Annotated in this window: 59 protein-coding genes (2 of these 59 only partly in view); 57 read left to right on the top strand and 2 right to left on the bottom strand. The window is 46.1% G+C overall.

The window, feature by feature from the left end:
* The 3 genes from J2Z66_RS14440 to coaD form a co-directional block, all read left to right on the top strand.
* Positions 1 to 3,282 carry the 3' portion of an Npt1/Npt2 family nucleotide transporter gene (locus tag J2Z66_RS14440; protein WP_209972138.1) on the top strand. Its footprint begins 426 nt before the window's first position, so only the last 3,282 of its 3,708 coding nucleotides appear in the window; its start codon lies beyond the left edge, outside the window; its stop codon occupies positions 3,280 to 3,282.
* Between the two features lie 281 nt (positions 3,283 to 3,563).
* On the top strand, positions 3,564 to 4,127 hold the full coding sequence (rsmD, locus tag J2Z66_RS14435) for a 16S rRNA (guanine(966)-N(2))-methyltransferase RsmD (protein WP_209972137.1): 564 nt from the start codon (positions 3,564 to 3,566) through the stop codon (positions 4,125 to 4,127).
* 13 nt (positions 4,128 to 4,140) lie between these two features.
* Positions 4,141 to 4,644: a pantetheine-phosphate adenylyltransferase gene (gene coaD / locus J2Z66_RS14430; RefSeq protein WP_209972136.1), complete on the top strand. Its 504-nt coding sequence runs from the start codon at positions 4,141 to 4,143 to the stop codon at positions 4,642 to 4,644.
* 23 nt (positions 4,645 to 4,667) lie between these two features.
* Here the strand turns inward: coaD and J2Z66_RS14425 are convergent, their stop codons facing one another.
* Positions 4,668 to 5,897: a nucleoside recognition domain-containing protein gene (locus J2Z66_RS14425; protein WP_209972135.1), complete on the bottom strand. Its 1,230-nt coding sequence runs from the start codon at positions 5,895 to 5,897 to the stop codon at positions 4,668 to 4,670.
* Between the two features lie 128 nt (positions 5,898 to 6,025).
* Here J2Z66_RS14425 and J2Z66_RS14420 point away from each other — a divergent pair, with 128 nt between their 5' ends.
* The 29 genes from J2Z66_RS14420 to J2Z66_RS14280 all read left to right on the top strand — a co-directional run bounded on the left by J2Z66_RS14420 (position 6,026) and on the right by J2Z66_RS14280 (position 33,321).
* On the top strand, positions 6,026 to 7,153 hold the full coding sequence (locus tag J2Z66_RS14420; RefSeq protein WP_209972134.1) for a SepM family pheromone-processing serine protease: 1,128 nt from the start codon (positions 6,026 to 6,028) through the stop codon (positions 7,151 to 7,153).
* Between the two features lie 146 nt (positions 7,154 to 7,299).
* The gene (locus tag J2Z66_RS14415; protein ID WP_209972133.1) at positions 7,300 to 7,821 is read left to right on the top strand and encodes a YceD family protein; all 522 of its coding nucleotides are present in this window, start codon (positions 7,300 to 7,302) and stop codon (positions 7,819 to 7,821) included.
* 37 nt (positions 7,822 to 7,858) lie between these two features.
* Positions 7,859 to 8,032, top strand: a complete 174-nt coding sequence (gene rpmF, locus J2Z66_RS14410) for a 50S ribosomal protein L32 (RefSeq protein ID WP_209972132.1) — start codon at positions 7,859 to 7,861, stop codon at positions 8,030 to 8,032.
* 133 nt (positions 8,033 to 8,165) lie between these two features.
* A complete protein-coding gene (gene fapR, locus J2Z66_RS14405; RefSeq protein ID WP_209972131.1) occupies positions 8,166 to 8,774 on the top strand; it encodes a transcription factor FapR in 609 nt (202 codons plus the stop codon).
* Positions 8,758 to 9,747, top strand: coding sequence for a phosphate acyltransferase PlsX (plsX, locus tag J2Z66_RS14400; protein WP_209972130.1), 990 nt, complete (start codon positions 8,758 to 8,760; stop codon positions 9,745 to 9,747). Before fapR ends, plsX begins: the two co-directional genes overlap by 17 nt.
* Positions 9,748 to 9,758: 11 nt before the next feature.
* Entirely contained in the window at positions 9,759 to 10,745 is a 987-nt protein-coding gene (locus tag J2Z66_RS14395) for a beta-ketoacyl-ACP synthase III (RefSeq protein WP_245375555.1), read from the top strand.
* Positions 10,746 to 11,133: 388 nt separating this feature from the next.
* Positions 11,134 to 12,066, top strand: coding sequence for an ACP S-malonyltransferase (gene fabD, locus J2Z66_RS14390; protein ID WP_209972129.1), 933 nt, complete (start codon positions 11,134 to 11,136; stop codon positions 12,064 to 12,066).
* 847 nt (positions 12,067 to 12,913) lie between these two features.
* Positions 12,914 to 13,654 (top strand): 3-oxoacyl-[acyl-carrier-protein] reductase, encoded by a 741-nt coding sequence (fabG, locus tag J2Z66_RS14385; protein ID WP_209972128.1) that lies wholly within the window; start codon positions 12,914 to 12,916, stop codon positions 13,652 to 13,654.
* A 56-nt stretch (positions 13,655 to 13,710) separates the two neighbouring features.
* A complete protein-coding gene (locus J2Z66_RS14380; RefSeq protein WP_209972127.1) occupies positions 13,711 to 13,944 on the top strand; it encodes an acyl carrier protein in 234 nt (77 codons plus the stop codon).
* Between the two features lie 104 nt (positions 13,945 to 14,048).
* Complete coding sequence (gene fabF, locus J2Z66_RS14375) at positions 14,049 to 15,284, top strand: beta-ketoacyl-ACP synthase II (protein ID WP_209972126.1); 1,236 nt, start codon at positions 14,049 to 14,051, stop codon at positions 15,282 to 15,284.
* Between the two features lie 57 nt (positions 15,285 to 15,341).
* Positions 15,342 to 16,046 carry a ribonuclease III gene (rnc, locus tag J2Z66_RS14370; RefSeq protein ID WP_209972125.1) on the top strand — a complete coding sequence of 235 codons (705 nt, stop codon included), beginning with the start codon at positions 15,342 to 15,344 and terminating at the stop codon, positions 16,044 to 16,046.
* A gap of 166 nt (positions 16,047 to 16,212) precedes the next feature.
* The gene (locus tag J2Z66_RS14365; RefSeq protein WP_209972124.1) at positions 16,213 to 17,208 is read left to right on the top strand and encodes a hypothetical protein; all 996 of its coding nucleotides are present in this window, start codon (positions 16,213 to 16,215) and stop codon (positions 17,206 to 17,208) included.
* A gap of 141 nt (positions 17,209 to 17,349) precedes the next feature.
* Entirely contained in the window at positions 17,350 to 18,411 is a 1,062-nt protein-coding gene (locus J2Z66_RS14360; RefSeq protein WP_209972123.1) for a hypothetical protein, read from the top strand.
* A 360-nt stretch (positions 18,412 to 18,771) separates the two neighbouring features.
* Positions 18,772 to 22,344, top strand: a complete 3,573-nt coding sequence (gene smc / locus J2Z66_RS14355) for a chromosome segregation protein SMC (RefSeq protein ID WP_209972122.1) — start codon at positions 18,772 to 18,774, stop codon at positions 22,342 to 22,344.
* Between the two features lie 54 nt (positions 22,345 to 22,398).
* Positions 22,399 to 23,382 carry a signal recognition particle-docking protein FtsY gene (gene ftsY, locus J2Z66_RS14350; RefSeq protein WP_209972121.1) on the top strand — a complete coding sequence of 328 codons (984 nt, stop codon included), beginning with the start codon at positions 22,399 to 22,401 and terminating at the stop codon, positions 23,380 to 23,382.
* 130 nt (positions 23,383 to 23,512) lie between these two features.
* Positions 23,513 to 23,863 carry a YlxM family DNA-binding protein gene (gene ylxM, locus J2Z66_RS14345; protein ID WP_209972120.1) on the top strand — a complete coding sequence of 117 codons (351 nt, stop codon included), beginning with the start codon at positions 23,513 to 23,515 and terminating at the stop codon, positions 23,861 to 23,863.
* Positions 23,864 to 23,909: 46 nt separating this feature from the next.
* The gene (gene ffh, locus J2Z66_RS14340; RefSeq protein WP_209972119.1) at positions 23,910 to 25,271 is read left to right on the top strand and encodes a signal recognition particle protein; all 1,362 of its coding nucleotides are present in this window, start codon (positions 23,910 to 23,912) and stop codon (positions 25,269 to 25,271) included.
* A 91-nt stretch (positions 25,272 to 25,362) separates the two neighbouring features.
* A complete protein-coding gene (rpsP, locus tag J2Z66_RS14335) occupies positions 25,363 to 25,635 on the top strand; it encodes a 30S ribosomal protein S16 (protein WP_209972118.1) in 273 nt (90 codons plus the stop codon).
* A gap of 28 nt (positions 25,636 to 25,663) precedes the next feature.
* Positions 25,664 to 25,894 (top strand): KH domain-containing protein, encoded by a 231-nt coding sequence (locus J2Z66_RS14330; RefSeq protein ID WP_209972117.1) that lies wholly within the window; start codon positions 25,664 to 25,666, stop codon positions 25,892 to 25,894.
* Positions 25,895 to 26,004: 110 nt separating this feature from the next.
* Positions 26,005 to 26,523, top strand: a complete 519-nt coding sequence (rimM, locus tag J2Z66_RS14325) for a ribosome maturation factor RimM (RefSeq protein ID WP_209972204.1) — start codon at positions 26,005 to 26,007, stop codon at positions 26,521 to 26,523.
* Positions 26,520 to 27,257 (top strand): tRNA (guanosine(37)-N1)-methyltransferase TrmD, encoded by a 738-nt coding sequence (gene trmD, locus J2Z66_RS14320; RefSeq protein ID WP_209972116.1) that lies wholly within the window; start codon positions 26,520 to 26,522, stop codon positions 27,255 to 27,257. Before rimM ends, trmD begins: the two co-directional genes overlap by 4 nt.
* A gap of 244 nt (positions 27,258 to 27,501) precedes the next feature.
* Positions 27,502 to 27,843 carry a 50S ribosomal protein L19 gene (gene rplS / locus J2Z66_RS14315; RefSeq protein WP_209972115.1) on the top strand — a complete coding sequence of 114 codons (342 nt, stop codon included), beginning with the start codon at positions 27,502 to 27,504 and terminating at the stop codon, positions 27,841 to 27,843.
* Between the two features lie 91 nt (positions 27,844 to 27,934).
* Entirely contained in the window at positions 27,935 to 28,555 is a 621-nt protein-coding gene (gene lepB / locus J2Z66_RS14310) for a signal peptidase I (RefSeq protein WP_209972114.1), read from the top strand.
* A gap of 29 nt (positions 28,556 to 28,584) precedes the next feature.
* Positions 28,585 to 29,454: a ribosome biogenesis GTPase YlqF gene (ylqF, locus tag J2Z66_RS14305; protein WP_209972113.1), complete on the top strand. Its 870-nt coding sequence runs from the start codon at positions 28,585 to 28,587 to the stop codon at positions 29,452 to 29,454.
* Between the two features lie 176 nt (positions 29,455 to 29,630).
* Entirely contained in the window at positions 29,631 to 30,305 is a 675-nt protein-coding gene (gene rnhB / locus J2Z66_RS14300) for a ribonuclease HII (protein WP_209972112.1), read from the top strand.
* A gap of 72 nt (positions 30,306 to 30,377) precedes the next feature.
* Positions 30,378 to 32,291 (top strand): TP0910 N-terminal domain-containing protein, encoded by a 1,914-nt coding sequence (locus tag J2Z66_RS14295; RefSeq protein ID WP_209972111.1) that lies wholly within the window; start codon positions 30,378 to 30,380, stop codon positions 32,289 to 32,291.
* A complete protein-coding gene (locus J2Z66_RS14290) occupies positions 32,288 to 32,581 on the top strand; it encodes an EscU/YscU/HrcU family type III secretion system export apparatus switch protein (RefSeq protein WP_209972110.1) in 294 nt (97 codons plus the stop codon). The genes J2Z66_RS14295 and J2Z66_RS14290 overlap by 4 nt, the downstream gene beginning before the upstream one ends.
* Entirely contained in the window at positions 32,581 to 32,937 is a 357-nt protein-coding gene (locus J2Z66_RS14285; protein WP_209972109.1) for a YraN family protein, read from the top strand. Before J2Z66_RS14290 ends, J2Z66_RS14285 begins: the two co-directional genes overlap by 1 nt.
* 198 nt (positions 32,938 to 33,135) lie before the next feature.
* The gene (locus J2Z66_RS14280) at positions 33,136 to 33,321 is read left to right on the top strand and encodes a hypothetical protein (protein WP_209972108.1); all 186 of its coding nucleotides are present in this window, start codon (positions 33,136 to 33,138) and stop codon (positions 33,319 to 33,321) included.
* Between the two features lie 157 nt (positions 33,322 to 33,478).
* Here the strand turns inward: J2Z66_RS14280 and J2Z66_RS14275 are convergent, their stop codons facing one another.
* Positions 33,479 to 35,038 (bottom strand): YifB family Mg chelatase-like AAA ATPase, encoded by a 1,560-nt coding sequence (locus tag J2Z66_RS14275; RefSeq protein WP_209972107.1) that lies wholly within the window; start codon positions 35,036 to 35,038, stop codon positions 33,479 to 33,481.
* A gap of 394 nt (positions 35,039 to 35,432) precedes the next feature.
* Between J2Z66_RS14275 and J2Z66_RS14270 the strand changes: the two genes are divergently transcribed.
* From J2Z66_RS14270 to fliM, 25 genes are all read left to right on the top strand, one after another.
* Positions 35,433 to 35,693, top strand: a complete 261-nt coding sequence (locus J2Z66_RS14270) for a hypothetical protein (protein WP_209972106.1) — start codon at positions 35,433 to 35,435, stop codon at positions 35,691 to 35,693.
* A 268-nt stretch (positions 35,694 to 35,961) separates the two neighbouring features.
* On the top strand, positions 35,962 to 37,122 hold the full coding sequence (sucC, locus tag J2Z66_RS14265; RefSeq protein WP_209972105.1) for an ADP-forming succinate--CoA ligase subunit beta: 1,161 nt from the start codon (positions 35,962 to 35,964) through the stop codon (positions 37,120 to 37,122).
* A gap of 26 nt (positions 37,123 to 37,148) precedes the next feature.
* Positions 37,149 to 38,081, top strand: coding sequence for a succinate--CoA ligase subunit alpha (sucD, locus tag J2Z66_RS14260; RefSeq protein WP_209972104.1), 933 nt, complete (start codon positions 37,149 to 37,151; stop codon positions 38,079 to 38,081).
* 126 nt (positions 38,082 to 38,207) lie between these two features.
* A complete protein-coding gene (gene dprA / locus J2Z66_RS14255; RefSeq protein ID WP_209972103.1) occupies positions 38,208 to 39,299 on the top strand; it encodes a DNA-processing protein DprA in 1,092 nt (363 codons plus the stop codon).
* A gap of 36 nt (positions 39,300 to 39,335) precedes the next feature.
* Positions 39,336 to 41,438, top strand: a complete 2,103-nt coding sequence (topA, locus tag J2Z66_RS14250; protein ID WP_209972102.1) for a type I DNA topoisomerase — start codon at positions 39,336 to 39,338, stop codon at positions 41,436 to 41,438.
* 13 nt (positions 41,439 to 41,451) lie between these two features.
* Entirely contained in the window at positions 41,452 to 42,768 is a 1,317-nt protein-coding gene (gene trmFO / locus J2Z66_RS14245) for an FADH(2)-oxidizing methylenetetrahydrofolate--tRNA-(uracil(54)-C(5))-methyltransferase TrmFO (protein ID WP_209972203.1), read from the top strand.
* Positions 42,769 to 42,858: 90 nt separating this feature from the next.
* Positions 42,859 to 43,404 (top strand): ATP-dependent protease subunit HslV, encoded by a 546-nt coding sequence (hslV, locus tag J2Z66_RS14240; protein WP_209972101.1) that lies wholly within the window; start codon positions 42,859 to 42,861, stop codon positions 43,402 to 43,404.
* Positions 43,405 to 43,473: 69 nt separating this feature from the next.
* Entirely contained in the window at positions 43,474 to 44,871 is a 1,398-nt protein-coding gene (gene hslU / locus J2Z66_RS14235) for an ATP-dependent protease ATPase subunit HslU (RefSeq protein ID WP_209972100.1), read from the top strand.
* A gap of 42 nt (positions 44,872 to 44,913) precedes the next feature.
* Entirely contained in the window at positions 44,914 to 45,708 is a 795-nt protein-coding gene (codY, locus tag J2Z66_RS14230) for a GTP-sensing pleiotropic transcriptional regulator CodY (RefSeq protein WP_209972099.1), read from the top strand.
* A 236-nt stretch (positions 45,709 to 45,944) separates the two neighbouring features.
* On the top strand, positions 45,945 to 46,352 hold the full coding sequence (gene flgB / locus J2Z66_RS14225; RefSeq protein ID WP_209972098.1) for a flagellar basal body rod protein FlgB: 408 nt from the start codon (positions 45,945 to 45,947) through the stop codon (positions 46,350 to 46,352).
* Between the two features lie 3 nt (positions 46,353 to 46,355).
* Positions 46,356 to 46,805, top strand: a complete 450-nt coding sequence (gene flgC / locus J2Z66_RS14220; protein ID WP_209972097.1) for a flagellar basal body rod protein FlgC — start codon at positions 46,356 to 46,358, stop codon at positions 46,803 to 46,805.
* A 16-nt stretch (positions 46,806 to 46,821) separates the two neighbouring features.
* Positions 46,822 to 47,130 (top strand): flagellar hook-basal body complex protein FliE, encoded by a 309-nt coding sequence (fliE, locus tag J2Z66_RS14215; RefSeq protein WP_209972096.1) that lies wholly within the window; start codon positions 46,822 to 46,824, stop codon positions 47,128 to 47,130.
* Positions 47,131 to 47,171: 41 nt separating this feature from the next.
* Positions 47,172 to 48,755 (top strand): flagellar basal-body MS-ring/collar protein FliF, encoded by a 1,584-nt coding sequence (gene fliF, locus J2Z66_RS14210; RefSeq protein ID WP_209972095.1) that lies wholly within the window; start codon positions 47,172 to 47,174, stop codon positions 48,753 to 48,755.
* Between the two features lie 12 nt (positions 48,756 to 48,767).
* On the top strand, positions 48,768 to 49,784 hold the full coding sequence (fliG, locus tag J2Z66_RS14205; protein WP_209972094.1) for a flagellar motor switch protein FliG: 1,017 nt from the start codon (positions 48,768 to 48,770) through the stop codon (positions 49,782 to 49,784).
* On the top strand, positions 49,777 to 50,619 hold the full coding sequence (locus J2Z66_RS14200; protein WP_209972093.1) for a FliH/SctL family protein: 843 nt from the start codon (positions 49,777 to 49,779) through the stop codon (positions 50,617 to 50,619). Before fliG ends, J2Z66_RS14200 begins: the two co-directional genes overlap by 8 nt.
* Positions 50,619 to 51,947 (top strand): flagellar protein export ATPase FliI, encoded by a 1,329-nt coding sequence (gene fliI / locus J2Z66_RS14195; protein ID WP_245375551.1) that lies wholly within the window; start codon positions 50,619 to 50,621, stop codon positions 51,945 to 51,947. The genes J2Z66_RS14200 and fliI overlap by 1 nt, the downstream gene beginning before the upstream one ends.
* 9 nt (positions 51,948 to 51,956) lie before the next feature.
* Complete coding sequence (gene fliJ / locus J2Z66_RS14190; protein WP_209972092.1) at positions 51,957 to 52,412, top strand: flagellar export protein FliJ; 456 nt, start codon at positions 51,957 to 51,959, stop codon at positions 52,410 to 52,412.
* A gap of 25 nt (positions 52,413 to 52,437) precedes the next feature.
* Positions 52,438 to 53,361: a MotE family protein gene (locus J2Z66_RS14185; RefSeq protein WP_209972091.1), complete on the top strand. Its 924-nt coding sequence runs from the start codon at positions 52,438 to 52,440 to the stop codon at positions 53,359 to 53,361.
* Positions 53,362 to 53,418: 57 nt separating this feature from the next.
* Entirely contained in the window at positions 53,419 to 54,939 is a 1,521-nt protein-coding gene (locus J2Z66_RS14180; protein ID WP_209972090.1) for a flagellar hook-length control protein FliK, read from the top strand.
* 37 nt (positions 54,940 to 54,976) lie between these two features.
* Positions 54,977 to 55,417 carry a flagellar hook capping FlgD N-terminal domain-containing protein gene (locus tag J2Z66_RS14175; protein WP_209972089.1) on the top strand — a complete coding sequence of 147 codons (441 nt, stop codon included), beginning with the start codon at positions 54,977 to 54,979 and terminating at the stop codon, positions 55,415 to 55,417.
* The gene (locus J2Z66_RS14170; protein ID WP_312894563.1) at positions 55,414 to 55,821 is read left to right on the top strand and encodes a TIGR02530 family flagellar biosynthesis protein; all 408 of its coding nucleotides are present in this window, start codon (positions 55,414 to 55,416) and stop codon (positions 55,819 to 55,821) included. Before J2Z66_RS14175 ends, J2Z66_RS14170 begins: the two co-directional genes overlap by 4 nt.
* Before the next feature lie 88 nt (positions 55,822 to 55,909).
* Complete coding sequence (flgG, locus tag J2Z66_RS14165; protein WP_209972087.1) at positions 55,910 to 56,728, top strand: flagellar basal body rod protein FlgG; 819 nt, start codon at positions 55,910 to 55,912, stop codon at positions 56,726 to 56,728.
* Positions 56,729 to 56,789: 61 nt separating this feature from the next.
* Positions 56,790 to 57,011, top strand: coding sequence for a flagellar FlbD family protein (locus J2Z66_RS14160; protein ID WP_209972086.1), 222 nt, complete (start codon positions 56,790 to 56,792; stop codon positions 57,009 to 57,011).
* Complete coding sequence (locus J2Z66_RS14155) at positions 57,012 to 57,494, top strand: flagellar basal body-associated FliL family protein (protein WP_209972085.1); 483 nt, start codon at positions 57,012 to 57,014, stop codon at positions 57,492 to 57,494.
* A gap of 33 nt (positions 57,495 to 57,527) precedes the next feature.
* A protein-coding gene (gene fliM, locus J2Z66_RS14150; RefSeq protein ID WP_209972084.1) for a flagellar motor switch protein FliM crosses the window boundary here: on the top strand, positions 57,528 to 57,671 show its start. The gene runs 855 nt beyond the window's last position; only the first 144 of its 999 coding nucleotides appear in the window; its start codon is at positions 57,528 to 57,530; its stop codon lies beyond the right edge, outside the window.

Here is a 57,671-nt window from a genome sequence, read left to right as displayed (position 1 = left end):
TCTGTAATGGACCAACGCAAAGCGAAGAAGCTCATTAATTGGGTTGGAAGCGGTGGCATTATAGGCGGCATTGTGAGCGGCTTCGGCCTAAAGTTGCTTGTTCAGCCGCTAGGAACAGCTAATTTAATCTTTTTGTATGCAGGACTGCAACTGCTCTGCTTGTTTCTTGTTATCGCAATTGTCCGGAAGGTCAACGAGCCTAAAGAAACTTTTGCAGTCTTAACTCCTTCAGCCAAGAAGCCAGTAGCTGCTAAGAAGAGTGGTAGTAAGCAGGGCACGTATTTGCAAGCAGCCCAGGGCGGTTTGTTTCGTAATGTTCCGCATTTAAAATATGTGGCAATTATCTCTGCAGCTCTTGTCATCTCGTTAACATTAGTAGATTACCAGTTCAAGGTAATCCTCCGGGGCTCCATGCAGAATGAAGCATTGGCCGGGTTTATGGGAAGCTTTTACGGTTATGCAGGGCTGTTTGCTTTAATTGTCCAGTTCTTCATTACGAGCCGGATTATTTCCAATTTTGGGGTGATGACCTCCTTATTGATTTTTCCGGTTGCTTTATTTGCCGGTTCGGTCGGTGTGCTGATGCTGCCTGTTCTGGCTCTTGCTGTAGTAGTTAAAGGGAGTGATAAAGTAATTGGCGACACGATTTATTCTTCTGTCGGACAGTTAATTATGTTTCCGATCCCGCCAAGTTATCGCAGCAGAGCCAAAAGCTTCATGGATGGCATTGTACGAAATGGAGCCAAAGGAATAGCTGCTATCAGTCTGATTGTCCTATCACCAATACTGTCTATCCAGCAGTTCAGTTTTCTTGTTTTGGGACTTCTCGGCAGCGCGATATGGGCAGTTTTCAAGGTGAAGAAGGCTTATATGGATATGTTGATGTCGACTTTGCAGACGAGGGATTATAATGTGCAGGACGCACAACTGGATGTTATGGATTCAGTCAGCCTAAAGGTTTTGGTGGATGCACTCAATAGCCCGGAAAAGCAGCAGGTCCTCTATGCCTGGCGTATTTTACAGGGGGTTCAGGGATTTGATTTAAGACCTTATGTGGCTGTTTTGCTGGAGCATCCAGTGACGGAAGTGTGCATTGAAGCACTTAAATATATCCAGCTTGAAACCCCGGAAGGACAAGAGTCAATATTGGAGGCGAAGCTGGTATCAACCGATTTGCATGTAAAATCGCATGCTCTGCTTGCACTGGCTGCTTATGGGAACGACGCCAGGTTAGACGAGATTACCGCCTACTTGCAGGACAAGCAGGTTGAGGTGAAAGCTGCGGCAATAGCAGGCTTGATTAAGTATTATGGTGTAGAGGGAATGTTTCGGGCGGTAGGAACGTTCAAGGAGCTAATAGATAGTGATCAGGAAGACGAACGGATTGCTATGGCTGCTTTGTTTGGAGCGATTGGGATCTCTAGTTTCTACAAGCCAATTGTTCCTCTACTGACAGATAGTTCCCAGCGTGTAAGACAGCGTGCGCTCGAATCGGCAGCAGTGCTAAGGGTACCAGAGCTCGTTAACTATATCGTTCCACTGCTGAATAGCAGTGTGACCAGGCAAACAGCTATTGAAGCGTTGGCCGGATATGAGGATACAGTCATCGATCTACTGTTCGAGCCTTATTGGGCAGGAGCAGATACGCCTCTTCAATTACCCAAAGTGTATGAATTTATGGGGACTCAGCGAGCTTTCGATATTTTGCTGCGAAATTACCGGTCTGCCTCAGCGGAGCTTCGAATGAATATAATTGAGTCCCTCACACATTTGCATGAGTCAGGCAAGAAAGCTGACCATCCAATCATCGAAGGACTGATTATAGAAGAAACGGATCTTTATGGATTTTTTGTTGAGCAAGGGAAAGGCTTCGAGGCTGTAGAAGGGTACAAGGAGGTTGCGGAAGCGATCCAGCATATTCGCGCAAACATCGTGGAACGTATTTTCAGCTTGCTTGGTTTGATCTACGATGTGAAAACCGTAAACGCTGTGTATAGTAATTGGAAGCATGGAGACGTGCGGCGGCAGGCGAATGCTTCCGAGGTGATCGACCAACTGCTTCATGGTGATCTGCGGGCACGTATTACACGTGTTATGTCACTTGTGACAACATCAAAAGCGATGCAAATTGATATGGGACGACTGCAATCCAGTTTAGTCCGCATGTACGAAAAGCAAGATGCCTGGTTAAATCAGTGCATCAAAGCGGTGCTTGCTCAGAATCATGGCACGGGATTGAAATTGCATGTTCCTGAAATCAGCAGAGATCCATCCCAAGACGGATTTGATGATCCCCAGCAGGCGGTCATGCAGATGAATCGTGTAGCGCTTTTGCGTCAGGTCACTCTATTTGCCGGCTTATCCGGAAAAGATTTATCAGCCATTGCTGAAGATTTGAAGGAAGTCGCAGTTTCTTCCGGAGAGATTGTTATTCAAGAGGGGGATGAAGGCGACTCGCTCTTTCTAATCCAAGAAGGCATGGTAAGTGTGCACCGCAATGGAAGCAAAATCGGAGGGCTGGCGCAAGGGGATTGCTTTGGAGAAATGTCGGTGCTTACTGAGGGATTACGCACGGCATCCGTTATTGCGGATACGGACGTTCTGCTGTGGCGCCTGGATTCTGAAGCTTTCTATGAAATTATGTTCGATAAAAAGAAGATAGCCATAGAAATGATGAAGCTTTCCTCCAGACGCTTACGCAATGCGATTACAAGGCATAGTGATTTGACGGCGGCTGCGCGCTCAACAGCCATGATTGAATCAGAGGCGGTTATGGAAAACACGGACAATGCTGCCGCTGGAAATCTTGAGGTTCCGAAGACCAAAGCTGTTGAATTGCAGCAAAAGCTGGACACAACGGATAATCAGGTGATTTTGCGACGGATTTTAGTTTTGCAGAAAATCGGCTTGTTTGCCAATTTTAATCAAGATGACTTCGTCAGACTAGCTAAAATGGTCGAAGAGGTGCCTTACGATGCGGGTGAACGGATTTGTGCTGCCGGTGAAGATGGCGAAGACATGCATGGCATTATTAAAGGAAGCGTCCGTGTTCATAGAGGGAATGAAACCCTAGCAGTTCTTGGGGAAGGTGAATGCTTTGGCGAAATGGCGATTATTGATGGGGAGCCGCGTTCTGCAGATTGTACAGCGGCTGAACCTACCCTACTGCTGATGCTGACAAGAGAGCAGGTATTCTCCTTTTGCTTCCAACGGATTGATGTGTTGAAGGGTATGATGCGCGTGTTGGCTGAACGGCTTAAGGTGATGCAGGAGAAGGGCTGAGACTGGTATCATGGAGCATCATTCGCGGAGACATTCGAACTCCATGATTAAACGGCGACCGCTTGCGCGACCGCCACTGGGAGAGGAGAAACCGGACAAAGAGCTTATGGGGAAACGTAAGCTTGCTCTATCGGTCTTCTACGACATTATCTGATGCCGATAGTACAAGCTTATACAGTTTAAGGGAAAAATATACATATGTCCGGAATAATTTTGTGCTGGGTATTTGGAATGTGGTACTATAGCTTCAGAAATCAAAGGAAAGAAAGGGAAGGCAAGGAATGAGAATTATATCCGGCAGTGCGCGCGGAAGAGCTCTGAAAGCGGTCCCGGGCATGAGTACTCGTCCGACGACAGACAAAGTAAAGGAAGCGGTATTCAGTATGATCGGCCCTTATTTCGAGGGAGGCTCGGTGCTGGATTTATTTGCGGGTTCGGGTGGTCTGGGGATTGAAGCTCTTAGCCGCGGTATGGACAAAGCTGTTTTTATTGACATCGAGAAGAAAAGCGTGGACACCGTTCTGCTTAATTTGGCGGCAGCCGGTTTTAAGGAACAAGCAGAGGTGTATCGGAACGATGCACTTAAGGCTTTGAAGCTTCTGGCCAAGCGAGGGATGCAATTTGACCTCGTTTTTCTTGATCCACCCTATAAGCTGAAGAAGATCCGGGAATTGATCGAGACTATGGAGGAATTAGCTTTACTGAGGCCAGAAGTTATCCTTGTTACCGAGCATGATGCTTCGGATGTGCAGGAAGATTCCATAGGTTCGCTGGAGCAGAAGCGCAGAGCAGAATACGGAGATACTGCCGTAACGATTTATAAGCGAATTGAGGAACATATTTAAGGAGTTGAGCTTCATGAAAAAGCCGCAGCATGATATTAGGGTAGCTGTGTATCCAGGCAGCTTTGACCCGGTTACCAATGGTCATTTGGATATTATCCATAGAGCCGCGAAGGTGTTCGACAAGCTGATTGTGGCTGTGCTGAACAATACATCGAAGAACCCGCTCTTCTCTTTGGAGGAAAGAATGAATCTGATTTCGATTGTGACAAAGGACCTTCCGAATGTAGAGGTTGACGGCTTTCGCGACCTCTTGATTAATTATATGAAATCCAAAAACGTGCATCTCATCGTTAGAGGTCTTAGAGCGGTCTCGGATTTTGAATACGAGCTGCAGATGGCCTCGACCAATCAGAAGCTGGATGAGAATGTCGAAACTTTTTTTATGACCTCTACACCAAAGTATTCTTATTTAAGTTCCAGTATTGTAAAAGAAATAGCCCAATTTCATGGGCCTGTAACTGATTTGGTCACTGTTGAGGTGGAAGAGGCTCTGAAGCTGAAATATCTTAAGCGATAGCATAAGATAACTACCAGTCTGGTTTATGCCTGTTTATGGAATTGTTTAAGCAGCAAAGCGAGTGCTATCATTGTTCCAAGCAATAGGCACCAGCCTAAGAACATTAAAGGCCAATAGCTCCATAGATTTATCTGCAATCCTAACGAATTGGAGGCTGTATGCTGAGCGGTACTAGTACCGAACTGAGCCAAACTCGGCGCAGCGCTGTTGATCAGATGCTGCAGCGGCTTCCAGAGCAGGAAGGTAAGAAGAAAGGCGGTAATGGCGTGCAGAATTCTTGCCAGAAAAAAGGGCATATACCGGATATCGGTTTGATAAATCATGCCTCCGACCTGTGCATGAACAGCTAAGCCACCCCAAGCGAGAATCGCGCTTAACAGAGCCATTTGCAGGAGAAGCGGGATGTCCTGTGTTTGAACTAACGCATAAGCACCAAGATGGATTTCCGAAATACCTGATGTTAGAAGCTGAAAGGCGCCGCTGATTCGTGAGACGGTAAGCACGTTCAGCATAACCGAAAAGATCATGATATAGCCGCCGATCAGCATAAGAGTTTGCACCGAACCTGTGACGGCATCTCCAAGCAGTTTGCCGAAGGCTCGTCCATCATGCAGATATGCGACTCTCATCGTATCCAGGCTTTTTCTCCATAGTGAAGACTTTAGTGAAGACTTTGCAGATAAGTCATTGTCTACGAGGGCATCTGCTTTCTCAGCGCGACCCATTTTGCTTCTGCTAATCAGTATGCCGACAACAACAGCGGAGAGATAGTGGACTATGGCCAGCAGCAGTCCTAATTGTGCGTTCTGCAAAAAGCCAACACCAACTATCGTTATCAAAAACAATGGGCTGCATAGATGTGTGAGTGCTACCAGGCGTTCAGCTTCTCTACGTGTTAAGAGCTTATTTTCTCTCAAGGATGCTGTAATTTTGGCTCCTGTGGGAAACCCTACAATAAATGCTGATGCCAACGCCCAGCCTCCCACGCCTGGCAGGCGGAACAATAGTCGTGTCAGAGGGTAAAATAAGACGCCTATGGCCTGTAGAGCGCCAAAACCGATTAGCAGCTCGGTCAGGATCAGATAGGGAAGCATAGAAGGGAAAATAAGCTTCCACCATAGAGTCAAGCCCTCCAGAGAGGACTTAAAGGCTGAATCGGGAAAGAGAATGATCATAATGACGAGAAAAGCCGCCATAGCCCCAAGCGCTAGGGTCACTAAACGGCTGTGAAATTGTGAAGCTCCGTTCTGCATGGTATATCACCTCATCCTGGGTACTTGCTACATTAGTACGCCGGTTATTGCAGGTTTAGACCAAGCCTCATCTAACGAATAGAGAATAACGGTTCTTAAATGAATCGGTATCGGGAGGGTAATCCTGCATGAAAGATAGCGAAGATCACGACTTTCGTGAATGGTCCAATTCAACATACCGGCATCCCAAAGATAGTCGTCTCAGGCGGTTCGTACTATCTATATTAGTTGGAATTGCAGTTATTTATCTGGCTATGTTTATTCAGCTGCCATATTTCGTTTTTAAGCCGGGGACCGCAGAGGAGATAAAACCAATGGTGTCTATAGGAAAAGGAACGGATACAGAAAAAGGAGCATTGATGCTGACGACCGTTGGCGTGACAACTACGAATGCGATCAATTACTTGATTGCGTTGGTTCACCCTTATGAGGAGCTGCAGCCCAAGAGCAGCATATTCCAAAAAGGCGAGACGGAAAATGAATATTCGCTCCGGCAGGAATACGTCATGCTGACCTCTCAAAGCAGCGCGATAGAGGCTGCCTATAAGAAGGCTGGAGTCCCCTATCAAATCAAGCATGAAGGCGTTAGGGTCATGCAGCTGATTCCAGGCTTGCCAGGAGAGAAAGTGCTGCAAGCAGGTGATACCCTGCTTCGTATTGATACTAAAGAAATAGGGGAATCGGCGGATTTGTTTGATTATATTAAAACAAAGAAGCTGGATGATGAGGTGCAAATTACATTCCGCCGCAATCATGAGGAGCTCACAGCATCTCTGGAGCTGGCTGCGCTGCCGCTGGCGCAAGGTGAAGAAACTCCCCGTGCAGGGCTTGGTATCGTACCAGCAGATATGCAGTCTATTCAAGCTGAGAATAAAGACCAGCAAGTCACTGTAGCAGCTGGGGAAATTGGCGGGCCTTCAGCAGGATTGATGTTTTCATTGGAAATTTATAATCAGCTGGTGCCAGAGGATATTACGAAAGGCTACAGAATTGCCGGTACAGGGACTATTGATGCGGACGGTATAGTTGGTGCAATTGGAGGCATTCAGCATAAAGTCATCGCCGCAGATAAGGCTAAGGCGGAGATTTTCTTTGCTCCAAAGGATATTATACCTGAGAAGCAAGCGCCGATTCTTAATTATACGACGGCTGTTGCCCGTGCCAAGGAAATTAACTCGGATATGAAGATTGTTGAGGTTGAGACGATGCAGGATGCGCTTGACTACTTAAAGGCTTTGCCTTTGAAGACTGAATAAAAAGCCGCACACCTTTGTATCTTTAGCGGAACCTAAATAGCTGAGCAGCATTTTTATTTTATCAGTGCAACATTTTCTCGTTTCAATAGTTGACAAAAGGTAAGAATACTGGATATAATAATCTTTGTTTGTTTGGGGTGATAATCATGCAGATTAATATGAAAGATCTTGCTTTACGAGGACAAACCGTGGCCTGGAAAGAAGACCTGCAGCTGAACTCGGCATTCGAGGGAAGGGCAGATATTCTTGCTCATAGCGCGGTTCATGTCGACCTTCATGCCAAGCCTATTGCTGGGGCGGTTGAAGTCAGAGGTAAGCTTACACTGGATTTGGATGTCAGCTGCGCAAGATGCTTATCTCACGTTAAGCAAACTTTAGAGCTGCCCTTTCTGGAGCTTTTTACTCAGAATCGGATCGAAGCGGAAGACGGCAATCCAGATGAATTGCCTGAGGACGTTCACCTGGTCACTGAAGATAAAGTGGAATTGGAACCGTACGTAATTGAAAATGTGGTTATGGGCTTACCTTACATACCACTTTGTGACGATGCTTGCAAAGGTCTATGTCCCGAATGCGGAGTGAACCGCAATCTTCAAGACTGCGGTTGTAACCGGGAGAAGTTAGACCCCCGGCTCGCTGGGCTCGCTGATTTATTTAAAGAAAAGTAAGACAAGGTAGTTGATTTCGCTAAAGGAGGTGGGGAATATGGCAGTACCTCAAAGAAGAACGTCCAAAACTCGTCGCGATAAGCGCCGTACTCACTTTAAATTAGTAGTTCCGGGCATGGTAAAATGTGAACAATGTGCTGAGCTTAAGCTTGCGCATCGTGTATGTAAAGCATGCGGTTCGTACAAAGGAAGAGAGATCGTAAAGGCATAATTTGGGATCTAGCACTCCATCATAAAGATGGGGTGCTATTTTTTTACTTTCTTTTTGTCCTTAAATTTAATATACTACAGTTTAGTATCTGGTAATAAGATGAGCTATATATGTAAACCTATAAGATAAGGTGGTGCTCGTCATCGAACGCCTTCCTAAACGAAAGCGGCAGGAGCAGCTGCTGCAGGCCATTGAGGCTAATCCTTTTATGACCGATGAAGAACTGATGCGTCATTTCCAGGTCAGTATTCAGACGGTTCGACTAGACAGATTGGAACTTGCGATTCCTGAGCTAAGGGAACGAATAAAAAATATGGCCGTCAAGACGTACGATCAAGTGCGATCACTGCCGATTGATGAAATTATTGGAGAGGTCATCGACCTGCAGCTCAATCAAAGCGGCATTTCGATGTTCGAAATTAGAGAAGAGCATGTTTTCTCCAGAACGAAGATTGCCAGAGGTCATCATATTTTCTCACAAGCAAACTCTTTGGCTGTTGCCGTTATCAATGATCCTATTGCGCTTACTGCTTCTGCAGATATTCGCTTTCTCCGTCCAGTCAAGCTGTATGAGAAATGCATCGCTAAAGCCTACGTACGTTCTATTTCCAAAGGCAAGGCTAACGTCGAAACAGTTACGTATATAGGGGAAGAGGTTGTATTTCGGGGGGATTTCGTGATTTTTCACTCTAAGAAGGAGCAGCACACAGAAGGAGGTAACTTGCATGCGGATAGCGATTGACGCGATGGGTGGAGATGATGCACCGAAAGTCGTCGTAGAAGGAGCGCTGCAAGCGGCTAAGGAATGGAACGACGTAGAGATTATTCTGGTCGGGGATTCCGTCGCGATCGAGGCCTGCATGACGGAAAGGCCTGCAAATATAACGATTCAGCATACGACTGAAGTGATCGGGGCCGATGACGAGCCTGTCAAGGCGGTACGCCGGAAAAAAGACTCGTCCATGGTCGTTGCAGGCAGGCTTGTGCGCGAGAAGAAAGCGGATGCGATGATTTCTGCCGGCAATACAGGTGCCTTGATGACGACAGGGCTGTTGATCGTCGGGAGGATTGCAGGCATTGAGCGGCCAGCACTCGTCTACATCATCCCAACGATGGATGGCAGTGGTGTGCTTGCCCTGGATTTGGGCGCCAATATGGATGCTACAGCTGAGCATTTGCTGCAGTATGCCATTATGGGCAGCATTTACCGTTCCAAGGTGGACGGCATCGTGAAACCGCGTGTCGCCCTTTTGAATGTTGGAACGGAAGCGCAAAAAGGGAATGAGCTGACGAAAACGGCTTACCCGCTGCTTGAGCAGGCGCCGATTCATTTCATTGGGAATATCGAATCGCGAGACGTGTTAAATGCCCAATGTGATGTGATCGTTTGTGATGGCTTTGCCGGCAACATCATGCTAAAAAGCTTGGAGGGTGCAGTTTCTGCATTGTTTTCGACGCTGAAGCAGGAGTTTACCAAGACGCTGTTTACGAAGCTGGCTGCTGCCGTTTTGAAACCGGGTCTTAAGGCATTTCGCAAAAAAATGGATTACACGGAGCATGGAGCGGCACCACTCCTCGGAATCGATGGACTGGTACTGAAAAGCCATGGCTCCTCAAATGCTACTGCTATCAAAAATGCAGTGCGTCAAGCAAGAATCGCGATTCAAAGCGATCTGGTTGGCGCCATTTCAACGGAAATCAGTCGCGGGAAGTGAGTGAAATGGAGATGAAAGTAATACCTGTTGGAGTTCTAGGTACTGGCAAATATGTGCCAGAGCGAATATTGACAAACAAAGAGCTTGAAACGATGGTAGAAACGAATGATGAATGGATCGTAACAAGAACTGGGATTAGAGAGAGAAGAATTGCTGCCAATCATCAAGCAACTTCTGATCTGGCTTTTGAAGCTGCGCAGGTAGCGTTAGCTAACGCAGGAATTACAGCGGAGCAGCTTGATTTAATTATCATTGCTACTGTGACACCTGATATGTCGTTTCCTTCAACTGCCTGTATTTTGCAAGAAAAGCTGGGGGCCAGGAAGGCTGCTGCTTTTGACTTGTCTGCTGCTTGCTCTGGCTTTATTTATGGACTGGCTAACGCGGTTAATTTTATTGCTCTCGGGACTTATAAGTATGCTTTAATTATCGGTGCAGACTGTCTTTCAAGAATTACAGATTATACGGACCGCAATACATGCATTTTGTTCGGTGATGGGGCTGGCGCTGTTGTTATCGGAGAAGTGCCCGAAGGCAGGGGTTTCCGCTCTTTCGAGCTTGGAGCTGATGGCACTGGCGGCGATTTGCTGAAGATGGAGGGTGGCGGATCGAGAAATCCGGCTACTCCGGAAACGATTGAGCAAAAACTGCATTATCTCAGCATGGCAGGAGCCGAGGTATTCAAGTTTGCGGTGCGTGTTATGGGCAATGCGGCTGAAGAAGTGCTGCGAAAGGCTGGGATGAACAAAACGGAAATTGATCTCTTGATTCCGCACCAAGCGAATATCCGGATCATCCAATCTTCTCTTCAAAAGCTGAATTTAACAGAAGATCGAGCTATTATTAATCTAGACAAATATGGCAACATGTCTGCTGCTTCCATTCCGGTTGCTCTGGCAGAAGCTGTTGAACAGGGAAGAGTCCAAGAAGGCGACAAGCTGGTCCTTGTTGGCTTTGGCGGCGGCCTAACCTGGGGCGCTTCCGCGATTATTTGGTAATTTGAGCTATACAAGGATTTGCTGAACAATAGCTTGCAGCTGATGCTTACATGAATCACCGATGGTGATCACTAATGAGTTTAGCTAATGAAACAAGCTAATGACTGAACTAATGAGTTAAACTGATGAATCGAACTGATGAACCAAACAGATGGATCAAACTGATGAATCGAACTGATGAATCGAACTGATGGATCAAACTGATGAACCAAATTGATGGATCAAACTGATGAATCGAACTGATGAACCAATTGATGGATCAAACTGATGAATCAAACTGATGGATCAAACTAATGAACCGAACTAATGGGCAGGTTAATTGTTTGGGGAAATAGTATTGGGATAGCTTTAATAAACGTTGGGTACTTGAAAGGAGAAACGCTGGCATATGGGGAAAATTGCTTTTGTATTTCCGGGACAAGGTTCTCAGTCGGTGGGCATGGGACGAGATCTTTATGAAGCTCATACGGGTGCGAAGGGATGGTTCGATCTTGCTGACGAAGCGCTCGGATTTAAGCTTTCGGAGCTCATTTTTTCAGGTCCTGAGCAAGAGCTTAAGCTCACTTACCATACACAGCCTGCCTTGCTGACAACAAGCATAGCTTGTCTGGAGGCTTTCAAGGCTGCAGGAATCAAGCCAGACTATGTCGCCGGACATAGTCTCGGCGAATACAGCGCGCTCGTCGCTGCAGGCGCGCTAGGCTTCGCAGATGCGGTCCGCACTGTGCGGGCCCGCGGCGAGTTCATGGAGCAGGCCGTCCCTGGCGGCCTGGGTGCCATGGCGGCCGTGCTCGGAGCCGAGCGCGAAGCGCTTGCGGAGCTGTGCACGGCCGTGAGCCGGGAGGTTGGAGTGGTGGAACTCGCCAACCTGAACTGCCCGGGACAGATTGTCGTCTCGGGCAGTCGGGAAGGCGTTGCCGCGCTGCAAGAGCGCGGCAAGGAAGCTGGCGCGAAGCGCGTCATTCCGCTCGAGGTGAGCGGGCCTTTCCACTCCTCGCTCATGCGGCCAGCTTCAGCGCGTCTTGCTGAGGTGCTGGCAGCGCTTCAGATGAGCGAAGCCGCTGTGCCTGTCGTGGCCAACGTCACGGCAAGGCCGGTCGAGCAGCCGGATGAAATTCGCCGGCTGCTTGTAGAACAGGTATTTTCCCCTGTTTTATGGGAAGATACAATAACTTGGCTTATCGGCGAAGGTGTCGATACGTTCATAGAGCTTGGCTCTGGCTCTGTGCTGTCAGGCTTGATCAAGAAGGTGGATCGCAGCGTCAAAGCAGTATCCATCGGCAGCATGGAGGCAGTTGAAAAGTTCATAGGCGAGGCCTAGTTAGGTCAAGTTGGATATGGGTAGATCCAGTAAGGTTAAGTGAAGCCAGCTGAGTCTGCTAAGTCTTGTTGAAGCTATGTGAGTCGAAGTGAGATTAAGGCGCTGAACTAGGCCGATCTTGGTTGTGGTCATTTAACGATGTTTTTCATCATTAAACGATGAGATTCCTGACGATTTAGTCCTTTAACGATGTTTTTCATCGTTAAACAGCTGCAACTTGGCTATCGAGGGCTATCGAGGGTGGTTTTCGCTCATTTAACGATGTTTTTCATCATTAAATGAGGGGTTTCCTGGGAATTTAATCTTTTAACGATGTTTTTCATCGTTAAACAGTGTTAAGGAGCTGCATTTCTTCTATCGAGGCTTGCTTAGGCTCTTTAACGGCTGCATTTTGCTATCAAGGCTTGCTTTAGGCCCTTTAACGGCTGCATTTCTGCTACCAAGGCTTGCTTTAGGCTCTATAATGGCTGCATTTCTGCTATCGAGGCTTGCTTAGGCCCTTTAGCGACTGCATTCCATCTATCAAAGCTAGTTAAAACAGTTAAGGTAGTAGCAAGGTAGTTAAAAGTTAAAGTAGCTAAGGCACTATGGTCGTGACCAAGGCAGTTTCGATTCTGTAGCGAGGTTAATCTCTAATCTCAATTTAATTGCCACGGGTTGTACATTTTTTGAGAGCTTCTGGACCACTGGTTACAGATTCGCAGAAAATGAACCCTATTAAGGCTGGATGGACAATGAATGCACAAAAATCGCAATTTTTTAGTGATGAAATCCGTTTTGCTTATGCGAGACGCTGCAGTGCTTTCGAAGTAAGTTTTGCCTGTGCGAAACTTTAAGGAGGACAATCATGCTTAATGGTAAAGTTGCACTTGTAACAGGAGCGTCCAGAGGTATTGGCCGTGCTATCGCTTTACAGCTTGCTGAGGCAGGCGCTGACGTCGTTGTCAATTACGCTGGCAGCGAGGAAGCCGCAGGTAAGGTAGTGGCCGAGATCGAAGCGTTAGGCCGTAAGGCGATTAAATGCCGGGCTGACGTCTCCAGCTTCCAGGAAGCGGAAGATTTGGTCAAGCAGACGATTGAAGCTTTTGGGAAAATCGATATTCTGGTGAATAATGCCGGGATAACGAGAGACAATCTAATTATGAGAATGAAGGAAGATGAGTTCGACCAAGTAATCGCCACCAATCTGAAGGGTGTATTCAACTGCCTCAAAGCAGTTACACGTCCCATGATGAAGCAGCGCTCTGGCCGGATCATTAATATCTCTTCGGTTGTTGGCGTTCTGGGCAACCCGGGTCAAGCCAACTATGTGGCGGCTAAGGCAGGAGTAATCGGCCTGACGAAATCGGCAGCCAAAGAACTGGCAACCCGTGGAATTACCGTCAATGCAGTAGCGCCTGGATTTATCGAGACCGATATGACCGACAAACTGACTGGCGATACCCGGGATCAGCTGCTCAAATCGATACCGATGGAGCGGCTTGGTCAGCCGGAGGATATTGCAAAAGCCGTGAGATTCCTGGCTTCTGACGATGCTTCTTACATGACAGGACAGACACTTCATGTCGATGGCGGCATGTACATGTAAAAGCACTGGCAATCTGTCCAAGATTCTCGTATAATACCTAGGAGGAGGTGAACCGGATGTCCGACGTATTGGATCGTGTAAAACGAATTGTAGTCGATCGTCTAGGGGTTGAAGAGTCTGAAGTCACCCTCGAAGCATCTTTCAAAGATGATTTAGGAGCTGATTCTCTCGACGTAGTAGAATTAGTTATGGAATTAGAGGATGAATTTGATTTGGAAATTTCTGATGAAGATGCTGAGAAGATTACTACTGTAGGAGAAGTTGTGAAATACATATCATCTCATACGTAACAGTCTATCAAGTCCCGTTCTTGTAAAAGGCGGGGCTTCTCTCCATTTTTATTATGTCTTTACAATGAATGATACTAATGCTTTCGATATAGAGGTGGTTAAACGTGAATAGAGTCGTAATTACAGGCTTGGGGGTAGTCACTTCCCTTGGTCAAGATGTTGAGACTTTTTGGGCTAATTTGATTGCTGGGAAATCCGGGGTCGGCATGATAGAGAGCTTCGATGTAACCGAATACCCGACACGAATCGCCGCGGAGATCAAAAACTTTAATTTAGATAAATATGCCGATAAAAAAGAAGCACGTCGTATGGATCGTTATGTACAATTTGCCGTGGCGGCAAGTATAGATGCCCTTAAAGATGCGAATTTAAATGTGAAGACAGATACGGATCCGGAGCGTGTTGGCGTTCATGTAGGATCGGGTATCGGCGGTCTAACCACATGGGAAGAGCAGCATCGCATTTTATTGGAAAAGGGTCCTAAAAGAGTAAGTCCGTTCTTTATACCGATGATGATAGCAAACATGGGGTCTGGACAAATTTCCATGATCACAGGCGCCAAAGGTCCTAATACGACTTCGGTGACTGCTTGTGCATCAGGCACACATTCAATCGGGGAATCTTTTAAAATGATCAAGTACGGGGATGCTGACGTCATGATTTGTGGCGGCGCTGAAGCTACGATTTCCCCAACTGGTGTTGCTGGCTTCTGTGCGCTGCGGGCGATGTCAACTCGCAATGAGGAGCCCGAGAAGGCAAGCCGCCCTTTTGATACCGATCGTGATGGTTTCGTCATGGGTGAAGGAGCGGGTGTTCTTATTCTGGAATCGCTGGAGCATGCACAAAATCGCGGAGCACGTATCTACGCTGAAGTAATTGGCTACGGGATGAGTGGTGACGCTTACCATATGACAGAGCCAGATCCGGATGGAGCTGCGCGCTGTATGGCAAAAGCCCTAAAAGATGCTGGGATAACTGCCGAAGCGATTGATTATATCAATGCTCATGGAACCTCAACTCCGGTTGGAGACCGCTCGGAAACTACAGCCATTAAGAGAGCATTTGGAGATCACGCCTACAAGCTGGCTGTGAGCTCTACCAAGTCGATGACGGGTCACCTGCTTGGAGCTGCTGGAGGCGTTGAGGCCGTAATTTGCAGTCTGACCATCAAAAATGATTTGATCCCACCAACCATTAATCTGGTTAATCAGGATCCGGAATGTGACCTCGATTACGTACCGAACGTACCTCGTGCAACTCAGGTGGATATGGTAATGTCGAATTCCTTCGGTTTTGGCGGACATAATGCAACCATTATTCTAAAGAAATTTGAAGCATAATTCGTTCCTAAGCAGGAAGACACGCATGGATCATTCTTCGGGCGGTGATGATAGCCAATGAATCGGGATATTAAGGAGCTTCAGAACACAATAGGCATTAAATTTCGCAAGCTTGACCTGCTTAAGCAGGCTTTCACTCACTCGTCTTATGTGAATGAGCACCGTATTGCTGGATATAAGGATAATGAGCGCCTTGAATTTCTTGGAGATGCAGTTTTGGAACTTACAGTTTCGGAGTTTTTGTATTTTACTTATCCGAACCGTTCGGAAGGTGAATTAACGAAGCTAAGAGCTTCTATTGTTTGTGAGCCTTCGTTGGTCACTTTTGCTGAGAACCTTGATTTTGGTGCCTATGTATTTTTGGGTAAAGGTGAAGAATTGACGGGTGGCCGTTTTCGACCGGCTTTGCTGGCAGATGTTTTTGAATCCTTCATCGGTGCTCTTTATTTAGACCAAGGCTTGGAAGTTGTCAAAACATTTTTGAACCGCTATGTATTCGTACAAATTTCCAGTGAAGGCAAGCTGTTAATCCATGACTACAAGACACAATTACAGGAACATACTCAGCAGAACAATCTGGGTGTAATTGAGTACCGAATCGTGGATGAACGAGGGCCGGCTCATGAGCGGGAATTTATTGCCGAAGTGTTTATAGAAGATCAACTGCTGGGTAAGGGAACGGGCCGCTCCAAGAAGGAAGCAGAGCAGCAGGCTGCCTCAGAAGCTTTAGCGAAGCTAAATGTAGCAGTTCGTCAACAATAACCAGCAACAATAAATGAAAAGTGAGAAGGGCAGAGCGATCTGCTCTTTTTTTGTGCTTTTTATGAGAGGAATATAGGTAATTAGTCCCTTTTACCACCTCATAGTCATCCATATCTTTTCAAAGCCCGTTCAATAGGGTAGAAGATACTGGAAGGGAGGTGATACAGTGAACCGGCGAGAAAGGCCTGGCCATTCCCGATTTCTTTTATATGTTGCTGAAGTGTGTATGTTCTTTATGATCTTATTGCTGCTGCTATGTATTCCGCAAAAGGCCGAGGCCAAGCTGATTGATTTGCTGCCTCTTCAGGTAAGCCAGTCAGAAGCTCAGTCGGAAACAGTTGACTCGTCATCATTTCATGTCAAGCTATCCCTGGAGGAAGTGAAGCTCCCGGTAGTGCAAATTGATTTGCCGATGGTTCATGTTGAAACACCTGCTATCTCTCTTCCAGAGGTCAAGGTCGAAGCACCCATTCTTCAAATAGAGGTTCCAGAGCTTAAAGTAGAGACACCTGCGATTACGGTGAATGTACCTGTGGTTAAACTGGAAACACCTATAGTTAAGATCGAAGTACCCGAGATTAAGGTGGAAACACCCGTAGTCGAGGTAAAGGTGCCTGAGATTAAACTGGAAACACCAGTCATCTCAAATCCTAACCCTGAAATTGAAGCGGAGAAGCCAGTGGTCGCAGTTCCTCCTGAAGTCGATGACAAGGACGCCCAGACAAATAAACCAGAGTTTGCACCAGATAAATATGAAAAGCCGGATATGAAAAAGAAAGAATCAAAAGCAGAACAGCCGAAACAAGAAAAACCGATTAGAATTGAACCGGAAAAAGCTGAAGCTAAAACGGATGCAGCAAGAACTATTGAAGTACACGAAATGTACAGCGGAGTTATAAAGACAGATGAATCGATTGAATCCATTAAAAAGCCAATTAATCAGTCGGCAATGATTGTAAGTAACACGAAAAATCCAGATTTGTCAGAGCCGCATGTACCCAAGAAGCTTCCTGATTATGTTCCCAAAGCAATTATGCAATGGAGCGGACAATTGTACAATCCGTTGCCAAGCCAACAGCATGGAGGGTCGCAGGATTCGGGAGGAAGTAGCAAGCTTCAGTTGGGCATTTCCGATAACGGTATGAGCTCATTAAAATGCTAGGTATTCGTTTTGCTGATTTCAATCTTCTCGGCTCGGATCAATGGTCGCATGCACCACCTGGACAACCACCTAAACATACCTTCTTCTCTCAACAGAAAGCTTTTCAAACTAGATTTTAAAATGAGAAGGAGTGTATATCAAATGAAAAACATGAAAAAATTAGTGAAGCTGTCGGTAATCTCAGGTGGTTTGTTGGTAGGATTGTTTGCAGTGTCGGATGTTAGTTCAGCGGATGCCAGAGATCATATCGGCAATTCGAATATTGGTATTACTGATGCTTTGGGAGGAATATTGAATCATTCCAGTTCGAGTCGAGAAAATTCCGAAAGCTCGCTTGGCCTGGGTCTGGATATTAGCATCCACGCGGACCTAGCCGCTCAGAATAGTAGTAACCATAGCCAAAGCAATAATAATGATGACTTAGGAGCAGGCATAGATGTCAGCTTGAAAGCAGAAAGCAAGGGCGACACAGGACTTGACAGTGTTAGAAACGACAGTTCTCTAGATTTAGGTTTGAGCACTAATGTTAATGCTTATGTGAAAGCAGAAGGCAATAGTGAAAGTGATCAAAATAACAATGGGAACACTAGCTCTCACGCCCTGGAATTGGGCACTGAAGTTAAAGCTGAAGCGAAAACGGAGAGCAACAATCGCAGCGGACGTAATCATGAAGAAAGCAGCTCTTCCTTAGATTTAGGGCTGAAAGCTGATGTTGACGCTGATGTGAAGGTAGAAAGTAACAATGATCGTGGATATAATAGCGATAAGAACACCAGTTCCCAATCCTTGAAATTAGAAACTAACGTTAACGCTGATACGAAAACGGAGAGCGACAATCGAAGCAGACGTAATCATGAAGAAAGCAGCTCTTCCTTAGATTTAGGGCTGAAAGCTGATGTTGACGCTGATGTGAAGGTAGAAAGAAACAATGAACGTGGATATAATAGCGACAAGAACACCAGTTCCCAGTCCTTGAAATTAGACACTAACGTTGATGCTGAAGTGAAAACGGAGAGCAACAATCGCAGCGGACGTAATCATGAAGAAAGCAGCTCTTCCTTAGATTTAGGGCTGAAAGCTGATGTTGACGCTGATGTGAAAACAGAAAACAACAACCGCGGAAGTAAGCAGCACGGGTCACTGGATCTAGATACAGTTACTGATATTACTGCATTCTTGGGATTGAATAGCAGCTATCGGTAGGATGTGAAAGAAACGAAGCTCCATTTGAATCTTAATAAGGGGACAGTCCTACTATAGGCTGTCTTCTTTTTTGTGAATGTCTGGAGTGTGGGCGGAAGAGCGGAAGCGCCGGCCTTTAAGATTTGTTCGAAGCCCCCATCCATTCCATTCAAGGGAACAAATCTTTAACAGCGGCTGGAGCCCACAGCCATTCCCTCCCTCCATGCTCCAACGTCACGAACACGCACATCAAAGGACGCCGAAAGACGGTTTTCTCATGGTGAATAGTTAGAACCTTCTGACTTTAAGGGGCGCATTTGTGATTATTTTTTCTCCTATTTTTGGGCGGGATTATGGTACAATAGGCTTTGAGGTGAGAGTATGTTTTTGAAACGGATTGAATTATCCGGGTTTAAGTCCTTCGCAGACCGGACGGAGCTTGAATTTGTGCGAGGGATAACCGCAGTCGTAGGTCCGAACGGTAGCGGTAAAAGCAACATTTCCGACGGGATCCGTTGGGTGCTCGGTGAACAAAGCGCTAAATCGCTGCGCGGCGGGAAGATGGAGGATGTTATCTTTGCTGGAAGCGATGCACGCAAGGCTGTAAACTATGGAGAGGTTTCACTTACGCTGGATAATAGCTCCCAGACACTGCCGCTGGATTTTAGTGAAGTCACAGTAACTAGAAGAGTACATCGTAATGGCGACAGTGAATACTTAATCAACAAACAGGCCTGCAGGCTTAAAGATATTACCGAATTATTTATGGATACCGGAATAGGCAAAGAAGCTTATTCTATTATTGGACAAGGCCGAATCGAGGAAATTCTAAGCACGAAATCCGAAGATCGCCGGGGTATTTTCGAAGAGGCCTCCGGGATTGTTAAATATAAATCACGTAAGCGCGAGACGGAGAGAAAGCTGAATGATACGGAGCAGAATTTGCTGCGCATTCATGATCTGGTTTCGGAGCTTGAGGATCAAATCGCACCTTTAAAAGAGCAGTCTATCAAGGCGAACCGCTTCAAGGAGCTTAAAGAAGAGCTTAAAAGCAGTGAAATTGCCATGTATGTACACCAAATTGATCAAATATATGCGTCTTGGACGGAAACGAAGCAAAAGCTAGATGAACAGCAGAAGCAGCAGACAGAGCTGGGGACTATCGTCAATCAGCATGATTCGCATTTGGAGAAACACCGGATGGAAACCCGGAAGCTGGAAGAAGAGCTGGAGAAGCTGCAGCGCGATTTGCTTGTGCTGAGTGAGGAATTTGAGAAATGTGAGGGGCTTGGCGAGGTTCTGAAGGAGCGGAAAAAGAATTTCGCAGCGAACCGTCAGCAGTTGACCCAAACGATCGCCGTTCAACAGCAGCGTAAAGCAGATAAAGAAGCCGAGCTTGCTCAACAAAAGGAAAAAATGATTCAAATCGGCGCTCAGCTGTTCGAGTATCAAGCTAAGCTGGCTGCGGAGGAGGAGCGTCTGCTTGGTGTGAGTGGGGGCACGAACTCTGCGTTGGAGGATGAGCTTAAGTCTGAATTATTGGAAACCTTAAATCGGATGGCTCAGTCGCGAAACGAGATTCGTTATTCGGAGCAGCAAACAGAAAGCTTAACCCGGAGGCTTGAAAGGCTTACTGAGGAGAGACGAAAGTGGGCGGATCAGCAATCACATATTGTAATTCGTCAGCAGGAGCTTAGCAGTAAGCTGAATGAAACCGTAACCCAGATCGAAACGATCAGGAACCGTTACACCCAGCTCACGCAAGGATTAAAGAGCAAGCAAACTCTGCTTGAAGAGGCCCAGGGCATGCTGCGTAAGTGGGAGCAGAAAATCGATGCGCTCACTTCTCGCCGCGATACTATGGTTGAGATGGCCGATGACTATGATGGTTTTATGCACGGTGTAAAAGAAGTGTTAAAAGCGAAAAAACGGACGGATCTGCGTGGAATTCGCGGAGCCGTTGCAGAGCTGCTGAAAGTACCTGCAGACATAGAGCTGGCCATTGAAACAGCGCTTGGTGGCGCTTTACAGAATGTTGTCGTGGAAACAGAGGCGGATGGGCGCGAGGCTATCTCTTTCTTGAAGAGACGTCAGCTTGGACGTGCTACCTTCCTGCCGATGAATGTCATCAAAGGCAGATCGATAGCAGACGGAGAACGCAGTATACTGAAATCAACCTCAGGGTTTGTTGGCGTTGCTGTCGACCTGATTGAATTCACGCCGGAATACCAAGCGATCTTCTCCAGCCTACTGGGCAATGTGATTATTGCCGATAATTTGGAGAATGCCAATCATATTGCTGCCAAGGGGCAGTACCGTTACCGGATTGTAACCCTCGAAGGTGATGTAGTGAACCCTGGTGGATCCATGACTGGGGGAAGCTTGCAAAAGAAAGCAGTGGGTTTACTTAGCCGCCAGCGGCAAATTGATGAGCTGAAGCTGGAAATTACAGCATCAAGCGATCAACTGGAAGTACTTAAGGGTAAAGCAAGCCAAATGAAGCGCGATATTGCTGAAGATATGCTTAACGTTGAGAAGCTTCGCCAAGAAGGGGAGCAGAAGCGTATCGAGGAGCAGCAGCTCCGTGCCGAGCTGAATCCGCTGGAAGCAGAAAGCCGTAATGTGGAAGAGCATCTGATGATGGATAGTCAGGATTTGGATTCTTTGCTGCAGGAAAAAGCCGATTTTATGAAAAAGAAGCAGGAGGCTGAGCAAGCTCTTGAGCTGCAAAAGCAGGAAGAAGCTTCACTACAGCTTGCTATTCGGGATGCGGAAATTTTCCGGAAGGCAAGCGAGTCCGAGAAGGAGGAACTGCAAACCCAGCTGACTGATCTTAAAGTGAAGGTAGCTTCCGTTACCCAAGAGAAGCAGTCATTGCTCGATCAGCAGCGCCGCTTGCAGCAAGATTTTAGCGATACCGAAGTGGAACTGACTGGGAATCGTGAGCTGCTCCAGCAGCTGGAGCGGCATATGGGCTCTCATGAACAGGAAAGCACACAGCAAATTGAACAACTAAACGATCTTAAACTCAAAAAGCAGAACTGTACCGAGAAAATGGAGTATAAACGCGCTGAACGTGCAGAATGGCAGCATAAGCTGGATATGGAAGAAAACGAAACCCGGACGCAGCGGACGCAGCTTAAGCAGGTCGAGGAGCAACTGCATCAAACCGAGGTGCGCGTTACCAGGCTTGATGTTGAGCTGGAAAATTTGCTGAAAAAGCTTTCTGAGGAATATGATCTCGGTTATGAGCTTGCCAAGGAACGCTATCCAGTGCCGGATGATGTGCCGGGAACGCAAAATCGCGTCCGCGAATTCAAGCGGGAAATTGCTTCGCTTGGCGTAGTCAATCTGCTTGCCGTTGAGGAATTTGAGCGTGTTTCGGAACGTTATGAATTTCTCAGCGGCCAAAAGAATGATCTGATTGAGGCGAAAACAACGCTGTATCAGGTTATCCGCGAAATGGATATTGAGATGTCGAAACGTTTTAAAACGACCTTTGATGCGATTCGCTCCCATTTTGGACATGTATTCTCCAAGCTGTTTGGAGGGGGCCGCGCAGATTTGATTTTGTCGGAGCCGGAAAACCTGCTCGATACAGGAATCGAAATTGTAGCTCAGCCGCCTGGCAAAAAACTGCAAAATCTCCAGCTGCTATCCGGCGGGGAGCGGGCGTTGACGGCGATTGCTCTTTTGTTCTCGATTATCCGTGTGAAGCCTGTCCCCTTTTGCGTTTTGGATGAAGTGGAAGCTGCGCTGGATGAAGCCAATGTATCCCGTTTTGCTGAATATTTAAGAGAATTTTCGGAGAGCACCCAGTTTATAGTCGTGACTCATCGTAAAGGCACAATGGAAGAAGCCGATGTGCTCTATGGCGTTACGATGGAGGAAGGCGGCGTGTCTAAGCTTGTATCCGTAAGACTGGAAGATGAGGAAGCCGTTGTATCTGCCTAACAGTCAGCTTATGCTGACGAAGATCGTTTAAAGTGCAACTTTAGGAGGAAGAAAATGAGTTTTTTTAAAAGGTTAAAAGAGAGCATTTCCAGCAAAGCAGAGGCGGTAACGAGTAAATTTAAGGAAGGTCTGGCCAAGACAAGAGATGCCTTCGTGGATCGCGTGGATGATTTGTTCAGCCGCCGCAAAAAAATTGATGAGGATTTCTATGAGGAGCTGGAAGAAATTCTGATTGGCGCTGATGTTGGTGTCAATACGGTTTTGAAGCTGATTGAGGAGCTTCGCGCTGAGGTGAAGAAGCGCAAAATCGAGGAGCCTAATGAGCTGCAGCCGATTTTATCAGAGAAATTGATCGATTTACTCAAAGGGGATGCCGGAGCTGGGCTTCACATGGCCAAAGAAGGCTTGACAGTTATTTTGTTTGTCGGCGTTAACGGTGTCGGCAAGACGACGACCATTGGTAAAATGGCCCATATGTTTAAGTCGCAAGGCAAAAAGGTGCTGATGGCAGCGGGTGATACTTTTCGTGCAGGGGCTATTGAGCAGCTTGAGACTTGGGGGCAGCGCGTTGGTGTCGATGTTATCAAGCAGCAGTCTGGAGCGGATCCGGCGGCTGTAATGTTTGATGCGCTTCAGGCTGCGAAAACACGCGGCAGTGATATTCTGCTCTGTGACACGGCTGGACGCTTGCAGAACAAAGCAAACCTCATGGAAGAACTGAATAAAATTTACCGTGTCATTCAGCGCGAGGTTCCGGATGCTCCACACGAAGCTTTGCTCGTGCTTGATGCAACGACAGGTCAAAATGCGTTAAGCCAAGCGAAGCTGTTTGGTGATAAAGCTGGCTTAACAGGGCTCGTGTTGACGAAGCTGGATGGGACAGCAAAGGGTGGAATCGTTGTGGCGATCCGCCAAGAGCTCCAACTGCCTGTGAAGTTCGTGGGATTAGGCGAGCAGATGGATGATCTGCAAGCTTTTGATTCGGAGCAGTTTGTGCATGCTTTATTCGGTAAATGGGTGGCAAACGCCAAAGAATAAGCGGGAAATTACACCGGTGAGGTAAAAGTATCAGCTGACAAGGTAAAAGCCTTGACATCATGCCCGGGATTCAGTATGATAAGGAAGGTTGTGCTGCTGTCAAGCATTTTACCTTTACGGGGGTGGCGTCATGCAAGAGGATCAGCTGCTGGAGAAAACCAACCGGATCAATCTGCTGATGGATTTCTATGAGCCGCTTTTGACGGATAAACAGAGAACTTTCTTGAAATTGTATGTGCATGATGACTATTCGCTCGGCGAAATTGCCGAGAATTTCGAGATTAGCAGGCAGGCTGTCTATGAGCATATTAAACGGGCTGAGCAGACACTTCAGGATTATGAGAGCAAGCTGCAGCTTTTAAGCAAGCACGAACAGCGGGCCAAGCTTCATGAGGAGCTTATTGCTTTGCTGCAAACATGTGAGCCAGAGCTTAAGAGGCAAATGAATATTATTTTTGATACAATGATCCGTATAGATTAATATACAAATTAGGGGCTTAGTGTTCTCACGAAAGAAGGTGAATCTCATGGCATTTGAAGGATTGGCAAGCCGTTTGCAGAATGTGTTCGGTAAGCTGAGAGGCAAAGGGAAGCTTTCGGAAGAAGATGTGAATGAAGCGCTTCGTGAGGTTCGACTTGCTCTTCTTGAAGCGGACGTTAACTTCAAGGTAGTCAAGGATTTCGTTGCAAAGGTTAAGACGCAGGCTATCGGGCAGGAAGTAATGAAGAGCTTTACCCCGGGCATGGTTGTCATTGACATTGTGAACAAAGAACTGACTGCACTAATGGGCGGTACACAAAGCAAGCTCGCCAGATCCAATCGTCCTCCGACCATCATTATGATGGTTGGCTTGCAAGGAGCCGGTAAAACAACGACCTCAGGCAAGCTCGCTAAGCTGCTGCAAAAGCAGAATCATCGTCCTTTGATGGTAGCAGCGGACATTTACCGTCCTGCCGCGATCAAGCAGCTTCAGGTGCTTGGCGAACAGTTGAATGTGCCTGTGTTCACGATGGGTGATAAAGTCAGTCCTGTGGAAATTGCCAAGGCTGGTGTGCAGCATGCCAAGGATAATGGCAGCGATTATGTCATTATCGATACGGCTGGACGTCTTCACATTGATGAGAGCTTGATGGACGAGCTGAAGAACATCAGGGCGGATATTGAGCCGGATGAGATACTGCTCGTCGTCGATAGTATGACAGGGCAAGATGCGGTTAACGTTGCGGAAAGCTTTCATAAGCAATTGGAGCTTACCGGCGTTGTTCTAACGAAGCTGGATGGGGATACGCGCGGTGGTGCGGCTTTATCCGTAAAAGCGGTAACGGGTTGTCCGATCAAGTTCGCGGCAACAGGTGAAAAGCTGGATGGACTGGAGCCTTTCTTCCCAGACCGGATGGCATCGCGGATTCTCGGCATGGGCGATATGCTTTCCCTGATCGAGAAGGCACAGTCGGGCATTGATGCCGATAAGGCCAAAGAGATGGAACGCAAGATGCGCAACAACGAATTTACCTTTGAGGATTTCCTTGAGCAAATGGAGCAGGTAAAGAAGCTTGGACCACTGGATCAAATTCTAGAGATGCTGCCGGGCGCGAATAAGATCAAAGGTATGAAGGATATGAAGGTTGACGACAAGCAGATGGGCAAGGTTGAAGCCATCGTGAAATCGATGACCACCGAAGAAAAGCGGAAGCCGGAGCTGCTCAATGCAAACCGCCGCAAGCGAATTGCACTGGGAAGCGGCAACTCGATTCAGGAAGTCAATCGCTTTATCAAGCAATTCGAGGATATGCGCAAGATGATGAAGCAGTTCTCAGGCATGATGGGCAATAAAGGCGGCAAAAACAACCTGAAGAAGCTGGGTAAAGGCATGAAGTTCCCTTTTTAATCAGGTACATGGCAAGCAAGCCTTTTGAACCCAAATTTTTGCCTAAAGCATTTAGCTATATGTTTTTATTCTAAATAGGAGGTGATTTTTCATGGCAGTACGTATTCGTCTTAAGCGTATCGGTGCTCACAAAGCCCCGTTCTATCGTGTGGTTGTATCGGATTCCCGTTCCCCGCGTGACGGACGTTTTATTGAAGAAATCGGAACTTATAACCCGATTACTAACCCTGCAGCAGTAACTCTTGATGAAGAGAAAGCGCTGAAATGGCTTCAATCTGGAGCTCAGCCTTCCGATACCGTTCGCAGTCTGTTCAGCAAAGCAGGTTTGATGACTAAGTTTCACGAGCTGAGACAACAGAAGTAATCTGTTATCTTCGGAGGGTGGTTTCATCATGAAGGATCTTATCACCGTTATTGCTAAGGCTCTTGTTGATCATCCGGATGAGGTACGTGTGAGTGTCACGGAGAAAGACGATAAGTTCGAGTACCGGCTTTCTGTGCATCCCGACGACGTCGGCAAGGTAATCGGCAAGCAGGGTCGAATTGCAAAGTCGCTTCGGACGGTCATTACGTCTGCAGCAGTGAAAGAAACAAAGCGGGTCACCGTAGAAATTGTATCTTAATCCCGCTAAGGGACTCCCCAAAAAGGAAATGGACAAGGCTGCAAAGCTAAACTTCACTTTTTGGGGTTATTTTGTATCATTTTCGTAGCTGGGGAGGCTCTTATTGAATGATGACGGAAAAGCTGTATACGATAGGAAAGATTGTCAATACCCACGGCATTCGCGGCGAGCTCAAAATTCTCTCTGAGACGGATTTCCCTGAGCGCTTTGATGCGGGAAATTCGCTGATCATCCTTGACCCCGACAATAAACAAACTCAGGTGACGGTGCAATCGGCACGTACACATAAAAACATGTATATCGTGAAATTTGAACAGTATGATAATATTAATCAGGTGGAAAAATACAAGGGATCCTTGTTGAAAATAGAAGCAAAATTTCAGGAGCCTCTAGATGAAGGCGAATATTATTATCATGAAATTCTAGGCTGCAAGGTAGTTACGGACGAAGGACTTGAACTGGGGTTCATCTCAGAAATCTTAACTCCTGGAGCAAATGATGTGTGGGTCGTAACCCGCCCCAATAAGAAGCAGCTGCTGCTTCCAATTATTGACGAAGTGCTGCTTGACGTCGATGTAACGGGCAAAACGGTACGGGTTCACTTGATGGAAGGACTGCTGGAGGAATGAGAATCGACGTGCTGACGCTTTTTCCTGAGATGTTCGATGGGGTATTCTCCTCCAGTATTTTGGGGAAGGCACGGGCGAAAGGGATTGTAGATTTACATACCGTAAATTTTCGCGATTACTCGAACAATAAGCACAATACGGTGGATGATTACCCTTACGGCGGCGGGGGTGGTATGGTGCTTAAGCCAGAGCCGATTTTTGCTGCAGTGGAGGATTTGCTGCCACCTGACGCTGAGGTTAAGCCGAGAGTTATTCTGATGTGTCCACAGGGGGAGCCATATTCACAGAAGAAAGCCGAAGAGCTTTCAGGTGAAGAGCACCTTGTTTTTATTTGCGGCCATTATGAAGGCTACGATGAGCGTATTCGTGAGTATTTAGTGACGGATGAGCTTTCCATTGGCGATTATGTCCTTACCGGTGGCGAGCTTCCGGCTATGGTCGTTATTGATAGCGTGGTAAGGCTGCTGCCAGGTGTGCTTGGCAACGAGCTTTCAGCTGTAACCGACTCATTCAGCACAGGCCTGCTGGAATATCCTCATTACACAAGACCTGCCCAGTTTCGGGAATGGGACGTTCCTGATGTGCTAATATCCGGTCATCATGAGAATGTGAATACATGGCGAAGAAAGCAGTCATTGCTACGCACTCTGCAGCGTCGTCCTGATCTGCTGGAAGGCCGTGAGTTCACAAAGGAAGAACGAGCGTGGATAGAAGCGTGGAAGAAGAATTCATAAGGCTCTTTGCAAAACTTTTCGAATTATCTTAGGATTAGAAGCACCGACTTTTGGAAATAAATCAAGTATTGGGATAAGCTTGGCAGATTTCCTGGCTGCTATTGAGTTATTGTCCGATGTATGGTAAAGTATATTCTGTTGTGTATTTTTAAACGCATGAATCTGGTGGTCCTCTACGCATTCAACTAAGATTAGCTTCAAGGCAGAGCGGAATGAACACCTGAGTGGAAGGAGGAAGTTAGACATGAATTTAATTTATGAGATTACAAAGGAACAGCTCCGTACGGATATTCCTAAGTTTCGTCCCGGTGACACACTGAAAGTTAACGTAAAAGTTATTGAGGGAACTCGTGAGCGGATCCAATTGTTCGAAGGTGTTGTTATTAAACGCCAAGGCGGAGGTATCAGCGAAACGTTTACCGTACGTAAAATTTCTTACGGTGTAGGTGTGGAAAGAACATTTCCGGTGCATTCTCCGAAAATCGAGAGGATTGAAGTAGCTCGTCGCGGTAAAGTTCGTCGCGCGAAACTTTATTACCTACGCGGTCTTCGTGGGAAAGCAGCAAGAATTCAAGAGATTCGATAAGAAACCGGGGAGGCTTGTTCAGCAAGTCTCCTTTTCGTTTCCGCTTCGAGCCCACAAGTTTCTAATTCCAATTGGAAAAGAGGCATACATAATGGAACATAGCGATCCGAAGGAACCATACATAAATACGTCCGATGCTGGGGCAGCAGACAAGTCAAAAACAGTGAAGAACGAGGTTTGGGAGTGGGCAAAAGCTTTACTGATTGCAGGTGTACTTGTTTTTGTCATCCGATGGTTTGTATTTGCGCCGTTTATTGTGGAAGGCCCTTCGATGGAGCCGAATTTTTATACGAGCGAGCGGCTCATCGTGAATAAAATACTGTATGATATCCGTAAGCCTAAGCGCGGTGAGGTCGTTGTTTTTCACGCTCCCGAAGGAAAGGATTACATAAAGCGTGTCGTTGCACTCCCGGGTGAAACTGTAAAGGTCGAGGGCGACAAAATATATATTAATGGCCAGGAAATCGAGCAGACCTATTTAAAAGAAGCGCTTGAACAGGCAGCCAAAGAGGGAAGATCCTATAATACATTGGCGAATTTCCCGGAAACTACGGTACCTGAAGGCAGTATTTTTGCAATGGGGGATAACAGATCCAACAGCAGAGATAGTCGTGATCCTTCTGTAGGCTTCGTACCTTACAAGGAAATTGTAGGCCGCGCGGATTTAATATTCTGGCCGATGAGTAAAATAAGCTTGGTGCATTTTAAATAACAGTCGCATGCATAACTTGAGGTGAAGAAATGACGATACAATGGTTTCCCGGACATATGACGAGAGCCAGAAGGCAAATTGAGGACAAGCTTAAACTGATAGATGTAGTCATTGAGCTGCTTGATGCCAGAATACCACTTTCCAGCAGAAACCCTATGATAGATGAGATTCTACAAGGTAAACCAAGAATGGTGCTGCTTAACAAGCATGATTTGGCAGATCCTCATATTACTGCAGAATGGGTCCGGTATTTTGCTGATAAAGGACTTAAAGCATTGCCGATTGATGCGTCAACAGGAAGCCATGTGAAAGACATTTTGCCAAGGGCGAAGGAGTTATTCGCGGATAAAATCGCCACGCAAATTCGTAAAGGTATCAATCCAAGAGCAATCCGCGGTCTGATCGTAGGCATTCCAAATGTCGGAAAATCGACGCTGATCAATCAATTAGCAGGCAAAAAAATTGCTGCCACCGGCGACAAGCCGGGTATTACCAAAGGACAGCAATGGATTAAGGTCGGAACAGAGCTTGATTTGCTGGATACTCCCGGTATTTTATGGCCAAAATTTGAGGATCAGCTCGTAGGATATAGACTTGCGGTAACCGGAGCGATTAAAGAAGAGCTTTTACATGTGGATGAAATTGCTTTTTTTGCGATGAAGTATTTAATAGAGCATTATCCGGATGCTTTGAAGGAACGATTCGGGATCGACAATCTGCCGACAGATTTGGAAAACCCGAATGAAGTTCTGGAGGTCCTGGAAGCTGTTGGACGCAAGCGGGGAGCGGTTGTAAGCGGAGGCCGGATTGATCTGGACAAAGCATCGCTTATTATTTTGCGCGATCTCCGAGCAGGCAAGATAGGCCGTATAAGCCTGGAAAAGCCAGGGCAGGTCTAAAGATTAACCAGTGAAATGGTGAAGCATTACTGAGTACCTGTTTGCTAAAAGTAGACGATACAAAATCCATATCAGAGCCGCTATCTGTTTGATTGCAGAGGCGGTTTTTTTGGCATAAAGGATTGAAATATATGAATCATGGAATCAACATTCCGGTCTTTTGAAAAGCGGAGTGGATGCTAGAGGGCATTATCCTTTATAATGAAAACGAGGGGAGTGGAGGAAAAGCTATGCTGATGTACGAAAAAAATCTTTGGGACCAAGGCTGCACCCTCGTTGCTGGGATTGATGAGGTGGGTAGAGGCTGCTTGTTTGGAGATGTTGTGGCCGCCGCTGTAATTATGCCGTATGGGCTTGTCCTGGAGGATGTAAATGATTCTAAAAAACTATCAGAGAAAAAGAGAGAGCTGCTCTTTGAACTTATTATGCAGGAAGCTGTTGCAGTAGGGATTGGCATTGTTGATGTGGATACTATCGAAGCTATCAATATTAAGCAAGCGGCCCGTTTGGCGATGAAGCAAGCTGTTCACAAGCTGGAGATACTACCGGAATACCTGCTTGTCGATGCAGAAAAAATAGATATAGAGCTGCCCCAAATGTCCATTATACATGGAGATGCTGTAAGTCAATCCATCGCTGCCGCTTCTATTATCGCAAAAGTGACCAGAGACCGTATGTGTATAGAATGGGATGAACTTTATCCGGAGTATGGCATCGGTGTACATAAGGGATATGCGACGAAACGGCATAGGGACATGCTGCAGCGGCACGGTCCTACACCACTTCACCGCAAGCTTTTTATTCGTAATGTGATGGCGGGCTGCGAGCAGATGGAACTGGAATTATTATAATGAAAGCCGATGGAGTAACCGATATTATACATATACATACATGTTGGTATAGAAGACTAGAGGTGAGCGGGTATGAACGTCAGCGGGTTGATCCGCAGTCTCATGGGAGAATTGCAAGCTTCAGATTCGAAAACACTTGAGCTGAAAGTAGGTCAGATAGTTAAGGGGTTGGTTTTACAGCTTTTAAGCGATCAGGATGCACTTATTAATATAGGCGGAGTACAGGTTAGGGCGAAGCTGGAAACTCCGCTTATGCAAGGTGATATAGCGATGCTTCAGGTTCAGCCGGAGTCAAACGGTTCACAGGTCGTGCTGAAACCATTAATAAGCTCTGATGTACAAATTGCAGAGGAGTCGATGAAAGACCTGCTGAAATCATTCGGGCTTAAAGATATTCCGCAAAATCGCCAGATGCTGCAGCAGATTCAGCAGGAAGGGGTGCCGTTAACGAAGGAAACGGTTAAGACTTTCGCAGCTCTTCAGAGTGCTGTGCCTGCTGGAGTGAATAAACAGGAATGGACGCAGGCTGCTGTTCTCGCCTTTAAACGGAATCTGCCTTTGACGATGGAAACAGTAGCAGCGCTGCGCCAGGCCACTGCTGGCCCGCCAGTTGGCGATGTGCTAGAGAGCTTGGAGCAGCAAGCAGCTTCGGTGCTCAAGGAGCAGCCCTCACAGAAAGCAGCTGCCACACTGACGCAGCTGCTTTCTGTGATCACACAGCTGCGGGCTTCCGCTGCAGCAGCCTGGACCGCCCGGCCGCCCGAGCAGGCGACAGCTACGGCCTCTACGCCCGCCGCTGCGCAAGCGGGCGACCCTGCCAAGGCGTCCGCCACCGGGGGGACGCCACAAGGGCCTGGCAGCGGCGCAGCAGCGCCTGCTGACGCAAGGCTAACAGCTTCGCCAGGCGAAGCTGCAGGGGCCACCCCGGCGGCACAGCGCGCCGAGGCAGAACGGGCCGCCGCAGGCCTGGCGAAGCCGGCCGTGGGGGCCCAGGCGCCCGCCGCTACCGGTGCCGCTCGCGCAGCGATGGGCGAGGCGGGCGCGGCTCAGGCGCAGGGCGCTGAGCCTGAGGCCGGAGGCGAACCGCAACGGGCGGGTTCGCCAAGGGAGCAGCCTGCGGCAGCGGCTGCGGGCTCTGCTGCGCCTGTGCGGGCGCAGGCGGAAGGGGCGGGCGCTACTCCGCCCGCAGCGCCCAGCGGAGCGCAGCAGGCTGCAGAGCATGGTGCGAGGCCTGCCGCGCAGCAGGAAAGCGAGTCAAACTGGATTGGCAAGCTGCTGAAGAGCTTTGGCGTTGAGCATGAGCATCAGCTATCCAGAGGGCTGCAGTTGCATAGCAGCAAGGAAAATGCGGCACAGCTTGCTTTTTCGCAGGATAATTTAATCGACGGCGCGGACAGACCTGCCACAGAGACACTTAAGAGCCTGCTGCTGCAGCTTTCGACAACTGACGATTTGCCTGCTCCCTTGAAAGAGTTGTCTCAACAGGCTTTACAGCAAATAACGGGACAGCAGCTTTTGCTGTCCACGGATCGTAATTCTATGTTCTCTCATGTCACTCTTTTTGTCCCTTTTCTGGATGGCAGCGGACAGCAATCTGCGGCCGTACATATCCAGTCCCGCAAAGGGAAGCGCGGCGAAGTGGATGCGAGCAACTGCAGGCTGTTATTTGATCTGCATATGAAAGCCATGGGGAATACGTTAGTCGATGTTCAAGTCGTCAACAAGATCGTCAGTCTTCAGGTTCATAATGATCATCCTTTAATCGGCGAATTAATTGAGGGCTCGAGAGAAGAGATAGCGGCCTCCCTGGCCAAAGTGGGATATCAATTTTTTTCACTGAAATGCATGCCTTATCCGCAGTTAACTGCAGCAAAGGAAAGCGACTCTAACCGTAACGGACAGCCAGGCCAGTCTGATGGTGCCAAGGTGGACCTGAAATCGATGTATGAGCCAAAGCCTTACAAGGGGGTTGATTATCGGATATGAAGGAACCCTCAACACCTATGAAAAAAGCAGTGGCTTTAAGGTATGCACCCGAGAAATCGAACGCTCCTCAGCTGATTGCCAAGGGGAAGGGAAGGGTCGCTGAGTCGATTCTTCAGACAGCAGAAGAGAATGGCATTCCTATACAACAGGACGCTTCACTGGTCGAGGTGCTTTCCAAGCTGGATTTGGAGCAGGAAATCCCTTCTGAGCTTTATGAGCTAGTGGCTGAAGTGCTCAGCTTTATTTATCGTTCAGATAACAGAATGGGACGTGGGAGCGGCCATTTATAATGGACAGAAGAGAAGTCGGAGCAAGTGGTGAGGAATACGCTGAAGCTTATCTCCACAATCTGGGGTATACCATACGAGATCGCAATTGGCGGTGCCGGCGTGGAGAGATCGATATTATCGCTGAAATGGAAGGGATACTTGTATTTGTTGAAGTGCGAAGCAGGAGCACAGAAGGCAGGTACGGAACGGCCCAGGAGTCTGTGAATAGGCGCAAGCAACAGAAGGTCAGAGGAATAGCAGAGTATTACGTACACCAATATCGTAAGTACGAGGAGACTATCCGTTTTGACGTGATTTCGATTTTATTTAATCACGGGGGTGAGCCCGTGCTGGAGCATATTAAAGGAGCCTTCTAAGGCTCCTTTTTTCTGAGCGTGTGCTTCACTTAACGATGTTTCATCGTTAAAGCAAGGGTTTCCAGGTCAATGAGTCGCGTTAATGATGATTTTCATCGTTAAAATAGTTCAGATGACCCCCTCGGGGTGGATAACAGGGATTTAACGATGTTTTTCATTGTTAAAGTAAGAATGTGAAGACGACTGCTACTTTTAACGATGAAAATCATCGTTAAAAATAGCAGATCCTTCTCAGATGCGCAAGTATCTTCATCCCAGCGCGCCCTTGCCCGCCAGGAAATTTCCTCCAATGGCTATCCCTTTGAGCTTGGCGTTCGTGTGGTTCGTGTGGTTCGAGCGATTGTAGATGAGAAGAGGGAATGGCTGTGGGTGGAAGAGCGGTAGCGTCCGCCTTTAAAGATTTGTTCCTACCTCCTCATCCATTCCATTCAAGGGAACAAATCTTTAACAGCGGCTGGAGCCCACAGCCATCCCCTCTCGCAACGCTCCCTAGTTTCGACCACGCTCCTCAAAGAAAACGGCAAGGTGTTCTTCTCATAAATCAAATATTACTTTTATCCAAATTGCGATATTGAATCGCTTCCGCCAAATGCCCGGCTTCGATATGATCACAATTTTCAAGATCGGCAATCGTGCGGGCCAGTCTAAGAATCCGGTCATGGGCACGCACGCTTAAGCCCATTTTCTCAAAGGAAGCACTCAGGATCGCTTCGCATTCCTCGTTTAGCTTGCATAGGGTGCGCAGAAGCTTGCCGCTTAGCTCCTTGTTGCTTTGAATATTCATCCCGAGATAGCGCATCTTTTGTCTTTTTTGGGCTTCTAGCACCTTCTCTAACATTTCTGCTGAAGATAAATAGTGGGATTGTTCTTTAAGCTGTGTATAGCTAGGTTTAGGAACCTCAACATGCAGGTCAATTCTGTCGAGGAGGGGACCTGACAGCTTGGAGCGGTACTTTTGAATTTTAAGAGGACCGCATGTACATGGATTTGTGTCAGAATCAGCACCAAGAAATCCGCACGGACAAGGGTTCATAGCCGCTGCAAGCAGGAAATTTGAAGGGAAGGTGCAAATGGCTCTCGCCCTGCCGATGGTGACGCTGCGGTCTTCGATGGGCTGGCGGAGCACTTCGAGCGCGGCACGCGAAAATTCAGGAAGCTCGTCAAGAAACAACACGCCATGATGAGCAAGACTTACTTCTCCAGGCTTAGGGTTAGTGCCTCCTCCAACCAAAGCTGCTGAAGAAATGGTATGATGCGGCGAACGGAAAGGACGGGTACGCATGAGTGTAGATCTGTCGCTCAGCTTGCCTGAGGCGCTGTAAATTTTCGTTACTTCAAGGGCTTCATGATCTGACATAGGCGCAAGAATTGTAGGCATACGCCGAATTAGCATCGTTTTCCCTGTGCCTGGTGGCCCAATGAGGAGAATATTATGTTGACCGGCAGCGGCAATCATCATAGCTCTTTTGACCTGATGCTGTCCGCTGACATCGGCAAAATCTTCGATGAGAGAATCGGACTGTGTGTCGTTTTTTGTTGATTTATGCGGTTTATTATTAATGCCATTAACTATATGTCGATTTAACTCATTGTCCATGTGAGCAAGCTTTCCAAGCTCCATCAAATTGTTAATGGCATAAACCTTCATATGATTCAGGAGACTTGCTTCAGCAGCATTTTGAGCAGGGACGATAACTTTGGTGAGCCCTGACTGCTTGGCTGCGAATACCATGGAAAGAATACCGGGAACAGGGCGCAAGGATCCGTCCAAGGCCAGCTCCCCTAGAAGTAGCGTGTGCTCAAGCTCCTCAAAGCTTACCTGTCCGCTTGTGCCCAAAATGGCGGCAGCAATAGCAAGATCAAAGGAAGAGCCCTCTTTTCGCAAATCGGCTGGCGCCAGGTTAACCGTTATGCGGTTCATTGGAAATTTAAAGCTGCAATTTTTTATCGCTGCTCTGACCCTTTCTACGGATTCGCGTACAGCGGAATCGGGGAGTCCTACCAAATTGACCTGAGGGAGTCCATTCGAAATGTCGACCTCCACTTCGATAATTTGTCCTTCTATGCCAAGCAGACATGCACTTTTTACTTTTCCATACATAACTAAAAACACCTTCCTTTCCCTTAATTAAGCTGCCGTAATCGCATCGGTTTTTAAGCTCAGTGGGCCTGCGATTTACGTACTGCTTTATGGGGGCAAAAGGTGCTTCCTTATTATCCCTGATGACACTTAGTTGGTTCTTTGTATACATTCATCTTAAAATTCCGCAAATGTAGATGTATATATAGAAGGAATTTTTTATGATACTGAGAGAAATTCGTCAAACAACGTCATTTTCCTCCTTTTTAGCAGCGATTCAGCGATTGTTTCTTTAATAAATTGATTTCTTTGCTCCATGAGTATAGAGAATAATAAAATTATGGATATTTTTACTCTCGTTGGGGGAGCTTGTAAGTATGAGGATATCTCCATACTACAACATGAGGTGAGCATAATGCAGGAAGTTCCTTACTTTTGTCCGAATTGCCGGTCGAATCGCATTAAATTCAGCACGATTACAAGCTATTCCCAGTCTTTTTTGAAGGATGCCTTAAGCGGTATTGTCAAAGAATTTTTGGAGCCCGAACCGATTGTGGAGACTGAGCCGACCATTCAATGTCTGGTTTGCAGCTTCGCCAGCAATGAAATGAGATTTATCAAGCAAGCCGAACGCGAACCCCGTGTGGAAACACCAACGACGGCCGTTTACCGCTAAATCGCGGTTTTTATTAGCAAGCACATTTTTTTCGCGAAAAGTGTGCTTTTTGTTTGTTGTCATATGTTGAAGAAATATTGAGAAAAAAAGAAGGAAACTATCAAAGATAAGTGGTACAATAGATAAGGCTTGTAAAAGAGTGCGATTATTGTTCCTTCCTTTTGTAAATCAAGTTAGGTCTAAATGACAAAGGTGATTACAAAAGTCGCACTATATTTTGCTGCTTTTGTATTATAGTAAGTCCATACTGATAGGAGGATTTAAGGAAATGAACATCCATGAGTATCAAGGCAAGGAAGTCCTGAGACAGTACGGAGTCAACGTGCCTAGAGGCAAAGTGGCCTTTACCGTCGATGAAGCTGTGGAAGCGGCCAAAGAACTCGGTACTTCCGTAGTTGTAGTGAAAGCGCAAATTCACGCTGGAGGTCGGGGGAAGGCAGGCGGCGTTAAAGTTGCCAAAAACCTGGACGAAGTTCGTACATATGCAGAGGACATTCTCGGCAAAGTATTGGTCACTCACCAAACCGGTCCTGAAGGTAAAGAAGTAAAGCGTCTTTTAATTGAAGAAGGCTGCGACATTAAGAAAGAATATTATGTAGGTGTCGTTGTGGACCGCGGAACTGGCCGTGTTGTACTGATGGCTTCAGAAGAAGGCGGAACTGAAATTGAAGAAGTAGCTGAGCACTCTCCTGAGAAAATTTTCAAGGAAGTAGTTGACCCGGCTGTAGGTCTTTTGATGTTCCAAGCACGCAGATTGGCTTATGCAATCAACATTCCGAACGAGCTGGTGAATAAGGCTGTTAAGTTTATGATGTCCCTTTACCAGGCATTTGTTGAAAAAGATTGCTCTATCGCTGAAATCAATCCGCTCGTTGTAACAGGCAGTGGTGATGTTATGGCTTTGGATGCCAAGATTAACTTTGATTCCAATGCGCTTTACCGCCACAAAGATATCGTTGAGCTTCGTGACCTTGCTGAAGAAGATGAGAAAGAAATTCAAGCTTCCAAGTTCGACCTTAGCTATATTTCACTTGACGGAAATATCGGCTGTATGGTTAATGGCGCTGGACTAGCTATGGCGACTATGGATATTATTAAATATTATGGCGGCGAACCGGCCAACTTCCTGGACGTAGGGGGCGGTGCGACAACTGAGAAAGTAACGGAAGCCTTCAAGATCATTCTTTCTGATCAACAAGTGAAGGGTATCTTCGTTAATATATTTGGCGGTATCATGAAATGCGATATTATTGCGAACGGTGTTGTTGAAGCTGCGAAGCAGGTTTCCCTTGATCGTCCTTTAGTCGTTCGTTTGGAAGGTACTAATGTCGATCTGGGCAAGAAGATTCTTAATGAATCCGGTCTGAATATTGTGGCTGCTGATTCGATGTCTGACGGCGCACAAAAAATCGTTGCTCTTGTAAAGTAAAAATATAGGGGATGTGAACATAGATCATGAGTATTTTGGTAAATAAAGACACAAAGGTTATTACACAAGGTATTACCGGTGCTACGGGATTGTTTCATACCAAAGGCGGCCTTGACTACGGCACACAAATGGTAGGCGGCGTCACTCCCGGTAAAGGTGGAACTCAGCTTGACATCACTTTGGAGAACGGCAGCACTGTTCAACTTCCAGTATTCAATTCTGTAAATGAAGCGAAAGCTGCAACAGGAGCAAATGCTTCTGTTATTTATGTAGCGCCACCTTTTGCTGCTGATGCGATCATGGAAGCTGTTGATGCTGATCTGGATCTTGTTATCTGTATTACAGAAGGTATTCCTGTTCTGGATATGATCCGTGTAAGCCGTTATTTAGAAGGCAAAAGAACCGTTCTTATCGGACCTAACTGTCCGGGTGTCATCACTCCTGGAGAATGCAAAATCGGGATTATGCCTGGATACATTCATACACCAGGACACGTAGGCGTTATTTCCCGTTCCGGAACTTTGACGTATGAAGCTGTTCATCAGCTATCAACTCGCGGAATCGGTCAATCGTCTGCAGTTGGTATCGGTGGAGATCCGGTTAAGGGTTCGGAATTTATCGACATCCTTCACATGTTTAATGAAGATCCAGATACCTATGCCGTCATTATGATCGGTGAAATTGGTGGAACAGCTGAAGAAGAAGCAGCTGAATGGATCAAAGCTAACATGACAAAGCCTGTTGTTGGTTTTATCGGCGGACAAACGGCTCCTCCAGGAAAAAGAATGGGCCACGCTGGCGCAATCATTTCCGGAGGAAAAGGTACAGCTGCTGAGAAAGTATCCACAATGGAAGCTTGCGGCATCCGTGTAGCTCCAACTCCTTCAGAGATGGGTTCAACCCTGGTTAGTGTTCTGGAAGAGCAAGGCTTGTTAGAAAAATGCATCACTAAAAAATAAAGATGTTCATAGCTTTTTTATGATGTAAGGTAAGCAACCTTTCATGTCCCCGCAAGGGGATTTGAAAGGTTTTTTTGTTTTTTCTGATTCAAAAATTTGTCAGAATGCAAAGGAGTGTATATACTAATGGATAATCGCAGCATCCTCATCGGCCTTCATGAGCTTGAAGGAATTGGCTGGAAGACCATTTTGAGACTCATCAACAGGCTTCCGGAGCTGCAGGAGATTTTTGCTATATCTGCAGCAGAACTAACTGCGCTGGGCATTGGTCGTGAGCAAGCAGAGCTTATATCAAGAAAACTCACAGCCAGCTATGTGGAAAGCAAGCTCACTTTATACGCCAATATGAGAATTTGTACGCTGACCTTATTTGACTCCGAATATCCCGCAATTTTGAAGGAAATTGCCCAGCCTCCCTGGGTTCTCTATTATAAGGGAAACATTCCTTTAATTAATCTGCATCTTTTGAGCATAGTAGGTACAAGGATGCCGACAGCATATGGCAAGAAGGTTGCCGAAGATTTTGCCTTTTCTATCTCTAATCTAGGTTTTGGCATCGTTAGCGGCATGGCAAGAGGAATTGACAGCTATGCGCACCGCGGTGCATTGAAAGGCTCTGGCAGGACAATTGCCGTTCTGGGCTGTGCAATTGATCAGGTTTATCCGCCGGAGAATCGGATTCTCTCAGGACAAATAGAGGAGCAAGGCCTGATTGTATCCGAGTATCCAATAGGAGCGAAGATGCATCCCGGGATGTTTCCTTACCGCAACCGGATTATTGCCGGCTTGTCTTTAGGTGTCGTGGTTGTAGAAGCGGCGAAGCGGAGTGGATCCCTTATTACGGTGGATTTAGCCATTGAAGAGTCGAGAGATGTATTCGCCGTTCCAGGACAAATCACTTCGCCAAAGAGTCAGGGAGTGCTGCCTTTAATTAAGCAGGGCTGCAAAATACTAACTACAATTGAGGATATTAAAGAGGAGTATGTGCATCTATTTCCGAAAGAGGCTTCGGCCGTGCTGCAGTCGCAGCAGATGGCGCCAGCACTCACTGAAGACGAGCTTGAAATCATGCAAATTTTAACTGAGGAGCCTGCGAATATTGACAGTTTGCTGGAACTGAGCCAATTTACGTTTGGACATTTGCATTCGATTCTGTTATCTTTATCAATGAAAAAACAGATTACACAACTCCCAGGATCAACTTATATGAAATTATAGATAAAACAGCATATTATGAGGGGAGGAAGGACGGCTATGGCGGATTCGTTAGTTATTGTTGAGTCACCTGCAAAAGCCAAAACCATCGGTAAATACTTGGGCAGTAAATTTATTGTTAAAGCCTCGATGGGACATATTCGGGACCTTCCAAAAAGCCAAATCGGCGTTGAAGTCGATAATAATTTTGAACCTAAGTACATTACCATCAGGGGTAAAGGTTCAATTCTGAAGGAACTGAAGGATGCAAGCAAGAAAGTCAAGCGCATCTATCTCGCAGCTGACCCGGATCGTGAAGGGGAAGCGATTGCCTGGCACCTTGCACACTATTTGGATATGAATGCGGATGAAGCATGCCGCGTGGTCTTTAATGAAATTACCAAAGAGGCTGTGAAGGATGCCTTCAAAACGCCGAGGAAAATTGATCAGGATTTGGTCAATGCCCAGCAGGCAAGGCGTATTTTGGACCGTCTTGTAGGTTATAAAATCAGTCCTTTATTATGGAAGAAAGTCAAAAAAGGTTTATCAGCGGGCAGAGTTCAATCTGTAGCGGTAAAGCTTATTATGGATAGAGAGCATGAAATCACTGCTTTTGATCCGGAAGAATACTGGAGCATCACAGTTGTACTGGAATCAGGTAAAAGCACGTTCGAAGCTAAATACCACAGCCTGAAGGGCGAAAAGAAAGAGCTGCATACCGAAGCTGACGTCAAGGTAGTTATGGATGCAATGGGAAAAGGTGCGTTTGTCGTTCAAGAGGTCAAGGAAAAAGAACGCCAGCGTAATCCATCGCCGCCTTTTATTACGAGCTCACTTCAGCAGGAAGCGGCAAGAAAGCTTAATTTCCGTGCTTCCAAGACGATGTCTGTCGCCCAGCAACTATATGAAGGAATCGATTTGGGAAAAGAAGGAACCGTCGGTTTAATCACCTATATGCGTACGGATTCTACAAGAATTTCCCCGACTGCCCAGGAAGAAGCGAAGGAATTCATTGTTAACAAATACGGTGAAACCTTCTATCCGGAAACGCCGCGGCAATATTTAAAGAAAAATGCAAATGCCCAGGATGCGCATGAGGGCATCAGACCGACTTCCATTCTACGTGAGCCGGAGCTGATGAAGGAATTTCTTAGCAGAGATCAATACCGCTTATATAAGCTTGTTTGGGAGCGTTTTGTAGCTAGTCAAATGTCTTCGGCAGTCCTCGATACAATGACGATTGATTTGGCGGCAGGCGATACTGTTTTTCGGGCGAATGGCTCGAAGATGAAGTTTCAAGGGTTTATGAAGGTGTATGTAGAAAGCAATGATGATGGCACTACAGAAGAAGAAAAGCTGCTGCCTGCACTGAAGCAGGGCGATAAAGTTAAAAAGGAAAGCATCGAACCGAAGCAGCATTTTACTCAGCCTCCACCAAGGTACACAGAAGCACGGCTCGTAAAAGCGCTTGAAGAAATGGGAATAGGGCGTCCAAGTACTTATGCACCTACCCTGGAAACGATTCAAAAGCGTGGCTATGTTGCCATTGACGAGAAGAAATTTATTCCGACAGAGCTGGGAGACCTTGTGATTCAGCTTATGTCTGAATTTTTCCCGGAAATTCTAGACGTTGAATTTACGGCGCATATGGAAGAAGAACTCGATTTTGTCGAAGAAGGCAAGGGCGACTGGGTCAAAGTTCTGGAAACCTTCTACACCTCTTTTGAGAAGCGTCTTGAGGTAGCTGAAGAGGAAATGAAGGAAATCGAGATTCAAGATGAGGTTTCCGATGAGCTTTGTGAGAAGTGCGGCCGGCATCTGGTTTATAAAATGGGCCGTTTCGGCAAGTTTCTGGCTTGCTCCGGATTTCCGGAATGCAGGAACACTAAGCCGATCATTAAGGACACAGGGGTTACTTGTCCAACCTGTAATGAAGGAAAGATCGTGGAGCGCAGAAGCAAGAAGGGGAGAATTTTCTACGGTTGTGATCGTTATCCTGGCTGTGATTTTGTTTCGTGGGATAAACCCGTATCAAGGCCTTGTCCAGAATGCGGCTCTTTGCTTGTAGAGAAGAGAAATAAGAGCGGCGTTAAGCTGCAATGTGTGAAATGTGATTTCAAAGAAGAAGTTAACGATGACGTTAACGATGATTCCAAGGATTAGAGGTGCAGTTATTTTGTCCGAAATTCAGAAAGTGACCGTTATCGGCGCAGGTTTGGCAGGCAGTGAAGCCGCATGGCAAATTGCAAATCAGGGTGTGCCGGTAATTTTATATGAAATGCGTCCCGTCCGCAAAACGCCAGCACACATCACGGATAAATTCGCCGAGCTTGTGTGCAGCAACTCACTCCGTGCAAACGGTTTAACGAATGCGGTTGGTGTACTTAAGGAAGAAATGAGACTTATGAATTCTTTGATCCTTGCCGCGGCAGACAAGCATGCGGTTCCCGCAGGTGGTGCCCTGGCAGTGGATCGAGACGGATTTTCAGATGAAATCACGTCAACATTACGCAACCATCCGCTTATAGAAGTCCGCAACGAAGAGGTGCAAAGTCTTCCTGATGGTATAACAGTTGTAGCATCAGGTCCGCTTACTTCTCCTGCTTTGTCTGAAGGCTTGAAAGAGCTAATGGGAGAAGAATACCTTTATTTCTATGATGCCGCTGCGCCAATCGTGGAGAAGGATTCGATTGATTTGGAGAAAGTATACTTAGCTTCCCGCTATGACAAGGGAGAGGCAGCTTATCTGAATTGTCCGATGACTGAAGAGGAATTCGAGGTTTTTTATGAAGCGCTTATCTCGGCTGAGGTGGCGGAGCTTAAAACCTTTGAGAAAGAAATATATTTTGAAGGCTGTATGCCCATTGAAGTGATGGCCAAGCGGGGCAAGCAAACGGTACTGTTCGGTCCCATGAAGCCGGTTGGTTTAATTAATCCTCATACAGGCAAAATGCCGCATGCTGTAGTACAGCTTAGACAGGATAATGCTGCTGGAACCTTATATAATTTAGTCGGTTTTCAGACCCATCTGAAATGGGGGGAACAAAAGCGTGTTCTCTCACTAATCCCCGGCCTGGAAAATGCGGAATTTGTCCGTTATGGTGTGATGCATCGCAATACATTTATCAACTCCCCCAAGCTGTTGAAGCCTACCTATCAGTTTAACAACAGAAGCAATCTCTTTTTTGCTGGTCAAATGACAGGAGTTGAAGGGTATGTGGAATCTGCGGCTTCGGGTTTGCTGGCAGGCATGAATGCAGGCCGCTATGCCAAAGGGCTGGATTGCCTGGTGCTTCCACAGGAAACAACCTTGGGAAGTATGGCGTCTTACATCACAACAGCTGATTTCAAGCATTTCCAACCGATGAATGCCAATTTTGGATTACTGCCGCCATCAACGGAAAGAATACGCAATAAGAAGCTTAGGTATGAAATGCTGGCTAATCGTGCATTGGACCATATCAAGGATTTCTCACAAGCACTCCACAGATAAACTTGTAAGTAAAAGCTGGCATATGGTACGATGAGTATGTTTAGCTGTTGAATGCTGCATTTACAATACCGATCAAGAAGAGGTGAACGGATGAATACAACCTTCCATGCCACAACCATTTTTGCAATTCGTCATCAAGGTAAAGGGGCTATTGCAGGGGATGGACAAGTCACATTCGGCAACAGCATGATTATGAAAGGCAGCGCCAAGAAGGTCAGGCGTCTTTATAGAGGGAAAGTTATCGCTGGATTTGCGGGCTCCGTAGCGGATGCGATTACGCTTTTTGAGAAATTTGAAGGAAAGCTGGAGGAGCATCATGGCAATCTGCAGCGGGCTGCAGTCGAGCTGGCCAAAGATTGGCGTCAGGATCGGGTGCTTAGAAGGCTGGAAGCTATGATGATTGTGATGGACTCTAGCGGCTTGCTGCTGATTTCGGGGAACGGTGAAATTATTGAACCGGACGATGGCATGCTCGCCATTGGATCTGGAGGAAGCTTCGCGCTTTCGGCAGGCCGTGCTTTGCACCGTCATGCGTCTCAAATGAGCGCTAAGGAAATCGCCAAGGCTGCGCTGGAAACGGCTGCGGAAATCTGTGTGTTTACCAATCATAATATTCTAGTCGAAGAGATTGAATAATCTTTTTGCAGGAAAGCGCGCTTGTCCTTAAGGGCGGCGTAGACGTGTACCCATGAGGAGGCCATAACTGTGACCAAAAGCACCCTTACACCTAAACAAATTGTACAAGAATTAGACCGCTATATTGTCGGACAAAAGAATGCGAAGAAATCAGTGGCTGTAGCACTGAGGAATCGTTACCGCAGAAGCCTTCTTGATGAGTCGATTCGTGATGAAATCGTACCTAAGAATATTCTTATGATTGGTCCGACGGGCGTGGGGAAAACCGAAATTGCCAGAAGATTAGCGAAGCTTGTAGGCGCTCCGTTCATTAAGCTGGAAGCTACAAAGTTCACGGAAGTGGGGTATGTAGGGCGGGATGTCGAATCGATGGTTCGCGATCTGGTTGAAACCTCCATTCGCATGGTAAAAGCCGAAAGAACGGAAATGGTCAAGGATAAAGCAGAGAAACTGGCTAACGAGCGACTGGTCCAGCTGCTTGTACCTTCTCCTGCACGGCCTAAAACGCAGCGTAATCCTCTGGAAATGATCTTTGGCGGGCAGAACCAATCGGACGATGATGAGACTGCTGCAGACCCCAATGTGGCCTTCAGGCGTTCTGAAGTTACGAAGCAATTAGCAGCCGGCGAGTTGGAGCAAGAGGTTGTTGAAGTTGAAATTGAGGACAATTCGAACTCCATGTTTGACTTTCTTGCCGGGCAAGGAAATGAACAAATGGGCATGAATATGCAAGAAATGCTGGGCAGCCTAATGCCTAAAAAAACTAAAAAGCGTAAGCTCACCGTGAAGGAAGCACGCAAGGTGCTCATTCAAGAGGAGGCCCAACGGCTTATCGACATGGATGACGTTATTCAGGAATCGATTAACAGGGCTGAGCAATCAGGCATTATCTTTATTGATGAAATTGATAAAATTGCTGGAAGCAGCCGAGGCTCTGGAGGACCCGATGTGTCGCGTGAGGGTGTCCAAAGAGATATTTTGCCGATCGTGGAGGGCTCTACAGTCATTACCAAATATGGACCTGTTAAAACCGATTACGTGCTGTTTATAGCGGCAGGTGCTTTTCATATTGCCAAACCGTCTGACCTGATCCCTGAGCTGCAGGGTCGTTTTCCAATTCGTGTTGAATTAAGCAATTTAACGCTGGAAGATTTTGTGCTTATTTTGAAGGAGCCTAAGAATGCTTTGACGAAGCAGTACACTGCGCTTTTGCAAACAGAGGGAATCACCGTGGAGTTTTCCGATGAAGCGATCAACGAGATCGCTCAAATAGCAGTTGAGGTGAACCAAAGCACAGAAAATATTGGAGCCAGAAGATTGCATACCATCTTAGAAAAACTGCTTGAAGATCTTTCTTTTGAAGCTCCTGAGCTGAATTTGGAGCATATTATGATTAATCCTGAGTATGTAAAGAGCAAGCTGACGGATATCGTTCAAAATCGCGATTTGAGTCAGTATATTTTATAATCGGGAACGCAGGTTGTGGATTGGAACGTAGGAGGCAAACAGATGAGTTTATTGAACAAAACCCGCAGATTAAACCGCTTGCTGCAAAAGGGTGTGGGCAACGCAGTCAGCTTTATGGAAATGACGGAAGTGCTGCGTGACATTGTTAATGCGAATATTTATGTAGTTAGCAGAAAAGGGAAAATACTGGGGCATGCCATCACAAGTGAGATCGTTTCTTCCGAGCTGAATCGGGCTATTTTGCAAGAGGGAAGATTTCCTGTGGAGTCCAATAATTTCTTGATGAAAATTGAAGAAACCTCTTCCAATCTCGATGAAAATGGTCCCTACTTTTACTTTACCGAGCAGATGAAAAATGTATTTGAATATAAATATATGACCATCGTTCCTGTTATCGGCGGCGGCGAAAGATTAGGAACGCTAATCCTTACGCGCAGCGAAAGTCCTTTTGTCGACGACGACTTGATATTGGCTGAATATGGGTCAACTGTCGTAGCGATGGAAATTTTGCGTGATCGTGCGGAGGAATTGGAAGTGGAGGCCAGAGGCAAAGCGGTTGTCCAAGTGGCTATCGGCTCTTTGTCGTTCAGTGAGATGGAGGCGGTCGAGCATATCTTTGAAGAGCTGCAGGGAAAAGAAGGGCTGCTTGTAGCCAGTAAAATTGCTGATAGGGTGGGTATCACCCGTTCTGTGATTGTTAATGCCCTACGAAAGCTGGAAAGTGCTGGAGTTATTGAAACGCGTTCTTTGGGAATGAAAGGGACTTATATTAGAATATTGAACGAACAACTCGTTCAAGGCATAGAGCTTTTGAAATCTAAACCAAACTTTTCGTGACCAAGGTACTATGGGTGAGTCCTATTCGTTGAAAGATAGGGCTTATTTCTCATTGTTTCTTTTTTTGATTTCTCTCATTATAGTAATCGTGGCGAAATACTTACATATTTCTACAAATTACCTGTAGGCATTTATTAATTTAAATATAATTTGTCGAAAATAGGAGGAAAATTAATTCTTAGTGTGGAATAAGATTATTAAATGCTAATACTAAATATTGAAGGTGGGTAAAAAGGATGTTTTTATTGGACAAGCCCGGCTTCAACCTTATGGAGCGTACACTTGACGTTACAACGCTTCGGCAAAAAGTGATAGCCAATAATATTGCGAATAATGACACGCCTTATTTTAAACGGTCCGAAGTTGCTTTTGAAGAGCTTTTGCAGGACAAAATGGGTCCTTCTACACCCTCAGTTATAGGTTATCGGACTGATCCCAGGCATTTCTTTATAGGAAAATCGTCTGCTGGTGTAATGCCTGAAATCAAAACTGATCCCAACACCACAGTTAACAACAATCTAAATAATGTGGATATTGACTACGAAATGAGCCTGCTTGCTAAGAATCAACAAGAATACAATGTAGTAGTACAACAATTGAATAGTGAAATTAAAAAAATGCGTACAGCAATAGGAGGGAGGTAACTAATGAGACTGACTAACAGTTTCGATATCAGTTCTTCGGCATTAACAGCGCAAAGATTAAGGATGGATGTAATTTCCTCCAATATTGCCAATGCCGAAACGACTAGAGCGAAATTAGTCGATGGGAAATGGGTTCCCTATCAGCGTAAGCTGGTTGCTTTGGAAACAAAATCGCAGCCTACTTTCGCACAATCCTTACAAACAGCTATGGCTGATGGTACTGGAGAAGGCGTACGAGTTAATAAAATTTTTGAAGATACTTCACCGTTTAAGCAAGTTTATAACCCGACGCATCCTGATGCAGACGAGAACGGCTTTGTCATGCTGCCGAACGTTGATATGCTCAAGGAAATGGTAGATTTGATGTCGGCAACCCGTTCCTATGAAGCGAATGTGACTGCACTTAATGCAAGCAAAGCGATGATAAGCAAAGCACTAGAAATCGGCAGATAAGAGAGAGTGATTTTTTGTGATAGATCAAATCAGCAGCAGCCCAGCATCACTGATCAAGTCCATAGTACCTAACGAAAACACAGGTAACGGTGCTGCAGACCTAGGCAAGCAGTTTGGCTCTTTTCTAAACGATGCAATGGCCAACCTGAATACAGGACAAGCTGTAGTAGAACAACTGAATCAGAGCTTTGTTAAAGGTGAGCTATCTGAAGTGCATCAATTGACAATAGCTTCTGAGAAAGCTGCTTTGGGGTTGGAGTTAACGGTACAAGTTAGAAATCGGGTCGTAGAGGCTTATCAGGAAATTATGAGGATGCAGCTGTAACAGTGAATTATCGAGTAACTTTGTTTGGATGAGGTGAAACGGTGAACGAAACCATTCTCCAATATTGGAATAAAACAAAACAATATTGGAACAGATACAGCAAAAGTCAGAAGATTACTTTCATTTCCATCCTAGTGTTATTGTTATTGAGTATAGGAATCATCGGTTATAATATGTCCAAAACGGAATACTCTCTTGCTTTCACCGATCTTCCGCCTAATGATGCAGCGGCTATTACAGGATACTTGGATACAGCAAAAATTCCCTACAAGCTAAGCTCGGACGGAAAAAGCATCGAAGTACCTACGAATAAAGTCGCTAGCGTAAGAATCGAAGTGGAATCCCAGGGACTGAACCAGAACGGTTCGCTTGGCTTCGCCGTATTCAGAGAGAGCGGTTCTTTTGGAATAACGGATAATGAATTCAAAGTAAAATATGCAGATGCGGTTCAAGGGGAACTGCAGCAAGCTATTAATTCGATTCAAGCTATTAACAGCTCCAAGGTTCTTATTTCCATGCCTGAGGAATTTGCATTTAAGAAGCCTGAAGAGGAAAAAGCAACAGCATCCGTAGTTCTATTAGTGAAAACAGGATATACGTTAGCTCAGACTCAGGTGGACGCCATTTACAATCTGGTTTCACACAGTGTCAAAAACCTGCCGATTGAAAATATTTCCATCACGAATCAATATGGAGAGGAATTAGTTTCCTCGAAATTAAATGGCGGACAAAACGCCACAAATGTAGTGACTGGACAATTTGAAATTAATAATCAATTCCGCAACGACTTGCAGAGAAATATTACGAATCTTTTAGGCGCGCTGTATGGTAAGGACAAAGTTATTGTGAGTGTTTTCTCGACCATGAATTTCGATCAGAAAAGATCAACCGAAAATTTGGTTACAGCACCGAATGAAGTCGATATGAAGGGTCTTGAAATTTCTTTGCAGGAAGCAACCAGTTCTTATGAAAGTGATGGCGGAGCTGATGCTTCTGGTGGTGTTCCCGGTACAGGATCTACAGATGTTCCCGGATATCCAGGCAGCACAGGATCAGGCAAGACAAGCTCTGAAGAAACGACAAGAACTGTGAATTCAGAAGTAAACCGCATCAAAAATGATATCGTCTCTACGCCTTATGTCGTTAAGGATTTAAGCATTAACGTTGGCATCGAGCCCCCTGTTAAAGAGGATCCTCTTTCTTTGACTGATGAGTCCAAGACAGCGATTCAAAACGCATTGACTAACATTGTCAGAGCGGCATTAGCCGATAATAAAGTTACCTATACTGACGAAGAACTAACTAAAAAGGTTACAGTTATTGCTCATTCTTTCGTTAGGCCAACAGACGGTACGGCTTCAAAAACTCAAACTTACTTGATATATGGTGGTTTAGTGCTTGCGGCACTTGCCCTTGGCGGTATTGGAGCCTATGTGCTCATGAGACGTAAAAAAGCTCAGCAAATGGAAGAGGAAATGGAGATTCCAGCGAAGATCGAGCTTCCAACAATTGATATCGAATCTGTATCAAACGACAATCAAATGCGCAAACAGCTGGAAACTCTAGCAAAGAAAAGGCCGGAGGATTTCGTAAACTTGCTGCGTACTTGGTTAGTAGACGAATAGAGGTGCTAGTGTGTGGCTAGAACTGCTCAACAGGGATTAAGTGGGCGTCAGAAGGCAGCCATTCTTTTGATCAGTTTAGGTCCTGAGGTTTCCGCTCAAATCTTCAAGCATTTGCGTGAAGAAGAAATTGAGCAGTTAACATTGGAAATTGCAAACGTCAGAAAAGTGGATAGTATAGAAAAGGATTCCATCCTTAATGAATTTCACCAAATCTGTTTGGCTCAGGAGTTTATTTCTCAAGGCGGTATCGCCTATGCAAAAGATATTTTGGAGAAAGCGCTGGGCAGTCAAAGAGCGATGGATATCATCAACCGGCTCACAGCTACTTTACAGGTGAGACCGTTTGATTTCGCTAGAAAAGCAGATCCTGCACAAATATTAAATTTTATCCAGAATGAGAACTCGCAAACGATTGCCCTGGTGCTGTCTTACCTGCAGTCGGAGCAAGCTTCTATTATTTTATCTTCTTTACCACAAGAAAAGCAGGCAGATGTAGCCAAAAGAATTGCTCTTATGGACAGTACATCACCAGAAGTTATCAGTCAGGTAGAACGTGTTCTGGAACAAAAGCTTTCATCCACCGTAACACAGGATTACACGAATGCAGGCGGCATTTCTGCGATCGTTCAGATCCTCAATGGGGTTGACCGTGGAACAGAAAGAACGATTCTTGATTCTCTCGAAATTCAAGATCCTGAGTTAGCAGAAGAAATTAAGAAACGCATGTTTGTGTTTGAAGATATCGTGAATGTGGATAACCGTTCTATTCAACGTATTATCCGTGATATTGAGAATGCCGATCTCCAGCTTGCGCTTAAGGTTGCTAGCGAAGAAGTGCGGGAGGCCATTTTCAAAAACATGTCGAAACGGATGGCGGAAACGTTCAGAGAAGAAATGGAATTTATGGGTCCTGTCCGTTTGCGGGACGTTGAGGAAGCCCAGACCCGGATTGTAGCAACGATTCGCCGATTGGAAGAAGCCGGTGAAATCATAATAGCACGTGGTGGGGGAGACGATATCATTGTCTAGTGTCATTAAGTCTTCTGGATATATTTCTTTAGACGATATCAAAGTCATAGAGTCTTTGACACATTCTCAACCACTTGAATCTAATTCAATAGAACCAAATCATAATCCAATCATGCATGCGTATACACCAGAGCAGCAGCAGGAACTGCAGGATGCGAATGTCTTAAAGGAGCAAATTCTTCGTGATGCAGAAGCCTTTGCTGATCAACAGGTGCAAATGACCTTGCAGGAATGCGCAGCACTAAAAGAGCAAACAGACACTGATATCAATGAATGGTGGCAAACAAGACGTAATCAGGATGAACAAGCTTCTCAGTTAGCCAGACAAACCGGCTATGATGATGGCTACAAGGAAGGACTGCAGCGTGCAGAAGCTGAGCTTAAGCGGCAATATGATGAGATGCTTTCAGAAGCTCGTACCATTCTGGAGCAGTCTTATACTCTGAAGCAGCAGATTATTCAAGAGTCAGAGCCCTTCTTAATTGAGCTAAGCACCTCCATTGCAGAGAAGATCCTGGCTCGCCAATTGAACCTTTCTCCTGAATGGGTCGTCGAGCTGATTCAGCAGGTACTCTCTCGCAGACGCGAGAAAGGAACTATTGCGTTGTGCGTGGCACCAGAACATTTCGCCTACATACAGGATGCACGTGAAGAGCTTCTAACATCGATCGATTCTCAGGCAGAGCTGGAAATCATTCCAGATTCTACAGTGCACGATCATGGATGTGTAATTCGTTCATCGTTTGGCAGTATTGATGCAAGGATCGATACGCAATTGAAGGAAATTAAAGCAGCGCTTCAGCAATTAGCCATGACGAGTGAAGGTGCTGAATGATGAGCGCTATGCTGCCACCTGATGTAGAAAAATATAAAGAACATTTATTGCAAATTGATCCGATCCGTGTTAACGGAAAAGTCACTCAGGTTATAGGTTTAACAGTGGAATCAGAAGGACCGGATGTGAGCATAGGCGATCTTTGCTATATTTATCCTTTGAAATCGAGCAAGCCTTTGAAAGCGGAGGTTGTAGGCTTCCGCAACAATAAAGTGATCTTGATGCCGTTAGGCGAGCTTGATGCTATTGGACCAGGCTGTGATGTTGTGGGAACAGGGAAGCCTTTAACTGTACAGGTTGGTCATGAGCTGCTGGGCAAAGTATTGGATGGTTTGGGTCAGCCTTTGGATGGGTCCTTTCTTCCTTCAAGAATGGCTAATTATTCTACCAACAATGCTCCTGGAAATCCTTTGGCGAGGCCCCGGGTATTAACTCCTATCAGTGTAGGTGTCCGCTGTATTGATGGGCTTCTGACGATAGGTAAGGGGCAGCGTGTTGGGATTTTTGCAGGCTCTGGTGTTGGTAAAAGCACCTTGATGGGAATGATTGCCCGGAATACCTCGGCTGATGTGAATGTGATTGCCCTAATTGGGGAGCGCGGCCGCGAGGTACTCGATTTTATTGAAAGAGACTTGGGTACAGAGGGGCTTGCCCGATCTGTAGTTATCGTAGCAACGTCCGATCAGCCGGCGCTTATCCGGATCAAGGGAGCTATGATAGCTACAAGCATTGCTGAATACTTCCGGGATCGCGGCCTCAATGTAATGATGATGATGGATTCCGTAACGCGTTTTGCGATGGCCCAAAGGGAAGTAGGCTTGGCTGTAGGAGAGCCGCCCGCTACGCGTGGGTACACACCTTCTGTTTTTGCGATGCTGCCTAAGCTGCTTGAACGTTCAGGTACAGGACCGAAGGGCTCTATTACCGCGTTCTATACCGTTCTTGTGGACGGTGATGATATGAATGAGCCTATTGCTGATGCAGTCCGTGGAATTCTGGATGGACATATCGTATTGGCCCGTAATCTTGCGAATAAAGGCCACTTTCCAGCCATTGATGTACTCTCCAGCGTGAGCCGGGTCATGAAGGAAATTGTTACCGGTGAGCACTCGGAAGCTGCTGAACGATTAAAACGTCTGCTTTCCATTTATAAAGATTCGGAAGATCTAATCAATATAGGGGCGTACCAAAAAGGTTCGAATCCAGAAATTGATTTAGCACTGGAGCATATACAGGCGATTTGGGATTATACGAAACAGAGAACTTCGGAAAAACTGACATTTGACCAAGCACATCAACGTTTAATACAAGAATTTTATGAGGAATGAGGCGCCTGAATGAAATTCCAGTATTCCTTTCAACAAATTGTCAATCTCAAAAATAATGAAAAAACACAAGCCGAATGGATATTGTCGGAAGCCATAGTTCGCCTGCACTCGGAAGAAAACGGGTTAACTGAGCTTGACCGGCAAAAAACAGAGCTGTCTGAGCAAATATCCAAAGCCTCGGCAGACAGTATAATTATTTCTGAAATGCTGCTGCTGCAAAACTATATGAATCATCTGGATCAGGAAATTATCAAAAAAAATCGGGAAGTTCAAATCGCCCAGCGTCTAGTGGTGAAAGAACAAGCCCACCTTTCCGAAAAAATGATCGACGAGAAGGTATGGATGAAAGCACGTGAGAAGGCCTACGTGCAATTCCAGGCCTTATCAGGAAAAAAAGAACAAGAAGCGCTTGATGAAATGACGACAAATCGTTTCAAACGGTTATCTGAAGCCTCATCATCTTGACACCATCTTGAAGGAGGGAAGAGAAATGGCCGATACGAATGTCGAGGGCTCTTCTTCCTATAGTGGATTAGAACGATTTTTAATCTGGTTTTTAATCCCGTTTGTGTTTACTGCGGTGCTGCTCGTCGTGCTGCTGTCGATTTTTGACTATGATATTAAAGGCAGTATCCAAAAAGCTCTGCATGACATACCCGTCGTTGGAAGTATCGTTCCAGCTCCCAAAGAGAAGGCAGCAGAGACAACGGAGCCGGGGAAAACACAAAATAATGAGCAATTAATCAAAAATAAAGATGAACAAATCACGCTGCTCAGCACAAAAGTTGCAGAATTAGAGGAAGCGCTGCAAAATTCGGACATCATTGCTGAAAAGCAAGATAAGACGATCAAAGAAATAACGGCTAAAAACGCTGAATTGGAACAAAATCTTACAACAAAAACGCAAACCGATGAAGAGTACAAAAATCAGATTACTCAGCTTGCCGGCATTTACGCGAGCATGTCGCCAAGCAAGGCAGCGCCAATTATGGAAAACCTCACTACCAAAGAGATGGTTCTTGTGTTTAATCAGATGAAGGCTGAGAACCGGGCCAATATTTTTGCCAAGATGGATCCCAAAAAAGCAGCTGAAGCTTCCATCCTGATGAAGGATGTTGTCCCTGTAAAAGATCAGGAAATAGCAGCACTACAAGAAAGATTAACCATTAATGGATCAAATGAAACAGTTGCTTCCGCACAAAAAGTTAGCAATGCGGATTTAAGTCTTACTTTTGCCAATATGACTGCAAAGAGCGCGGCTACGGTACTGCTGGAAATGAATCGCGCCAGCTCTGCCAAGGTTTTGGCTATTCTAAGCGAAATGGATAATGCTTCAAGATCCAAGGTAATGACTGCATTAGCAGATTTGTCTAAAGAAACAGCGGCATCTATTGCCTCTAAGCTGGCCCCCTAACAATTCATCAGGATTCAATCACCGATAGCTGATCTGGATTGAAAGGAGGTGAAAATAATGGACACTTTAACGATGTCAACAACATCTACTAATAATGCAGCTGCATCAACTGCATCAGCTACAACGTCGACAACTTCTAATGCAGGTAAAAATTCCACTGCAGATTCAGCCGGGAAAACAGCAGCCGCCGGAACAGAGGCTACATTTACTCAGGTGCTGGGAGGTCAAATGACCAAAGCTGCTCCAGCAGATGAATCAACGGATGCGGCTCTGGCGTTGGCCGGACTTTTGCAGATGCTGCAAGGAATAACGCTGCCTGCACAGCTTGTTGTACAGAATCAGGAGGGCATTGCTCCTGATCCAAATCAAGTATTGCCGAATTTGCTGCTGCAAGCTATGAATAGCAACGAAGGTTTGGCAGATGCACTTTTACAGGATCCGAACATTCAACAGTGGTTTCAGCAAGCCCAGGAGATTTTAAGCTCATTGTCAGGACAGGCTGCTGGAGGTTCCACAGCGTTCTCATCACATCTGAATGCTGCTGATTCACAAAGCTTAGCCGCACAGAATACGCTTTTGGCGCTTAATTCGATGCTGCAGAAAAATCCCGACAATGTTATTCTTCAGTTTTTAGCGCAAGATTTGCAGAAGGTCATACAGCCTGTACTGCCGCTGCTTACAGCTCAAGCCGCTTCACTCTCTTTAGATCTTACAGGTCAAGCGGTTGCTGACAGTTTAGCAACAGCAGGTTCGAAGGCTTCTGAAGCAGGACTTTTAAGCCAAGGTACTGCCGCTAAGCATACAGAAGGCCAAGGCTCCAGCAAAGATACCATTTCGAAGCACGACAGAAAATTATTGGACGGTGATCAAGCTGAGAAGGTAGTAGTCCAACCTGCTGCTAAGTCAAAACTTGAACTGCTTGCCGCCAAGAGTGCTGTTAATGCTCCTATGTTCACAATGCATGCTGCTCCTGAAGAAACCGCTAAGGTGACTGCTGAAGTGAATGTGGCTTCCAATGTGAATGACAATACAGCGACTGTACAAGTCTCGCCTGATCAGATCAAAGCCCCCGTGCAAACGGAAAGCTTGACCAAAGCAGCGCCTCAGACATTTACGTCAGCTAACTTTGCTGAAGAGATGACCAAACATGTGGTTAAAAACATGAAAATCACTCTTGCTGAAGGATTGTCGGAAGCTAAGCTTTCTTTATTTCCAAGGAATCTTGGTCATGTAGATGTGAAAATATCTTTGCATGAAGGTCAATTAGTCGCTCATTTTGCGGCGGATACATTGGCAGGCAAACAAATGCTGGAAAGTCAGCTGCCGCTGCTCAGGCAATCACTGCTGAACCAGGGGCTGCAGGTTGAGAAGCTGGAAGTTACTCACAATGAAAATACGCAATCAGGTATGTTTCAGGACCAGCGCAACCAGCAATCTTTCAATCAATCACTTCGTCAAAATAAACAAAGCGCTATGAATTATGAGCTGGAGGGCACTGAATTTATTCAGGAATTGTCCGCGGCCGATGAATCCAAGCCAGCTTTATATGGCGGAAATTCCTTCGATGTAACGGCATAAGTGTAAGAAAGCTTCGGATGCAGCAGGAGGTGAAACTATGGCTGATCCTATCGTAGGTAATGTATCAGATATACTGAATGCCACGAAAGTGGTTAAGCAGAAAAAGAACGGTAATGATTTGGGGAAAGATGACTTTCTGAAAATATTAATTACCCAAATGAAATATCAGGATCCATCGCAGCCTATGCAGGATAAAGAATTTATCGCCCAGATGGCTCAGTTTACGTCCGTTGAGCAGTTATCGAATATGGCGGGTGAGATGAAGCTTCTCAGACAATCCCTGGGGATGGCATCTGGACTTATCGGTCAATCCGTCACCTGGTTAGGTAAGGATGAGCTTGGTTATTCGGTCACTAAATCCGGTATCGTTGATTCCATTACATTCAAAGACGACAAGCAATGGATCAATGTAAAGGGTGAGGCTATAACGCTGGACCAGCTGACGAAAATTGAGAATGCCGGGGGTGCAGCTGAATAATGGAGCGAATCTCGATTGGGCAGCTTTACCCGAGTGCAGGCACGCCGGTATCCGCAAGAAAAGCGCCCATACAGGCAACGGTTCCACAAGCTGGCAAGCCAAGTTTTGAAAACTTGCTGCAAAATCAGCTGCAAAACCAGAAAAGCCAGATCGTACGGCTGAGTCATCATGCAGAGGTCAGACTAGAGCAGCGCGGCATCGAGCTTCAGCCGGAACAGCTCAGTAAAATCGAATCTGCAATTGATCAAGCGGCATCTAAGGGAGCCAAGGACGCGTTAATGCTTTTAGAAGGAATGGCGCTAATAGTCAACATTCCTAACCGCACCATTGTAACCGCGATAGACGGAAAAGCTTTGAAAGATAATGTATTTACAAAGATAGATAGTGCTGTCATTATTTCTTAGCCAGGCTGGCCCTGCATGGAGGCCTGGAGCTGTGGATCGATTGAAGCAGCTCAAGTTTAAATTCGAATTCAAACTAGGAGGATACTAGATGTTAAGATCTTTGTATTCGGGCGTTTCAGGTATGCGTGGCTTCCAAGTGAAATTGGATGTAATAGGTAACAACATTGCTAATGTCAACACAGTTGGATTTAAAGGCGGACGAGTGATGTTTAAGGATATCCTTAGTCAGACCGTTGCTGGCGTAAGCGCCCCTGATGAGGTGCGTGGCGGTGTTAACGCTAAGCAGGTAGGGCTAGGTGTTGCCGTTGCTTCCATTGATACTGTACACACGCCAGGCAGTGCGATGACGACGAATCAAGTTACGGATTTGAGAATAAACGGCGATGGATTTTTCGCTGTAGGTGTGGAGGGACAAGCAGAAACTCCATATTTAACAAGAGCAGGAAATTTCACATTGGATGCGAATCGAATGCTGGTTAACGCTGAAGGCCTGCACGTCCTCTCAACAGATGGCGGGAATATTCAGCTAGACGAAGCGGTTACGGCTTTCTCAATCGCACTTAACGGAGACATCGTTGCAGTGAATGCAGATGGAACAACAGCTCCGACAGGAGATCGAATAGCGATTGTGCGGGTGACGAATCCTTCAGGATTAGAGAAAATTGGAGGGAATTTATATCGTATGACGCCAAACGGCAATACGGATGCTGTTATTGAATTATCAGATCCGGGAGATCCAGAGCTTGGAACAGGCACGATTATATCTGGAGAGCTGGAAATGTCCAATGTGGATTTGACTGGCGAGTTTACGGAGATGATCATTGCCCAACGCGGCTTCCAAGCGAATTCTCGCATAATTACAACATCAGATGAAATTTTGCAAGAGGTTGTTAATTTGAAGCGTTAAGGTAAACAGATGAGGTAACAGGGGGGAGAATTCTCCCCTACTATGTTTGCAGGAGGAGAATATGATCTCTCTCACTCGATTGAACGGCAAGCCTATTTTTGTGAACGCAATTTTGATAGAGTCCATGGAAGAAACTCCGGATACGATCATTACTTTAATAACAGGCAAGAAAATTACTGTTCTCGAACAGGGAGCGGTTGTGGTAAGCTTAGTTCAAGCCTACATGCAGGAGATTGGCTCTATAAGAGCTACAATAAAGTCCATGGATACGGAGGTCTCGTAGGTGTTCAAGAATAAAGTTTTTATTTTAGCAGTTTCTATTCTGATAGCGATCACTTTGATCCTTGTAGCGGCTTTTGTACTATGGAACTATATGGAGAAAAGCGGGACCCCGAACCCATCAGAGGATGCTCAGGCATCTGCTGAGCAAGTGAAGCCGACCAAGCCTCCTACAGCTGCTCAAACCAAGGCAAACACGGTGTTTATTAATGATATAACGACCAACCTTGCAGGCGGAGATCATTTTATTAAAGTAAGTTTTGCTTTTGAGCTTGAGAACAGCAAGGCCAAAGAGGAATTTGAAAATCTGCTTGAATCTACCGTAAAAGGGACTATCAATCGTACTTTAGTAGATATGACGCCTGAACAGGTGGAAGGCAGCAAAGGTCAGGACTTCTTGACATCGACTTTAATGAATAAGCTTAACCCCATGCTGCAAGATGGCAAGATTCGACAAGTATGGATTACGTACATAGTGCTTCAGTAGTTCTCAAGAACTTGCTTTAAGGGGGTGACTCTAATGGTTGATGTATTATCGCAAAATGAGATCGATGCTTTACTGGCTGCCTTGTCTTCCGGAGAAATGGATGCGGAAGAGCTTAAGAAGGAAGAAACTCAAAAGAAGGTCCGTGCTTATGATTTTAAAAGGGCCGTCCGTTTTTCT

Origin of the sequence: Paenibacillus eucommiae (genome assembly GCF_017874215.1) — a bacterium.
GTDB classification, from domain to species: Bacteria; Bacillota; Bacilli; order Paenibacillales; family NBRC-103111; genus Paenibacillus_AI; species Paenibacillus_AI eucommiae.
This window is presented reverse-complemented; position numbering and strand designations above follow the sequence as displayed.

Coding starts and splice junctions, on each gene's coding strand:
- rsmD (WP_209972137.1), top strand. CDS start 3,564: ATGAGAATTATATCCGGCAGTGCGCGCGGAAGAGCTCTGAAAGCGGTC.
- coaD (WP_209972136.1), top strand. CDS start 4,141: ATGAAAAAGCCGCAGCATGATATTAGGGTAGCTGTGTATCCAGGCAGC.
- J2Z66_RS14425 (WP_209972135.1), bottom strand. CDS start 5,897: ATGCAGAACGGAGCTTCACAATTTCACAGCCGTTTAGTGACCCTAGCG.
- J2Z66_RS14420 (WP_209972134.1), top strand. CDS start 6,026: ATGAAAGATAGCGAAGATCACGACTTTCGTGAATGGTCCAATTCAACA.
- J2Z66_RS14415 (WP_209972133.1), top strand. CDS start 7,300: ATGCAGATTAATATGAAAGATCTTGCTTTACGAGGACAAACCGTGGCC.
- rpmF (WP_209972132.1), top strand. CDS start 7,859: ATGGCAGTACCTCAAAGAAGAACGTCCAAAACTCGTCGCGATAAGCGC.
- plsX (WP_209972130.1), top strand. CDS start 8,758: ATGCGGATAGCGATTGACGCGATGGGTGGAGATGATGCACCGAAAGTC.
- J2Z66_RS14395 (WP_245375555.1), top strand. CDS start 9,759: ATGAAAGTAATACCTGTTGGAGTTCTAGGTACTGGCAAATATGTGCCA.
- fabD (WP_209972129.1), top strand. CDS start 11,134: ATGGGGAAAATTGCTTTTGTATTTCCGGGACAAGGTTCTCAGTCGGTG.
- fabG (WP_209972128.1), top strand. CDS start 12,914: ATGCTTAATGGTAAAGTTGCACTTGTAACAGGAGCGTCCAGAGGTATT.
- J2Z66_RS14380 (WP_209972127.1), top strand. CDS start 13,711: ATGTCCGACGTATTGGATCGTGTAAAACGAATTGTAGTCGATCGTCTA.
- rnc (WP_209972125.1), top strand. CDS start 15,342: ATGAATCGGGATATTAAGGAGCTTCAGAACACAATAGGCATTAAATTT.
- J2Z66_RS14360 (WP_209972123.1), top strand. CDS start 17,350: ATGAAAAACATGAAAAAATTAGTGAAGCTGTCGGTAATCTCAGGTGGT.
- smc (WP_209972122.1), top strand. CDS start 18,772: ATGTTTTTGAAACGGATTGAATTATCCGGGTTTAAGTCCTTCGCAGAC.
- ftsY (WP_209972121.1), top strand. CDS start 22,399: ATGAGTTTTTTTAAAAGGTTAAAAGAGAGCATTTCCAGCAAAGCAGAG.
- ylxM (WP_209972120.1), top strand. CDS start 23,513: ATGCAAGAGGATCAGCTGCTGGAGAAAACCAACCGGATCAATCTGCTG.
- ffh (WP_209972119.1), top strand. CDS start 23,910: ATGGCATTTGAAGGATTGGCAAGCCGTTTGCAGAATGTGTTCGGTAAG.
- rpsP (WP_209972118.1), top strand. CDS start 25,363: ATGGCAGTACGTATTCGTCTTAAGCGTATCGGTGCTCACAAAGCCCCG.
- J2Z66_RS14330 (WP_209972117.1), top strand. CDS start 25,664: ATGAAGGATCTTATCACCGTTATTGCTAAGGCTCTTGTTGATCATCCG.
- rimM (WP_209972204.1), top strand. CDS start 26,005: ATGACGGAAAAGCTGTATACGATAGGAAAGATTGTCAATACCCACGGC.
- trmD (WP_209972116.1), top strand. CDS start 26,520: ATGAGAATCGACGTGCTGACGCTTTTTCCTGAGATGTTCGATGGGGTA.
- rplS (WP_209972115.1), top strand. CDS start 27,502: ATGAATTTAATTTATGAGATTACAAAGGAACAGCTCCGTACGGATATT.
- lepB (WP_209972114.1), top strand. CDS start 27,935: ATGGAACATAGCGATCCGAAGGAACCATACATAAATACGTCCGATGCT.
- ylqF (WP_209972113.1), top strand. CDS start 28,585: ATGACGATACAATGGTTTCCCGGACATATGACGAGAGCCAGAAGGCAA.
- rnhB (WP_209972112.1), top strand. CDS start 29,631: ATGCTAGAGGGCATTATCCTTTATAATGAAAACGAGGGGAGTGGAGGA.
- J2Z66_RS14295 (WP_209972111.1), top strand. CDS start 30,378: ATGAACGTCAGCGGGTTGATCCGCAGTCTCATGGGAGAATTGCAAGCT.
- J2Z66_RS14290 (WP_209972110.1), top strand. CDS start 32,288: ATGAAGGAACCCTCAACACCTATGAAAAAAGCAGTGGCTTTAAGGTAT.
- J2Z66_RS14285 (WP_209972109.1), top strand. CDS start 32,581: ATGGACAGAAGAGAAGTCGGAGCAAGTGGTGAGGAATACGCTGAAGCT.
- J2Z66_RS14280 (WP_209972108.1), top strand. CDS start 33,136: ATGAAAATCATCGTTAAAAATAGCAGATCCTTCTCAGATGCGCAAGTA.
- J2Z66_RS14275 (WP_209972107.1), bottom strand. CDS start 35,038: ATGTATGGAAAAGTAAAAAGTGCATGTCTGCTTGGCATAGAAGGACAA.
- J2Z66_RS14270 (WP_209972106.1), top strand. CDS start 35,433: ATGCAGGAAGTTCCTTACTTTTGTCCGAATTGCCGGTCGAATCGCATT.
- sucC (WP_209972105.1), top strand. CDS start 35,962: ATGAACATCCATGAGTATCAAGGCAAGGAAGTCCTGAGACAGTACGGA.
- sucD (WP_209972104.1), top strand. CDS start 37,149: ATGAGTATTTTGGTAAATAAAGACACAAAGGTTATTACACAAGGTATT.
- dprA (WP_209972103.1), top strand. CDS start 38,208: ATGGATAATCGCAGCATCCTCATCGGCCTTCATGAGCTTGAAGGAATT.
- topA (WP_209972102.1), top strand. CDS start 39,336: ATGGCGGATTCGTTAGTTATTGTTGAGTCACCTGCAAAAGCCAAAACC.
- hslV (WP_209972101.1), top strand. CDS start 42,859: ATGAATACAACCTTCCATGCCACAACCATTTTTGCAATTCGTCATCAA.
- codY (WP_209972099.1), top strand. CDS start 44,914: ATGAGTTTATTGAACAAAACCCGCAGATTAAACCGCTTGCTGCAAAAG.
- flgB (WP_209972098.1), top strand. CDS start 45,945: ATGTTTTTATTGGACAAGCCCGGCTTCAACCTTATGGAGCGTACACTT.
- flgC (WP_209972097.1), top strand. CDS start 46,356: ATGAGACTGACTAACAGTTTCGATATCAGTTCTTCGGCATTAACAGCG.
- fliI (WP_245375551.1), top strand. CDS start 50,619: ATGAGCGCTATGCTGCCACCTGATGTAGAAAAATATAAAGAACATTTA.
- fliJ (WP_209972092.1), top strand. CDS start 51,957: ATGAAATTCCAGTATTCCTTTCAACAAATTGTCAATCTCAAAAATAAT.
- J2Z66_RS14185 (WP_209972091.1), top strand. CDS start 52,438: ATGGCCGATACGAATGTCGAGGGCTCTTCTTCCTATAGTGGATTAGAA.
- J2Z66_RS14180 (WP_209972090.1), top strand. CDS start 53,419: ATGGACACTTTAACGATGTCAACAACATCTACTAATAATGCAGCTGCA.
- J2Z66_RS14175 (WP_209972089.1), top strand. CDS start 54,977: ATGGCTGATCCTATCGTAGGTAATGTATCAGATATACTGAATGCCACG.
- flgG (WP_209972087.1), top strand. CDS start 55,910: ATGTTAAGATCTTTGTATTCGGGCGTTTCAGGTATGCGTGGCTTCCAA.
- J2Z66_RS14160 (WP_209972086.1), top strand. CDS start 56,790: ATGATCTCTCTCACTCGATTGAACGGCAAGCCTATTTTTGTGAACGCA.